This window comes from Mycobacterium paraffinicum, from assembly GCF_001907675.1.
Taxonomy (GTDB): Bacteria; Actinomycetota; Actinomycetes; order Mycobacteriales; family Mycobacteriaceae; genus Mycobacterium; species Mycobacterium paraffinicum_A.
Map to the genome: position 1 here is coordinate 1 of NZ_MPNT01000022.1, position 57671 is coordinate 57671.

At 70.2% G+C, this 57671-nt stretch carries 34 protein-coding genes and 1 pseudogene (1 of these 35 running past the window's edge); 14 read left to right on the forward strand and 21 right to left on the reverse strand.

What is annotated here, in order from left to right; all coding sequences use genetic code 11:
* A partial coding sequence (locus BRW65_RS20975) for a non-ribosomal peptide synthetase (RefSeq protein WP_073877885.1) occupies positions 1-16804 on the forward strand: 16804 nt, incomplete at its 5' end.
* A 9-nt stretch (positions 16805-16813) separates the two neighbouring features.
* On the opposite strand, the gene BRW65_RS20980 is transcribed toward BRW65_RS20975, so the two are convergent.
* The gene (locus tag BRW65_RS20980) at positions 16814-17227 is read right to left on the reverse strand and encodes a DUF732 domain-containing protein (RefSeq protein WP_244168150.1); all 414 of its coding nucleotides are present in this window, start codon (positions 17225-17227) and stop codon (positions 16814-16816) included.
* Positions 17228-17544: 317 nt separating this feature from the next.
* Between BRW65_RS20980 and BRW65_RS20985 the strand changes: the two genes are divergently transcribed.
* The 4 genes from BRW65_RS20985 to BRW65_RS21000 all read left to right on the forward strand — a co-directional run bounded on the left by BRW65_RS20985 (position 17545) and on the right by BRW65_RS21000 (position 24964).
* Positions 17545-19350, forward strand: a complete 1806-nt coding sequence (locus tag BRW65_RS20985; RefSeq protein ID WP_073878004.1) for an N-acetylglutaminylglutamine amidotransferase — start codon at positions 17545-17547, stop codon at positions 19348-19350.
* Entirely contained in the window at positions 19347-21143 is a 1797-nt protein-coding gene (gene ngg / locus BRW65_RS20990) for an N-acetylglutaminylglutamine synthetase (RefSeq protein WP_073877887.1), read from the forward strand. Before BRW65_RS20985 ends, ngg begins: the two co-directional genes overlap by 4 nt.
* A gap of 54 nt (positions 21144-21197) precedes the next feature.
* Complete coding sequence (locus tag BRW65_RS20995; RefSeq protein WP_073877889.1) at positions 21198-22679, forward strand: MFS transporter; 1482 nt, start codon at positions 21198-21200, stop codon at positions 22677-22679.
* A gap of 107 nt (positions 22680-22786) precedes the next feature.
* A complete protein-coding gene (locus BRW65_RS21000) occupies positions 22787-24964 on the forward strand; it encodes a glutamine synthetase III (protein WP_073877891.1) in 2178 nt (725 codons plus the stop codon).
* A gap of 3 nt (positions 24965-24967) precedes the next feature.
* Here the strand turns inward: BRW65_RS21000 and BRW65_RS21005 are convergent, their stop codons facing one another.
* The 10 genes and pseudogenes from BRW65_RS21005 to BRW65_RS21055 form a co-directional block, all read right to left on the reverse strand.
* Positions 24968-26461 (reverse strand): serine/threonine-protein kinase, encoded by a 1494-nt coding sequence (locus BRW65_RS21005; RefSeq protein ID WP_073877893.1) that lies wholly within the window; start codon positions 26459-26461, stop codon positions 24968-24970.
* Between the two features lie 86 nt (positions 26462-26547).
* Entirely contained in the window at positions 26548-27372 is an 825-nt protein-coding gene (locus BRW65_RS21010; protein WP_073877895.1) for a DUF1707 SHOCT-like domain-containing protein, read from the reverse strand.
* A 6-nt stretch (positions 27373-27378) separates the two neighbouring features.
* Positions 27379-29148 carry a serine/threonine protein kinase PknE gene (locus BRW65_RS21015; protein ID WP_073877897.1) on the reverse strand — a complete coding sequence of 590 codons (1770 nt, stop codon included), beginning with the start codon at positions 29146-29148 and terminating at the stop codon, positions 27379-27381.
* Positions 29149-29249: 101 nt separating this feature from the next.
* Positions 29250-29591, reverse strand: a complete 342-nt coding sequence (locus BRW65_RS21020; RefSeq protein WP_073877899.1) for a hypothetical protein — start codon at positions 29589-29591, stop codon at positions 29250-29252.
* Positions 29592-29735: 144 nt separating this feature from the next.
* The gene (locus BRW65_RS21025) at positions 29736-30419 is read right to left on the reverse strand and encodes a pyrimidine reductase family protein (protein WP_073877901.1); all 684 of its coding nucleotides are present in this window, start codon (positions 30417-30419) and stop codon (positions 29736-29738) included.
* A 2-nt stretch (positions 30420-30421) separates the two neighbouring features.
* Positions 30422-30919 carry a flavin reductase family protein gene (locus tag BRW65_RS21030; RefSeq protein ID WP_073877903.1) on the reverse strand — a complete coding sequence of 166 codons (498 nt, stop codon included), beginning with the start codon at positions 30917-30919 and terminating at the stop codon, positions 30422-30424.
* A 48-nt stretch (positions 30920-30967) separates the two neighbouring features.
* Positions 30968-31384, reverse strand: coding sequence for an ArsI/CadI family heavy metal resistance metalloenzyme (locus BRW65_RS21035; RefSeq protein ID WP_073877905.1), 417 nt, complete (start codon positions 31382-31384; stop codon positions 30968-30970).
* A 25-nt stretch (positions 31385-31409) separates the two neighbouring features.
* A pseudogene (gene arsB / locus BRW65_RS21045) lies at positions 31410-32875 on the reverse strand (ACR3 family arsenite efflux transporter).
* On the reverse strand, positions 32872-33198 hold the full coding sequence (locus tag BRW65_RS21050) for an ArsR/SmtB family transcription factor (protein ID WP_073877911.1): 327 nt from the start codon (positions 33196-33198) through the stop codon (positions 32872-32874). The pseudogene arsB and the gene BRW65_RS21050 overlap by 4 nt, the downstream one beginning before the upstream one ends.
* A 38-nt stretch (positions 33199-33236) precedes the next feature.
* Positions 33237-34484 carry an APC family permease gene (locus tag BRW65_RS21055; RefSeq protein ID WP_073877913.1) on the reverse strand — a complete coding sequence of 416 codons (1248 nt, stop codon included), beginning with the start codon at positions 34482-34484 and terminating at the stop codon, positions 33237-33239.
* A gap of 64 nt (positions 34485-34548) precedes the next feature.
* Between BRW65_RS21055 and BRW65_RS32695 the strand changes: the two genes are divergently transcribed.
* Both BRW65_RS32695 and BRW65_RS21065 read left to right on the forward strand, forming a co-directional pair.
* On the forward strand, positions 34549-35283 hold the full coding sequence (locus BRW65_RS32695; RefSeq protein WP_279627689.1) for an ArsR family transcriptional regulator: 735 nt from the start codon (positions 34549-34551) through the stop codon (positions 35281-35283).
* 1 nt (position 35284) lies between these two features.
* Positions 35285-36736 carry a multicopper oxidase family protein gene (locus tag BRW65_RS21065; RefSeq protein WP_073877915.1) on the forward strand — a complete coding sequence of 484 codons (1452 nt, stop codon included), beginning with the start codon at positions 35285-35287 and terminating at the stop codon, positions 36734-36736.
* Between the two features lie 12 nt (positions 36737-36748).
* On the opposite strand, the gene BRW65_RS21070 is transcribed toward BRW65_RS21065, so the two are convergent.
* Complete coding sequence (locus BRW65_RS21070; RefSeq protein ID WP_073878008.1) at positions 36749-37873, reverse strand: FAD-dependent oxidoreductase; 1125 nt, start codon at positions 37871-37873, stop codon at positions 36749-36751.
* 161 nt (positions 37874-38034) lie between these two features.
* Between BRW65_RS21070 and BRW65_RS21075 the strand changes: the two genes are divergently transcribed.
* Complete coding sequence (locus BRW65_RS21075; protein WP_073878010.1) at positions 38035-38835, forward strand: hypothetical protein; 801 nt, start codon at positions 38035-38037, stop codon at positions 38833-38835.
* A 13-nt stretch (positions 38836-38848) separates the two neighbouring features.
* Here BRW65_RS21075 and BRW65_RS21080 read toward each other — a convergent pair whose 3' ends face one another.
* Positions 38849-40561, reverse strand: coding sequence for a 3-ketosteroid-delta-1-dehydrogenase (locus tag BRW65_RS21080; RefSeq protein ID WP_073877917.1), 1713 nt, complete (start codon positions 40559-40561; stop codon positions 38849-38851).
* A 90-nt stretch (positions 40562-40651) separates the two neighbouring features.
* Between BRW65_RS21080 and BRW65_RS21085 the strand changes: the two genes are divergently transcribed.
* Positions 40652-41794, forward strand: coding sequence for a Rieske 2Fe-2S domain-containing protein (locus BRW65_RS21085; protein WP_073877919.1), 1143 nt, complete (start codon positions 40652-40654; stop codon positions 41792-41794).
* Complete coding sequence (locus tag BRW65_RS21090) at positions 41791-42111, forward strand: ferredoxin (protein WP_073877921.1); 321 nt, start codon at positions 41791-41793, stop codon at positions 42109-42111. The genes BRW65_RS21085 and BRW65_RS21090 overlap by 4 nt, the downstream gene beginning before the upstream one ends.
* Here the strand turns inward: BRW65_RS21090 and BRW65_RS21095 are convergent.
* The 4 genes from BRW65_RS21095 to BRW65_RS21110 form a co-directional block, all read right to left on the reverse strand.
* Positions 42095-46582 (reverse strand): cation-translocating P-type ATPase, encoded by a 4488-nt coding sequence (locus BRW65_RS21095; protein ID WP_073877923.1) that lies wholly within the window; start codon positions 46580-46582, stop codon positions 42095-42097. The two genes, BRW65_RS21090 and BRW65_RS21095, sit on opposite strands and share 17 nt — an antisense overlap.
* A gap of 291 nt (positions 46583-46873) precedes the next feature.
* Positions 46874-48340, reverse strand: coding sequence for an FAD-dependent oxidoreductase (locus BRW65_RS21100; RefSeq protein WP_073877925.1), 1467 nt, complete (start codon positions 48338-48340; stop codon positions 46874-46876).
* On the reverse strand, positions 48337-49245 hold the full coding sequence (bphC, locus tag BRW65_RS21105; RefSeq protein WP_073877927.1) for a biphenyl-2,3-diol 1,2-dioxygenase: 909 nt from the start codon (positions 49243-49245) through the stop codon (positions 48337-48339). Before bphC ends, BRW65_RS21100 begins: the two co-directional genes overlap by 4 nt.
* A 9-nt stretch (positions 49246-49254) precedes the next feature.
* Positions 49255-50451 (reverse strand): acyl-CoA dehydrogenase family protein, encoded by a 1197-nt coding sequence (locus BRW65_RS21110; protein ID WP_073877929.1) that lies wholly within the window; start codon positions 50449-50451, stop codon positions 49255-49257.
* Positions 50452-50558: 107 nt separating this feature from the next.
* On the opposite strand from BRW65_RS21110, the gene BRW65_RS21115 reads away from it, so the two are divergent.
* Complete coding sequence (locus BRW65_RS21115) at positions 50559-51041, forward strand: nuclear transport factor 2 family protein (RefSeq protein WP_073877931.1); 483 nt, start codon at positions 50559-50561, stop codon at positions 51039-51041.
* Between the two features lie 114 nt (positions 51042-51155).
* On the opposite strand, the gene BRW65_RS21120 is transcribed toward BRW65_RS21115, so the two are convergent.
* The 4 genes from BRW65_RS21120 to BRW65_RS21135 form a co-directional block, all read right to left on the reverse strand.
* Positions 51156-52019: an alpha/beta fold hydrolase gene (locus tag BRW65_RS21120; RefSeq protein ID WP_244168151.1), complete on the reverse strand. Its 864-nt coding sequence runs from the start codon at positions 52017-52019 to the stop codon at positions 51156-51158.
* A gap of 27 nt (positions 52020-52046) precedes the next feature.
* A complete protein-coding gene (locus BRW65_RS21125) occupies positions 52047-53441 on the reverse strand; it encodes a WS/DGAT/MGAT family O-acyltransferase (protein WP_073877935.1) in 1395 nt (464 codons plus the stop codon).
* A 197-nt stretch (positions 53442-53638) separates the two neighbouring features.
* Positions 53639-54082 (reverse strand): nuclear transport factor 2 family protein, encoded by a 444-nt coding sequence (locus tag BRW65_RS21130; protein WP_073877937.1) that lies wholly within the window; start codon positions 54080-54082, stop codon positions 53639-53641.
* Positions 54083-54127: 45 nt separating this feature from the next.
* Positions 54128-54310 carry a hypothetical protein gene (locus tag BRW65_RS21135; RefSeq protein WP_073877939.1) on the reverse strand — a complete coding sequence of 61 codons (183 nt, stop codon included), beginning with the start codon at positions 54308-54310 and terminating at the stop codon, positions 54128-54130.
* Positions 54311-54523: 213 nt separating this feature from the next.
* Here BRW65_RS21135 and BRW65_RS21140 point away from each other — a divergent pair, with 213 nt between their 5' ends.
* From BRW65_RS21140 to BRW65_RS21150, 3 genes are all read left to right on the forward strand, one after another.
* Positions 54524-54949, forward strand: coding sequence for a PPOX class F420-dependent oxidoreductase (locus tag BRW65_RS21140; protein ID WP_073877941.1), 426 nt, complete (start codon positions 54524-54526; stop codon positions 54947-54949).
* 51 nt (positions 54950-55000) lie between these two features.
* On the forward strand, positions 55001-57235 hold the full coding sequence (locus tag BRW65_RS21145; protein ID WP_073877943.1) for a molybdopterin-dependent oxidoreductase: 2235 nt from the start codon (positions 55001-55003) through the stop codon (positions 57233-57235).
* Positions 57236-57351: 116 nt separating this feature from the next.
* Positions 57352-57671, forward strand: partial view of a type III polyketide synthase gene (locus BRW65_RS21150; protein WP_084187889.1) — the 5' end (the start) only. It continues 781 nt past the right edge of the window; 320 of the gene's 1101 nt are visible here — the first part of the coding sequence; it begins with the start codon at positions 57352-57354; its stop codon lies beyond the right edge, outside the window.

Below are 57671 nucleotides of genomic sequence, written 5' to 3' on the forward strand. Positions count from 1 at the left end.
TGCGCTGTTCGTGTTGGATGCCTGGTTGCGCCCGGTGCCCGAGGGGGTGGTCGGGGAGTTGTATGTGGCCGGGTCCGGGGTGGCGACGGGCTATCTGGGCCGGGCGGGGCTGACCGGGTCGCGGTTTGTGGCGTGTCCGTTCGGTGGGGTCGGAACGCGGATGTATCGGACCGGGGATCTGGCGTGCTGGGGTGGCGATGGGCAGTTGCGCTATCTGGGTCGTGCCGATGAGCAGGTCAAGATTCGTGGGTATCGGATCGAGTTGGGTGAAATCCAGACGGCGTTGAGCGGTTTGGCTGGGGTTGGGCAGGCGGTGGTGATCGCCCGTGAGGACCGCCCCGGGGATAAGCGGTTGGTTGGTTATGTCACGGGTGTGGCCGATCCGGGTGTGTTGCGCGAACGGCTTTCCGAGCGGTTGCCGGGGTTTATGGTGCCCGCGGCGATCGTGGGCCTCGAGGCCTTGCCGTTGACCGCCAACGGCAAGCTGGACACCCGCGCGCTGCCGGCGCCCGAATACGGCGCGGGGCATTACCGCGCCCCGCAGAACCCGACCGAAGAAATCCTGGCCAGCATCTTCGCCGAGGTCCTGGGTCTCGACCGCGTCGGCACCGACGACTCCTTCTTCGAACTCGGCGGCGAGAGCATTTCGGCGATGGGCCTGGTCGCCGCGATCAACAGCACCCTCGGTGCCGGCCTGCCGGTCCGCGTCGTGTTCGAGGCGCCCACGGTGGCCCAGCTGGCGCTGCGGATCGGCGAGGGCACGGGCGGCCTGGCGCCGTTGGTGGCCGCCGAGCGGCCGGCGGTCATTCCGCTGTCGTTCGCGCAGAACCGCCTGTGGTTCCTCGACCAATTGCAAGGCCCGTCACCGGTTTACAACATGGCGGCCGCGCTGCGGCTGACCGGGCGCCTGGACGCCGACGCGCTCGGTGCGGCGCTGGCCGACGTCGTGGCCCGCCACGAGAGCCTGCGCACCCTGATCGCGGCGCCCGAGGGCACGCCCCAGCAGCTGGTGACCCCGGTCGAGCGGGCGGACTTCGGGTGGTCGGTCGTCGACGCGGGCGGCTGGTCCGCCGACCAGCTCGACGAGGCCATCGGCGCCACGGCGCGCTACACCTTCGACCTCGCGACCGAAATCCCGTTGCGGGCAGAGCTGTTCCGTGTCGACGACGACGAGCACGTGCTGGTCGCCGTGGTTCACCACATCGCGGCCGACGGCATGTCGATCACCCCGCTGGTGCGCGACCTCGGCGTCGCGTATGCGAGCCGGTGTGCCGGACACGCCCCCGGCTGGGCGCCGCTGGCGGTGCAATACGTCGATTACACCCTGTGGCAGCGCGCTCAGCTCGGTGACCTCGACGAGAGCAGCAGCCCCATCGCCGCCCAGCTGGCCTACTGGGAAGAGGCGCTGGCCGGCATGCCCGACCGGATCCCGCTGCCCACGGACCGGCCCTACCCGCTGGTCGCCGATCAGCGCGGCGCCACCGTGGAGGTGGACTGGCCGGCCGAGCTCCAGCGGCGGGTCGGCGAGCTGGCCCGCCAGCACAACGCGACCAGCTTCATGGTGGTCCAGACCGCGCTGGCGGTGCTGCTCGCCAAGATCAGCGCGAGTTCCGATGTGGCCGTTGGGTTCCCGATCGCGGGGCGGCGCGACCCCGCACTCGACGACCTGGTCGGGTTCTTCGTCAACACGCTGGTGCTGCGGGTCGACCTGAACGAGCTAGACGGCGACCCCACCTTCACCGACCTGCTGTCGCAGGTGCGGCAGCGCAGCCTGGCCGCGTACGAACACCAAGACGTGCCCTTCGAGGTGCTCGTGGAACGACTCAACCCCACCCGCAGCCTGAGCCATCATCCGTTGGTTCAGGTGATGCTGGCGTGGCAGAACTTCGCCGGGCAGGGCGGCGGCCCGGTCGCGGGACTGACCCTGGGCGACGTCGAGATCACGCCGATGCCGGTGGACACCCAAACCGCCCGCATGGACGTGACGTTCTCGTTGGCCGAGCGCTGGACCGAGGCCGGTGAGCCGGCCGGGATCGGCGGGACGGTGGAGTTCCGCACCGACGTGTTCGACGCGGACAGCATCGAGGCGCTCGTCCGGCGACTGCAGCGGGTTTTGACCGCGATGACCGTGGACCCCTGCCACGCGCTGTCGACCCTGGACCTGCTCGACGCGGCCGAGCACGCCCGCCTCGACCAGATCGGGAACCGCGCGGCGCTGACCGGCCCGGGCGCCGCGCCGGTGTCCATTCCACAGTTGTTTGCCGCGCAGGTGGCCCGCACGCCGGAGGCGGTGGCACTCGTGTGCGGCGGCCTATCCATGACCTACCGAGAGTTGGACGCCGCGGCGGACCGGCTGGCGCACGTGTTGGCCGGCCGCGGGGCGGGCCCGGGACAGTTTGTGGCGCTGCTGTTTTCGCGGTCGGCCGAGGCGATCGTGGCGATCCTGGGGGTGCTCAAGTCCGGCGCGGCCTATCTGCCGATCGACCCGGCGCTGCCGGAGGCCCGCATCGGATTCGTGCTTTCCGACGCCGCGCCGATGGCCGTCATCACCACCGCCGACCTGGCCGACCGGCTCGTCGGCCACGACGTCCCGGTCATCGACATCGATGACATCGATGACGTCGGCGCCGCCGCCCAACCCGGCCCGGCGCTGCCCGCGCCCGGTCCGGAGGACCTGGCCTACCTGATCTACACGTCGGGCACCACCGGTGTCCCCAAAGGCGTTGCGGTCACGCACCGCAACGCGACCCAGCTGCTGGCCCGGATGGACGCCGGTCTGCCGCGCGCCGGGGTGTGGTCGCAGTGGCATTCCCTGGCCTTCGATGTCTCGGTCCACGAGATCTTCGGGGCCCTGCTGCACGGCGGACGGCTGGTCGTGGTGCCCGAGTCGGTCGCCCGCTCACCGGAAGACCTGCACGCGCTGCTGGTCGCCGAACAGGTCAGCGTGCTGAGCCAGACCCCGTCCGCGGCGGCGATGCTGTCACCCGAGGGGTTGGAGTCGGCCACCCTGGTGGTGGCCGGCGAGGCGTGCCCCGCCGAGCTGGTCGACCGGTGGGGGTCGGATCGGGCGATGATCAACGCCTACGGCCCCACCGAGGCCACGGTGTACGCGGCGGTCAGCGAACCCCTGACGGCGGCGGCCGCGGAGTCGGGTGTGGTGCCGATCGGGTCTCCCGTCCCCGGCGGCGCGTTGTTCGTCCTCGATGGGCGGTTGCGGCCGGTGCCCGTCGGCGTGGTCGGCGAGTTGTACGTTGCCGGTTCGGGTGTCGCCTGCGGATATTGGCAGCGCGCCGGCCTGACCGCGTCGCGGTTCGTGGCCTGCCCGTTCGGCGGAGCCGGAACCCGCATGTACCGCACCGGGGACCTGGTCCGCTGGCGCGCCGACGGGCAGCTGGACTACCTGGGCCGGGTGGACGAGCAGGTCAAGATCCGCGGCTATCGCATCGAGCTCGGCGACGTGCGCGCGGCGCTGGCCTGGCTGGACGGGGCGGAGCAGGCGGTGGTCATCGCCCGCGAGGACCGTCCCGGAGACAAGCGCCTGGTCGCCTACCTCACCGGAACGGCCGACCCCGCCGAGGTCCGCGCCGCGTTGGCGGAGAGGTTGCCCGCGTACATGATTCCCGCGGCCGTGGTCGCGATGCCGGCCCTGCCGCTCACCCCCAACGGCAAGCTCGACACCCGCGCACTGCCCGCACCGGAGTACGCCGACGCCGACCAATATCGCGCCCCGGGCAACGCCGTCGAGGAGATCCTGGCCGGCATCTACGCCCAGGTGCTCGGGCTCGACCGGGTCGGGGTGGACGACTCCTTCTTCGACCTTGGCGGCGACAGCATCTCGTCGATGCAAGTGGTGACGCGGGCACGCGCCGCCGGCCTGATCTGCCGCACCCGCGACCTGTTCGTCGAGCAGACCGTGGCCCGGCTGGCGCGGGTGGCCGAGGTGGCCGAGGCGGGCACCGACGTGATCGACGAGGGCGTGGGTCCGGTGGCGGCCACCCCGATCATGCATTGGCTGCGCGCAGTGGACGGGCCGGTCGATCAGTTCAACCAGACGATGCTGGTGCAGGCCCCCGTCGAGGTGGGCGAGGCCGACGTGCTGGCGGTGCTGCAGGCGCTGCTCGACCGGCACGGCATGCTGCGGCTACGCCTCGACGACGAATGGTCGCTGACGGTGCCCGAGCCCGGCGCGGTGCACGCCCGCGACTGCCTGCACACGGTGGACGAACTATCCGACGCGGCACTCGTCGAGGCCCGCTCGCGATTGAACCCGGCCGCCGGGGCGATGCTCAGCGCGCTGTGGGTCGCCACCACCAACCAGCTGGTGGTGATCGTCCACCACCTGGCCGTCGACGGGGTGTCCTGGCGAATCCTGTTGGAAGACTTGAATATCGCCTGGGCCCAGCACCGGCTCGGGCAGCCGGTGGCGCTGCCGTCGGCGGGGACGTCGTTCGCCCGGTGGGCGTCGCGGCTGGCCGAACGCGCGGGCCACCCGGACGTTCTCGACCAGCTTGGCACCTGGCGACAGGTGGCGGCCACCCCCGCGGCGCTGCCCCCGGTGCGCCCCGGCGTGGACACCTTCGCCACCGCCGGGCACCTGTCGATGGAGCTGGGCGCGGAGACCACCGGCATGCTGCTCGGTGAGGTGCCGGCGGCCTTCCACGCCGGCATCCAGGACGTCCTGCTCGTCGCGTTCGCCCTGGCGCTCGGCGAATTCCTGGGCAACCCCCACGCGCCGATCGGCATCGACGTCGAGGGCCACGGCCGCAACGAGGAGCTGGGCCGCGACATCGACCTGTCGCACACCGTCGGGTGGTTCACCGCCAAATACCCGGTGGCCTTGAACGTCGGCGGGCTGTCCTGGGCGCGGGTGGCCGCCGGTGACGCCGCGCTCGGCGCGGCGGTCAAGGACGGCAAGGAGCAGCTGCGCGCCCTCCCGGACGCGCTGACCTACGGGTTGCTGCGCTACCTGAACGCCGATGCCGGCCTGGACGGGGCCGACCCGCCGATCGGGTTCAACTACCTTGGGCGCCAAGGCGGTACGGCCGGGCTCACCGAGGACGTGTGGCGGCCGGTGCCGGGCTCGGTCACCGCCGCGGCCGCGGCCATCCCCATGCCGCTGATGCACACCCTGGAGCTCAACGCCGCCACCGTCGACACTGAGAGCGGTCCGCACCTGCACGCCAACTGGACCTGGGCGCCCTCCGCGCTCGACGACGGACAGGTCACCCGCCTGAGCCGGCTCTGGTTCGAGGCCCTCGCCGGGATCTGCGCCCACGTGCGATCCGGCGGCGGCGGATTGACGCCCTCGGACGTCGCGCCGGCCCGCCTCAACCAGCAGCAGATCGACCAGCTGCAGCGGCAACACGACGTCGCCGACGTGCTACCGCTGACCCCGGTGCAGCAGGGGCTGCTCTTCCACGCGAACACCGTCCGGGGCGCCGGCCAGGATGCCAGCGACCTCTACGCGGGTCAGCTCGACATCAGCATCACCGGCACACTCGACCCCGACCGGCTGCGCGACGCCGTCCGCGGCGTGGTCAGGCGGCACCCAAACCTGGTGGCCCGCTTCGTCGATCACTTCGACGAGCCGGTGCAAATCATCGCGGCCGAGCCCGCCGCGGCCTGGCAGTACATCGACCTGCGCGACGACGTCGACGTCGACGAGCGGGTCCGGCGGCTGTGCGCCGCCGAGCGCGCCGCCGTGTGCGACCTCGCCAACCAGCCGCCCTTCCGGGTTGCCTTGGTCCGCACCGGCATTGACCGCCACCGCCTGGTGCTGACCAACCACCACATCGTGCTCGACGGCTGGTCGATGCCGATCCTGCTCGGCGACATCTTTGCCGCCTACTACGGTCAGCGGCTTCCCGCGCCCGCGCCGTACCGCAGCTTCGTCACCTGGCTGGCCGCCCGCGACCGCGATGCCGCCCGCGCCGCCTGGGCCGAGGTCTTCGCCGGCTTCGATACCCCGACGCTGGTCGGCCGCCAGGACCGGCTGCGGCCGGGGAAGCAGGCCGCCGCGACGCTCGGGCTGCCGGCCGAACTCACCCGCGCCGTGGGCGAGCTGGCCCGCTCCTGCCACACCACCGTCAACACCGTGCTGCAGGCCGCCTACGCGCAACTGCTGTGCTGGCTCACGGGCCAACACGACGTCACGTTCGGCACCACGGTCTCGGGCCGGCCGGCCGAGATCCCCGGCTCGGAATCGATGGTCGGCCTGCTGATCAACACCGTGCCCGTGCGGGCGAACATCACGCCGACCACCACCGCGGCCGGCCTGCTCGCACAGCTGCAGGGCGCCTACAACCACACGCTCGACCACCAGCACCTGGCGCTCAACGAAATTCACCGCATCACCGGTCAGGACCAGCTGTTCGACACCCTGTTCGCCTACGAGAATTACCCGATCGACGCCGCGGCCCTGGCCGGCAATCAGGAGCTGTCCATCACCGACATCGCCAGCCGGGAATCCACCCACTACCCGCTGACGATCCAGGCCCAGCCGGGGCACGAGCTGCGCCTGCGCGTCGAATACGACACCGAGGTCTTCGACGCGCAGGACATCGACACGCTGATCGAGCGGCTGCGGCGGGTGTTGGTGGAAATGACCGCCGACCCGCAGCGGCGCCTGTCGGCGACGGACGTTCTGGACGCCGACGAGCACCGCAGGCTCGACGACTTCGGGAACCGCGCGGTCCTGGCCGAGCCGTGGGTGCCGGCGTCGATTCCGGCGTTGTTCGCCGCGCAGGTGGTGCGGACGCCGGGGGCGGTGGCGGTGTCGTTCGAGGGTCGGTCGTTGACGTACCGGGAGTTGGACGAGGCGTCGAATCGGTTGGCGCATCTGTTGATTGGTCGGGGTGCGGGTCCGGGTGCGGCGGTGGCGGTGTTGTTCTCGCGGTCGTCGGAGGCGATCGTGGCGATCCTGGCCGTGCTGAAGTCGGGGGCGGCGTATTTGCCGATCGATCCGGGGTTGCCGACCGCGCGTATCGAGTTCATGTTGACCGATAGCGCGCCGGTGGCCGCGCTGACCACGGCCGCGTTGGCCGAGAAGTTGGCCGGGTATGCGGTGCCGGTCATCGACGTGCGCAGCCCTGCTCTGCGGTCGCAGCGCGCTACGGCGCCCCCGGGACCCGAACCCGAGGACATCGCGCACATCATCTACACCTCGGGGACCACCGGGCTGCCCAAGGGGGTGGCGGTCAGCCACGCCAACGTGACCCGGTTGTTCGACGCCCCGGCGGTGGGGGTGGCGTTGGCGCCCGGGCAGGTGTGGACCCAGTTCCATTCGTATGCGTTCGATTTCTCGGTGTGGGAGATCTGGGGGGCGCTGCTGCACGGGGGCCGGCTGGTGGTGGTGGCTGACGCGGTGGCCCGCTCGCCCAAGGATTTCCACGCCCTGCTGGTCGCCGAGCAGGTCAGCGTGTTGAGTCAGACCCCGGCGGCCGTTGGCATGCTGTCCCCGCAGGGCCTGGAAGGCACGGCGTTGGTGATCGGCGCGGAGCCGGTATCCCCCGAGGTGGTGGACCGCTGGGCGCCGGGGCGCGCGATGATGAACGTCTACGGCCCGACCGAGAGCACGATCTTCGCGTCCATGAGCGCCCCGCTGACCGCGAAATCCGGTGCGCCGCCGATTGGTTCGGCGGTGCCGGGCACGGGACTGTTCGTGTTGGATGGCTGGTTGCGCCCGGTGCCGGTCGGGGTGGTCGGTGAGTTGTACGTGGCCGGGCGCGGCGTGGGCCTGGGATACGTGCGCCGGCCCGAGTTGACCGCATCGCGGTTCGTGGCGTGCCCGTTCGGCGAGCCGGGACAGCGGATGTATCGCAGCGGGGACCTGGTGCGCTGGGGCACCGACGGCCAGCTGCACTACCTCGGACGCGCCGACGAGCAAGTCAAGATCCGCGGTTACCGCATCGAGATCGGCGAGATCCGCTCGGCCCTGGCCGCTTTGGAGGGCGTCGACGAAGCGGTGGTCGTCGTCCGCGAGGACCGCCCCGGCGATAAGCGATTGGTCGGCTACGTCACCGGATCGGCCGAGCCGACCGCGTTGCGCGCCGCGCTGTCCGACCGGCTACCGGGCTACATGGTCCCGGCCGCGATCGTGGTGCTCGAGGCGCTGCCCACCACAGTCAACGGCAAACTCGACACCCGCGCGCTCCCGACACCCGAATACAGCGCCTCGGGCCACCGGGCCCCGACCAACCCCACCGAGGAGATCCTGGCCGGCATCTACGCCCAGGTGCTCGGCGTCGACCGCGTCGGCATCGACCAATCGTTCTTCGACCTGGGCGGAGACAGCATCTCGGCGATGCGCCTGATCGCCGCCGTCAACACCGACCTCGACGAATACCTGTCCGTGCGGGCCGTGTTCGAGGCCTCCACCATCGCGCAGCTGGCACCCCGGATCGGTGAGGGCGCGGGCCGGCTCGAGCCGTTGGTGGCCGGTCCGCGGCCCGCGGTGGTCCCGCTATCGTTCGCCCAATCGCGGTTGTGGTTCCTCGACCAATTGCAAGGCCCCTCACCGGTTTACAACATGGCGGCGGCCATGCGGCTGCGTGGCCCGCTCGACGCGCAGGCGCTCGGCGCGGCCCTGGCCGACGTGGTGGCCCGCCACGAAAGCCTGCGGACCGTGTTCGCGGCCCCCGACGGAACACCACAGCAGGTGGTCATCCCTGCGGAGCGAGCCGATTTCGGCTGGCACGTCGTCGACGCCGCCGGCTGGTCGGCGAGCCGGCTGGACGAGGCCGTCAAGGCCGCGGCCCGCGACACCTTCGACCTGTCGACCGATATCCCGTTGCGGGCCTGGCTGTTCCGCGTCGCCGACGACGAACACGTGCTGGTCGCCGTCGTGCACCACATCGCCGCCGACGGGTGGTCGCTGCGGCCGCTGACCGCAGACCTCGGCGTCGCGTACGCCAGCCGGTGCGCGGGGGAGGCGCCCCAATGGGCCGAATTGCCGGTCCAATACGTCGATTACACCCTGTGGCAGCGTGACCAGTTCGGTGACCTGAAGGATCGCGACAGCCGCATCGCCGGTCAGCTGGCTTACTGGGAAAAGGCCCTGGCCGGCATGCCGGAGCGGTTGCAGTTGCCCACCGATCGGCCCTACCCCCAGGTCGCGGACCAGCGCGGCGCCACCGTGCCGATTGACTGGCCGGCCGACTTGCAGCAGCAGATCGCGGCGGTCGCTCGCGAACACAACGCGACCAACTTCATGGTGGTGCAGGCCGCCCTGGCGGTGCTGCTGTCCAAGGTCAGCGCGAACAACGATGTCGCGGTGGGCTTCCCGATCGCCGGGCGCCGCGACCCCGCCCTCGACGACCTGGTCGGGTTCTTCGTCAACACCCTGGTGCTGCGGGTCGACGTGAGCGGCGACCCCACCTTCGCCGATCTGCTGGACCGGGTGCGGACACGCAGCCTGGAAGCCTTCGAGCATCAGGACGTGCCCTTCGAGGTGCTGGTCGAGCGCGTCAACCCGACCCGGAGCCTGACCCATCACCCGCTGATCCAGGTGATGCTGGCCTGGCAGAACTTCGGCGGCCAGGATGGCGACGCCGCGACCGGGTTGGCGCTGGGCGACGTCCGGGTCACCTCGATCCCCCTGGACACCCAGGTCGCCCGCATGGACCTGACATTCTCGCTCGCCGAGCGCTGGACCGAGGCGAACGAGCCCGCCGGAATCGGCGGGCGGGTCGAATTCCGCACCGACGTGTTCGACGCCGACAGCGTCGAAACACTGGTCGGGCGCCTGCAGCGGGTGCTCGCGACGATGACCACCGAGCCCACCCGATCGGTCTCGTCGGTCGACCTGCTCGACGCCGCCGAACACGCCCGGCTGGACGAGATCGGCCACCGCGCGGTGCTCACCGCGCCGGACACCGTGCCGGCGTCCATTCCCGAAGCGTTCGCCGCCCGGGTCGCGCGCACCCCAGATGCGTTGGCGCTCAGCTGCGCCGGCTCCTCGTGGAGCTATCGCGAGCTCGACGAGGCCGCCAACCGGTTGGCCCACCTACTCGTCGACCGCGGCGCCGGCCCGGGACGATGCGTGGCGCTGCTGTTCCACCGTTCGGCCGAGGCGATCGTGTCGATCCTTGCGTCGCTCAAGAGCGGCGCCGCCTACCTGCCAATCGATCCCGCGCACCCCGCGGCCCGGATCGGCTTCATGCTCGCCGACGCCGACCCGGTCGCGGCGCTGACCACCCCCGAGCTCGCCGCCCGGCTGGACGAGCACGACGTGCCGGTCATCACCGTGGACGACCCCGCCCTCGACGCCCAGCCCGCCACCGCGTTGCCGGCGCCGAGCGCCGAGGACATCGCCTACCTGATCTACACCTCGGGCACCACCGGTGTCCCCAAAGGCGTTGCGGTGAGCCACCGCAACGTGACCCGGCTGATGGCGTCCGTGGACGCGAGCCTCCCGGACGGCGGGGTGTGGTCGCAGTGGCACTCCTATGGCTTCGACGTGTCGGTGTGGGAGATCTTCGGCGCGCTGCTACGCGGCGGGCGCCTGGTGGTGGTCCCCGACGCGGTGGTCCGGTCCCCGGAGGACCTGCACGCGCTCCTGGTCGCCGAGCGGGTCAGCGTGCTCAGCCAAACCCCGTCTGCGGCAACGATGTTGGACCCGAGCGGGCTCGAGTCCGCCGCGCTGGTGGTGGCCGGCGAGGCCTGCCCGGCCGAGCTGGTCGACCGGTGGGCGCCCGACCGCGTGATGATCAACGCCTACGGGCCCACCGAGGCCACCGTGTACGCCGCGATCAGCGCGCCGCTAACGGCTGGATCCGCCGTCGTCCCGATCGGCTCCCCGGTGGCCGGGGCGGCGCTCTTCGTGCTCGACGAGTCCCTGCGGCCGGTGCCCCCCGGCGTGGTCGGCGAGTTGTACGTGGCCGGCGCCGGCCTGGCCCGCGGCTACTGGCGACGGGCGGCGCTGACGGCGGCGCGGTTCGTCGCGTGCCCGTTCGGCGGGCCCGGGGCACGCATGTACCGCACCGGTGACCTGGTCCGCTGGAGCGCCGACGGGCAGCTGCAGTACCTGGGCCGCGCCGACGAACAGGTCAAGATCCGCGGCTACCGCATCGAGCTCGGCGAGGTCAGGGCGGCGCTGACCGAGCTCCCCGGGGTGCGGCAGGCGGCCGTCGTCGCCCGCGAGGACCACCCCGGCGAGAAGCGCCTCGTCGGTTACGTCACCGGGGCGGCGGACCCCGCCGACCTGCGCGTCCGCCTGGCCGATCGGCTGCCCGCCTACATGGTCCCGGTGGCGGTCGTGGCGCTCGACGCGCTGCCGCTGACCCCCAACGGCAAGCTCGACGCCCGCGCCCTGCCGGCGCCCGAATACTCCGACACCGACCGCTACCGGGCCCCGACCAACCCCACCGAGGAGATCCTGGCCGGCATCTACGCCCAGGTGCTCGGCGTCGAGCGGGTCGGCGTCGACGACTCGTTCTTCGACCTGGGCGGCGACAGCATCTCGTCGATGCAGGTGGTCACCAGGGCGCGCGCCGCGGGGCTGGCGTGCCGGACGCGCGACATCTTCGTCGAGCAGACCGTCGCCCGGCTGGCCCGCGTGGTCGCCGCGGCCGACGGCGACGTCGGCGGGACCGACGAGGGCACCGGGGAACTGCCGGCGACCCCCATCATGCGGTGGCTGCAGAGCGTGAACGGCCCCGTCGACCAGTTCAACCAGACGATGGTCGTCGACGCGCCCGCCGGGGTCACCGAGGCCGACGTGATGGCGGTGTTGCAGGCCCTGCTGGACCGCCACGCCATGCTGCGGCTGCGGGTCGGCGACGGGTGGTCGCTGACGGTGCCCGACGCGGGAACGGTGGACGCGGCCGACCGCCTGCGCGCGGTCGACGCGCTGTCCGATGCCGCGGTGCTGGCGGCGCGGTCCCGGCTGAACCCGGCCAACGGGGTGATGGTGAGCGCGCTGTGGGCCACCTCGACCCGCCAACTGGTGCTGATCATTCACCACCTCGCCGTCGACGGGGTGTCCTGGCGAATCCTGTTGGAGGACTTGAACATCGCCTGGGCGCAGCATCGCGGCGGGCAGCCGGTGGCGTTGCCGCCGGGCGGCACGTCGTTCGCCCGCTGGGCCGCCCTGCTGAGCCGGCACGCGCACGCCCCGGCGGTGGTCGAGCGGGCCGACGCCTGGCGGCGGATCATGGCGACCCCGCCCGCGCTGCCCCCCATCCGGCCCGAGACCGACACGTACGAGACCGCCGAGCACCTGTCGGTGCGACTCGACGTGGAGACCACCCGCACCCTGCTCGGCGAGGCCCCGGCGGCGTTCCACGCCGGGGTCAACGACATCCTGTTGATCGGGTACGCCCTGGCGTGGGCGGAGTTCCTGGGCACCGACGGCGCGCCGGTGGGCATCGACGTGGAGGGGCACGGGCGTCACGAGGAGTTGGCCGGCGGCGTGGACCTCTCGCGCACCGTCGGCTGGTTCACCACCAAATACCCGGTGGCATTGGCGGTCGACGAATTGCCCTGGGCGCAAGTGCTTTCCGGAGCCCCGGCGCTGGGCGCGGTGCTCAAGCGCGCCAAGGAACAGCTGCGGGCCGTGCCGGACCCGTTGACCTACGGGCTGCTGCGCTACCTGAACCCCGAGACCGACCTGGACGGCTCCGACCCGACGGTCGGCTTCAACTACCTGGGCCGGCTGGGCGGCGCGGCGGCCGAGATGTCCGGCGAGCTGTGGCGGATCTCCCGGGACGGCTCCGCGATCACCGGGACCAGCACGGCGGTGCCCATGCCGCTGATGCACACCGTGGACCTCAACGCGGGCACCGCCGACGGCGAGGCCGGCCCGCAGCTGCACGCGAACTGGACGTGGGCGCCGTCGGCCCTGGACCGCGAGCAGGTCACCCGGCTGAGCCGGCTCTGGTTCGAGGCGCTGACCGGCATCTGCGCCCACGTGCGAGCCGGGGGCGGCGGCCTGACGCCGTCGGACATCCTGCCGGCCCGGCTGGTCCAGCACCAGATCGACGAGCTCGAGCGGCGAAACCCGACCGCCGACGTGCTGCCGCTGACCCCGCTGCAGCAAGGCCTGCTGTTCCACGCCACCACCACCCGGGCCCGCGAGGACGACCTGTATGTGGTGCAGCTGGACATCAGCGTGAGCGGCCCGCTCGACCCCGACCGGCTGCGCGCCGCGGTGCAGACGGTGGTGGACCGGCACCCGCACCTGGTCGCCCGGTTCTCCGAGGACTTCGACGAGCCGGTACAGGTCATCCCCGCGAATCCGGCGATGGCGTGGCGCTACGTCGAGCTCGACGCCGCCGAAGGCGCCGACGAGCAAGTCGGGGAGCTCTGTGCCGCCGAACGCGCCGCCGTGTACGACCTGGCCGACGGGCCGGCCTTCCGGGTCGCGATGATCCGCACCGCTCAGGACCGCCACCGGCTGGTGCTCACGATTCACCACATCGTGCTGGACGGCTGGTCCGTGCCGATCCTGGTGAACGAGACATTCGCCGGCCTCACCGGGCAGCCGCTGGCCCCGCCGGCCCCGTATCGCCGATTCGTCACGTGGCTCGCGGGCCGGGACCTCGACGCCGCCCGGGCGGCATGGGGTGAGGTGCTCGCCGGGTTCGACACCCCGACGCTGGTCGGGCCGCCGCAGCGGGCGGAGCTGGGCGCCCGGCGCCTTGCGACGTTCGCGGTCTCGGCCGAGACCACCCGCGCGCTCGGCGAGCTGGCCCGGTCGTGCCAGAGCACCGTCAGCACCGTGCTGCAGGCCGCGTGGGCGCAACTGCTCACCTGGCTGACGGGCCACTTCGACGTCGCCTTCGGCACCACGGTCTCCGGCCGGTCGGCCGACGTGGTCGGCGCCGAGTCGATGGTGGGCCTGCTGATCAACACCATTCCGGTGCGGGCCCGCATCACCCCGGCCACCCGCACCACGGACCTGCTCGAGGAACTGCAGCGGGCGCACAACGACACCCTCGAGCACGAGCACCTGTCGCTGACCGAGATCCACCGGATGACGGGTCACGACAAGCTGTTCGACACGCTGTTCGCCTACGAGAACTATCCGCTGGAAACGTCGGCGATGGCGGTCAACCACGAGCTGTCCATCACCGACTTCAACGTCTTCGAACGCAACCACTACCCGCTGACGATGCAAGCCGCCCTGGCGGGGGATCGGCTCGGGCTGCGCGTGGAGTACGACGCCGGCGTCTTCGATGCCCGCACCATCGAGGCGCTGACCGAGCGGCTGGAGCGGGTGCTGGTGGCGATGGCCACCGACCCGACCCGGCGGCTGTCCTCGGTGGACCTGCTGGCCCCCTCGGAGCGGGCTCACCTGGGCGAGCTCGGCAACCGGGCGGCGCTGAGCCGGCCGGTGCCCGCCGCCGAGTCGATCGTGGACTTGTTCGCCGAGCACGTGGCACAACGGCCGGACGCCGTGGCGATCGGCTGGGACGACGTTGCCATGACCTACCGGGAACTGGACGAGGCGGCCAACCGGTTGGCGCACCTGCTCATCGCCGAGGGTGCCGGCCCGGGACAGTCTGTGGCCCTGCTGTTTTCGCGCTCGGCTCAGGCGATCGTGGCGATCCTGGCGGTGCTCAAGACGGGCGCGGCGTACCTGCCGATCGACCCGGCGGCCCCGGGGGCGCGGATCCGATTCATGCTCGACGACGCGGCGCCGGTCGCCGCGATCACCACCGGGGGGTTGCGGTCGCGGCTGGACGGGCGCGACGTGCGGGTCATCGATATCGAGGACCCGTCGATCGACGGCCACCCGTCCACCCCGCCGCCGGCGCCCGCGGCCGAGGGCGCCGCCTACGTCATCTACACGTCGGGGACCACCGGGGCGCCCAAGGGTGTCGCGGTCACGCATCGCAACGTGACCCAGCTGATCGGCTCCCTCGACGCCGGCCTGCCCAACCCGGGCGTGTGGACGCAGTGCCACTCGTACGCCTTCGACGTGTCGGTGTGGGAGATCTTCGCGCCGCTGCTGCGCGGCGGGCGCGTGGTGGTGGTGCCCGAGTCGGTGGTGCGCTCACCGGATGACTTCCGCGCGTTGCTGATCGACCAAGGGGTCACCGTGCTGACCCAGACGCCGTCGGCGGTGGCGACGCTGGATCCGGCGGGACTGGAATCGGTGGCGCTGGTGATGGCGGGCGAGGCCTGCCCGGCCGACGTCGTCGATCGCTGGGCGCCGGGGCGGGTGATGGTCAACGCCTACGGCCCGACCGAGACCACGATGTGCGTTGCCGTCAGCGCGCCGCTCACCGCCGGCTCGGGGACACCGCCCATCGGCTCACCGGTGGCGGGCGCGGGACTGTTCGTGCTCGACGCCTGGCTGCGCCCGGTGGCGCCCGGGGTGGTCGGCGAGCTGTACGTGGCCGGCGCGGGCGTGGCCACCGGCTACGTCGGGCGTGCGGGCTTGACCGGGTCGCGGTTCGTGGCCTGCCCGTTCGGCGAGCCCGGCACGCGGATGTACCGCACCGGCGACCTGGTGCTCTGGGGCGCCGACGGCCAGCTGGTGTACGTGGGCCGTGCCGACGATCAGGTGAAGATCCGCGGCTACCGCATCGAACTCGGCGAGGTCCAGGCCGCGCTGGCCCGGCTCGACGGTGTCGACCAGGCGGTGGTGATCGCCCGCGAGGACCGTCCCGGCGAGAAACGGCTGGTCGGGTACGTCACAGGATCGGCCGATCCGGCCGAGGCGCGCACCGCGCTCGCCGGGCGGCTCCCGGTCTACATGGTCCCGGCGGCCGTGCTCGCGCTCGACGCGCTGCCGCTCACCCCCAACGGCAAGCTGGACACCCGCGCGCTGCCCGCACCCGAGTACGCCGGCCGCGGATACCGGGCCCCGTCGAGCGCGACCGAGGAGATCCTCGCGGGCATCTTCGCCGGCGTGCTGGGTGTCGAGCGGGTGGGCGTCGACGATTCCTTCTTCGACCTGGGCGGCGACAGCATCTCCGCGATGCGGCTGATCGCCACGGTCAACACCGCGTTGGCCGTCGACCTTGCGGTGCGCACCCTGTTCGACGCGCCCACGGTGCGCAGCCTCAGCCAGCGCCTGGGCACGGACACGGCCGCCGACGACGACATCGTCCCGGTGCAGACCCTGAAGCAGGGCGCCGGCGTTCCGGTGTTCTGCATCCATCCCGCGGGCGGCGTGAGTTGGCAGTATCAGGTTCTCGGCACCCACCTGGATTGCCCGATCATCGGGATCCAACAGGTCGAGGGCGAAGGCGAGCCCCAGTCGATCCGGGCAATGGCCAAGGCCTACGCCGACCGGCTGCAAGAGGCCTATCCGCCCGGGCCCTACCACCTGCTCGGCTGGTCGTTCGGCGGCGTCGTCGCCCACGAACTCGCGGTCGAACTCCAACGACGCGGATGCGTCGTCGCCCGGCTGATCCTGCTCGACGCCCAACCCGCCATCGACGACGGTGGCGCCGCGCCGGACGACGATCTGGGTGAGCAACAGACGATGGTCGAGGCCTCGTCATCCCAGCGGCTTTTCGACCTGCTGACGCAAAACCTGCGCAAGAACGTCGAGCGGTACCGAGCCCACCGGCCGAGGGTTTTCCACGGGGACATCACCATCGTCTCCGCAGCACGGGACGAGCCCGACCGCGGCGCAGTCCTGTCGCGATCCTGGCGGCCCCACGTCTCCGGAGAGATCCTCACCTACTCGATCGAGTGCGGCCACGACGACATGCTGACCGCGGAAGCGGTGAGCCTGTACGGCCAGCGACTCAGGCATCTGCTGGTCCTCGCGGAACGCCGGCTCGAATTGGCCCAGGGTCGACAGCACGGCCGTCGGGACGACAAGCTGCCCGGCGAGCGTGCCGGCTGACCGCGCCCCCTAATTGCCGATAGCGGCCTTGTGTTGCGGGCAATACGACGCCACGGAAGCCCCCAGCAGGTAGGCGGCCTCGTGCGCCGACAGGTCGGTGGCCCGTACGACGTTGAGCACCAACGAGGTTGGCGTTTTTCCCTTGTCGAGTCCGGCGCACATGTTGTGCCCCGCCGCGATCGCGGCGCCCGGATCGGTGAAGACGATCCCGTTCCGCTGAATTTCGGCGAGGAATGCGTCGTCTTTTTGATCGGCGGAGGCCGGTGCCGCGAACAACAATGCGGCCCCGGCGGCCGCGCCGAACGCCACGAACATCCCGGCCTGCGCGATCATTCGGCTCACGGTCTCCTCGATGTGACGACGGGTGCCATCAGGGTGGCTGCACAGTAACCAGAACCGGCGCAGCTTTCCCGCCGCCGCCAAGCCCGCCACCTCACACCGACCGGGCCCTCGAGTCGCGGCGATCGGACGGTCGACGCAGCGACGCGCCGGACGGCCGAGTGGCAAACGCCGTCGAAACCAGTTGGTTTGCGAGGTCTTCGGTTTCGCCCCGATCGGGTCGCCCGACGCGGTGGCGTTTCGGGAACCCGAAATCCGGGGCCGAACACGAGAGCAGAGCGCAACCAAGAATTAACAGTCGGGGGAGCGCCGCAACCGCAAAGCGCTACTCCGGCGCGCGACGACGCATTTCACAGTGGCCGTTCGGGCGCGCGGCAACCGCCTTCGGTATGGTCCAAGGAGTGTGCGGAGTCACCGGGGAGGTAAGGCTCGACGGGCGGGTCCCCGACGTAGCAGCGGTGTCCGCAATGGCCGCCGTGATGGCCCCACGGGGCCCGGACGCGTCGGGCGCCTGGTCACAGGGGCGGGTCGCGCTGGGTCATCGTCGGCTCAAGATCATCGACCTCAGCGAAGCCGGCGCGCAGCCGATGGTCGACCCGGAGCTGGGCCTGGCGATCGCCTTCAACGGCTGCATCTACAACTACAAGGAACTGCGCCACGAGCTCACCGGACACGGCTACCGGTTCTTCTCGCACAGCGACACCGAGGTCCTGATCAAGGCCTACCGGCACTGGGGCGACGACTTCGTCAGCCACCTGCACGGCATGTTCGCCTTCGCCATCGTCGAGCGCGACAGCTGCCGGGTGCTGCTGGGCCGTGACCGGCTGGGGATCAAGCCGCTCTACCTGACCGAGGACGACCACCGGATCCGGTTCGCCTCGACCCTGCCGGCGCTGCTGGCCGGCGGCGGCGTGGACACCCGCATCGACCCGGTCGCCCTGCACCACTACATGACCTTCCACTCGGTGGTCCCGCCGCCGCTGACCATCCTGCGAGGGGTCCGCAAGGTGCCGCCCGCGTCGCTCGTCGCGATCGAGCCCGACGGCCGGCGCACCATCACCACCTACTGGACCCCCGACTTCACCCGGCACGACGACCGCGCCGCCTGGTCGGAAACCGACTGGGAAGAAGCGGTGCTGGACGCGCTGCGCGTCGCGGTCAAGCGCCGGCTGGTCGCCGACGTTCCGGTCGGCTGCCTGCTGTCCGGCGGCGTCGACTCCAGCCTGATCGTCGGACTGCTGGCCGAGGCCGGCCAGCACGGGCTGATGACCTTCTCCATCGGCTTCGAGTCGGCCGGCGGCGTCGAGGGCGACGAGTTCCGGTGGTCGGACATCATCGCCCGGCGCTTCGAAACCGACCACCACCAGATCCGCATCGGCAGCGACCGAATGCTGCCCGCGCTCGACGGGGCCATCGGTGCGATGAGCGAGCCGATGGTCAGCCACGACTGCGTCGCCTTCTACCTGCTCAGCCAGGAAGTGGCGCGGCACGTGAAGGTCGTGCAGTCGGGGCAGGGCGCCGACGAGGTGTTCGCCGGCTACCACTGGTACCCGCCGATGGGCTCGCCGGCCGCGGCGTCGCTTGAGGGCTCGGTCGCCGAGTACCGCGGCGCGTTCTTCGACCGCGATTCGGCCGAACTGGCGGGCCTGCTGGGCCCCGCGGTCATGGCCCCGGACGACCCCAGCGAGCGCTTCGTCACCGAGCACTTCGCGCGCGCCGGCGCCGAGACGGGCGTCGATCGCGCGCTGCGCCTGGACACCACCGTCATGCTGGTGGACGACCCGGTGAAACGGGTCGACAACATGACCATGGCCTGGGGCCTCGAAGGCCGCGTCCCGTTCCTCGATCACGAACTCGTCGAGCTGGCGGCGACCTGCCCGCCGGAGTTGAAGATCGCCCACGACGGCAAGGGCGTCCTCAAACAGGCCGCGCGACGGGTGATTCCGTCGGAGGTCATCGACCGGCCCAAGGGCTACTTCCCGGTTCCGGCGCTGACCCACCTCGAGGGGCCCTACCTCGACATGGTGCGCGACGCCCTCTACGCGCCGGTGGCCAAGGAGCGCGGCCTGTTTCGCACCGAGGCGGTCGACGCGCTGCTCGCCGACCCCAACGGCAAGCTGACCCCCCTGCGCGGCAACGAACTCTGGCAGATCGCCCTGCTCGAACTCTGGCTGCAGCGGCACGGGATCACGGGTCCGGTGGCATGACCGAAATCGATCCCTCTGGCGACCACACCGAGGCGATCACGATGGGCCTGCACGACGCATCGCCGCCGGAGCTGGTGGAGGCGATGGCCAAGGATGTCGAGCTCGAGTTGGGCTGGGGCCGGCTGATTTTCGGCCAGACCTTCGCCGACGCCCACCAACTGGTCGAGGCGCTGCGCCGGGAGGGGCCGGGCCGCCGCGACATCTGCATCTACGCCCGCGAATCCCATGTGGTGGTCGCCGAAGCGCCGACCGAGCTCTTCATCGACCCCAGCCACACCTATCGGCTGCGCTTCACCGAGGCGATGAAGGGCGAGGACTCCTCGCCGGCGCCGCTCGGCGTGACCGTGCGCACCCTGAACGCCCCGATCGACGCCGACGCCATGAACCGCGTCTACGTGCGTTGCGGGATGGTCCCGGCCGGCGTCGACGTCATCTGGGACAACCACCTGAATGTCCCCGCGGTGACCTACCTGCTGGCGGTGCGCGACGCGGACGGCGCGGTGGTGGGCACCGTCACCGGGGTCGACCACGAGTTGCTGTTCTCCGACCCCGAGCAGGGGTCCAGCCTGTGGACGCTGGCCGTCGACCCGGCGGCCGGGCTGCCCGGCATCGGTGCGGCGCTCACCCGCGCGCTGGCGGAGCGCTTCCGCAACGCGGGCCGCGCCTACATGGACCTGTCCGTGGCGCACGACAACGCCGCCGCCATCGGCCTGTACGAGAAGCTGGGCTTCGTCCGCGTCCCGGTGCTGGCGATCAAGCGCAAAAACGCGATCAACGAGCCGCTGTTCAGCCCGCCGCCCGAGACGGTCGACGACCTCAACCCCTACGCCCGGATCATCGCCGACGAGGCGCTGCGCCGCGGCATCTGGGTCGAGGTGCTCGACGCCGAAACCGGGGAGATGCGTCTCAGCCACGGCGGCCGCAGCGTCATCACCCGCGAATCGCTGTCCGAATACACCTCGGCGGTTGCGATGTGCCGCTGCGACGACAAGCGCCTGACGCGCCGCCTGGTGTCCGAGGCGGGCATCACGGTGCCCCGCGCCCGCCTGGCCACGTTCGACGACGGCGACTACAACTTCCTCAACGAGGTCGGCGAGGTCGTCGTCAAACCCACCCGCGGCGAGCAGGGCAAGGGCATCACCGTCGGCGTGACCGCGGACAACGGTCCCGACGAGCTGGCCGCCGCGCTGGCCCGGGCCCGTCAGCAATACCCGGACGTGCTGATCGAGCAGCGGGTGCAAGGCGACGACCTTCGGCTGGTGGTGATCGACGGCCGGGTGGTGGCCGCCGCGCTGCGGATGCCGCCCGAGGTCATCGGCACGGGGGAGCACAGCATCCGCGACCTGATCGCGGCCGAAAGCCGGCGGCGCTCCGCGGCCACCGGTGGCGAATCCCGCATCCCACTCGACGACCTCACCGAGTCGACGGTCGCCGAGGCGGGCTGGACGCTGGACGACGTGCTGCCCCAGGGCACCCGCCTGCGCGTGCGCCGCACCGCCAACCTGCATCAGGGCGGCACCATCCACGACGTCACCGCCGTGGTGAACTCCGAACTGTGCCGGGTCGCGGTCACGGCGGCCGAGGCGATCGGCATCCCCGTCACCGGCATCGACCTGCTGGTGCCCGACGTCACCGGCGCCGAGTACGCCTTCATCGAAGCCAACGAACGGCCCGGGCTGGCCAACCACGAACCGCAGCCCACGGCCGCGGCCTTCATCGACTTCCTGTTCCCCGGCCACCCGGGCCAGCCACAACCCTGGACCCCCGAGGAGTCGCGCGCCGACCGCGGCTGAGGCTTGTGATACGCCTCGCCTGGGTAGTTCTGAAGCCACTCGGATAGGAGCCAGATGAGCGGAAGCGTGCAAACCGGAACCATCACCACCCACGTGCCGGCGCGGCTGGACCGGCTGCCGTGGTCGCGATTCCACTGGCGCGTCGTCATCGGGCTGGGCGGGGTGTGGATCCTGGACGGGCTCGAGGTCACGATGGTGGGCAACGTGTCCGCTCGCCTCACGGAAAAGGGCAGCGGCATCGACCTGAACGCCGCGCAGATCGGCATGGCGGCCGCGTTCTACATCGCCGGTGCGTGTGTGGGCGCGCTGTTCTTCGGCCACCTGACGGACCGCTTCGGGCGGCGCAATCTGTTCATGCTCACCCTGGCGGTCTACCTGGCCGCCACCGTGGCGACCGCATTCGCCTTCGCCCCCTGGTATTTCTTCGCCGCGCGTTTTTTCACCGGCGCGGGCATCGGCGGCGAATACGCCGCGATCAATTCGGCCATCGACGAGTTGATCCCCGCCCGCGTGCGCGGCCGCGTCGACCTGATCATCAACGGAACCTACTGGCTGGGTTCGGCCGCGGGCGCGGCCGGTGCCCTCGTCCTGCTCGACACGTCGAACTTCGCGCCCAACATCGGCTGGCGGCTGGCCTTCGGCGTCGGCGCCATCTTCGGCATCTTCGTGCTCCTCGTCCGGCGCAACGTCCCCGAGAGCCCGCGGTGGCTGTTCATCCACGGCCGCGACAAGGAGGCCGAGCGGGTCGTCGGCGAGATCGAGGAGGCGGTGCGGCGCGAGACCGGTGAAACCCTCCCCGAGCCGCACGGGCGCGGGCTCAAAATCCGTCAGCGCAAGACGATCTCGTTCCGAGAGATCGCCCGGGTGGCGTTCAAGCTCTACCCGCAGCGCGCGATCCTGGGGCTGGCGCTGTTCACCGGGCAGGCGTTCCTCTACAACGGCGTGACGTTCAATCTGGGCACGCTGTTGAGCGGGTTCTACGGCGTGCCGTCGGGGAAGGTGCCGCTGTTCTTCATCCTGTGGGCGCTGAGCAACTTCGTCGGGCCGCTGGCGCTCGGCCACCTCTTCGACACCGTCGGCCGCAAGCCGATGATCACGGCCACCTACATCGGCTCCGCCCTCGTGGCCGTCGTCCTGGCGATCTTGTTCGTGACCCAGACCGGCGGGGTCTGGGCGTTCATCGGCGTCCTCGCCGCCGCGTTCTTCCTGGCGTCGGCCGGCGCGAGCGCCGCCTACCTGACGGTCAGCGAGATCTTCCCGATGGAGACCAGGGCGCTGGCGATCGCGTTCTTCTACGCGGTGGGAACCGCGATCGGCGGCATCACCGGCCCGCTGCTGTTCGGGCAGCTGATCAATTCCGGGGAACGCGGACAGGTGATGTGGTCGTTCCTGACGGGTGCGGCGGTCATGGCGATCGCGGGCCTGGTCGAATTGCGGCTCGGGATCGCGGCCGAACGGCGCCCCCTCGAAGAGCTGGCCCTGCCGTTGACCGTCGACGACGCCGAGCCCGAAGACCGCGGGCCGTCTTCTGTTTGAAACCATCGCGGTCCTAGCGGTGACGCGGGCGTAACATTCCCGCCATCGAGAGTTCCTAATGTGAGTCGGTCCACTAGCCGTGGGCCCCCTTAGCGATAGGAATTCCATTGAGCGGTAACGCGGTCCGCCTCCAGGCGATCAACAATGTCGAGGCATACGTTCCCCCTGCCATCAGCTTCGTCCCCGGCGAACTGCCGGGGGAGGTCTTCGGCTCCAACGTCTTCACCAAGGCGGAGATGCAGGCACGGCTGCCCAAGGCGGTGTACAAGTCCGTCGTGGCGACCATCGACAAGGGCGCCAAGCTCGACCCCGCGGTCGCCGACGCCGTCGCGGTCGCGATGAAGGACTGGGCGCTGGAGAAGGGCGCCACCCACTACGCGCACGTCTTCTACCCGATGACCGGGCTGACCGCCGAGAAGCACGACAGCTTCTTGGAACCGGTCTCCGATGGGCAGACCCTCGCCGAGTTTGCCGGCAAGACCCTGATCCAGGGCGAGCCCGACGCCTCCAGCTTCCCGTCGGGCGGGCTCCGCAGCACCTTCGAGGCGCGCGGCTACACCGGTTGGGACGTGACCAGTCCGGCCTATGTGCTGGAGAACCCGAACGGCAACACGCTGTGCATCCCGACGGTGTTCGTCTCGATGACCGGCGAGGCGCTCGACTACAAGACGCCGCTGCTGCGCAGCCAGCAGGCGATGGGCATCCACGCCGAACGCATCCTGACGCTGTTCGGCCACAAGGACCTCAACAAGGTGGTGTCCTTCTGCGGGCCGGAGCAGGAGTACTTCCTCGTCGACCGGCATTTCTTCCTGGCGCGGCCCGACCTGATCAACGCCGGGCGGACCGTGTTCGGCGCCAAGCCGCCCAAGGGCCAGGAATTCGACGACCACTACTTCGGCTCGGTGCCCGAGCGGGTGCTCGGCTTCATGATGGACACCGAACGGGAGCTGTTCAAACTCGGCATCCCCGCCAAGACCCGGCACAACGAGGTCGCCCCCGGACAGTTCGAGGTGGCCCCGATGTTCGAGCGGGCCAACATCGCGTCCGACCATCAACAGCTGCTGATGACGGTGTTCAAGACGATCGCCAAAAAGCATGGCATGGAATGCCTTTTCCACGAGAAGCCGTTCGCCGGCGTCAACGGCTCGGGCAAGCACGTCAACTTCTCGGTGGGCAATGCGGAGCTGGGGTCGCTGCTGGTGCCCGGCGACACGCCACACGAGAACGCCCAGTTCCTGGTGTTCTGCGCCGCGGTGATCCGCGCCGTGCACAAGTTCGCCGGGCTGCTTCGCGTCTCGGTCGCGTCGGCCACCAACGACCACCGATTGGGCGCCAACGAGGCGCCGCCGGCGATCATCTCGATCTTCCTCGGCGAGCAGCTGGCCGACGTGTTCGAACAGATCGCCAAGGGCGCGGCGACCTCGTCAAAGGGCAAGGGCACCATGATCATCGGCGTCGACACCCTGCCGCCGCTGCCGACCGATCCCGGTGACCGCAACCGGACCAGCCCGTTCGCGTTCACCGGCAACCGGTTCGAGTTCCGGGCGCCGGGCTCGGGTCAGACGGTCGCCGTGCCGATGATCGTGCTCAACACGATCATGGCCGACTCGTTCGACTACATCGCAACGATTTTGGAGCAGGCCGTCGAAGCCGGCGAGGACTTCGACGCGGCGGTCCAGAAGCTGCTCACCGAGATCATCACCGATCACGGCGCGGTGGTGTTCAACGGGGACGGGTATTCGGAGAACTGGCAGATCGAGGCGGCCGAGCGCGGATTGCCCAACCTGAAGACGACGCTGGACGCCATTCCGGAACTCATCAAGCCGGAATCGGTCGAAGTGTTCGAGAAGTACGGGGTTTTCAACGATCGCGAGCTGCACAGCCGTTACGAGGTCCGGCTGGAACAGTACGCCCTGACCATCGGCGTCGAGGCGAAGCTGGCCCTGGAGATCGGGACGACGGTCATCCTGCCCGCCGCGCTGCGTTATCAGACCGAGCTGGCCCAGAACGTCGCGACGTTGAAGGCCGCCGGGGTGGAGCCCAATACGGCTGCGCTGGAAGCGGTTTCGGCCCCGCTCGCCGACCTCACCGCCGCGCTGGCGACGCTGACGGCGGCGCTGTCCGAGCACTCGGCGGAATCGGCGCTCGAGGAGGCCAAGCACGCCCAGGAGGCGCTGCTGCCGGCGATGGAAGCAGTGCGCGCGGCCGCCGACTCGCTGGAAGGCGTTGTGGCCGACGACCTGTGGCCGCTGCCGACCTACCAGGAGATGCTCTACATCCTGTAGGGATCAGCCGTAGGCGTCCCACCAGGTGTGCAGGTCCTCGACGGTGGCGGGGTCGCCGGAGACGTCGCTGAGCATCAGCTTCTCGTCGTTGGTCCAGATCACGTTCGGGTGGTTGTTGTAGGTGCCGCAGGCGATCAGCCCGGCCATGTCGTTGGGCGTTTGGTCGTAGTGCCAGCTGACCGGTGACCGTCCCTCGCCGGGACAGTTCACCAGGCTGACGTTGGCGATGTCGTCGTTGAAGGCCTTCTTCAGTTTGTTCGGCGTCGCGAACAGCCCGTAGGTGGCGTGGCTGGGACCGCCGGGCTGGCTGTTCTGCCCGCAGGTCACCATCGCGACCGCGTGCACCCAGATGCTGCCCGACTCCGGGGTGGCGGGCGTGCACGTGCCCGCCAGGTAGCCGGGCGGCAGCAGGCTGATCAGCCGCGCCTGGTCGTCGCTGGGGGCGATGCTCGACGGCGGCGGGGTTTTCGCGACGGCCGACTTGGCGTGCCGCTGGCCGGACGGTTTGAGGGCAAGCCAGATGCCGACGGCGCAGAGGGCCACGACGACCGCCACGGCGGCGGCCACGATCGGCCAGCGGTTGCGGTTCGGCGGCCGGGCCGCAGCGTCCGACGCCGGGGTCACGATTTCGCTTTGGCGCAGAATCGTTTCCGCGCGTTGGCGTTCCGGACTGCTGAGCGCCCGGTGCGCGGCCTCGGCCAGGGCGCCCGCGGTGGGGTAGCGCTCGATCGGAGTTTTGGCCATGCCGCCGGCGATCACCGCGTCGAATGCCGGGCTCACCCCCGCGCCTTGCTCGCTGGGTTTGGGGACGGGTTGCATCAGGTGGGCGCTGACCAGCATTCCGGTGCTGTCGGCAGGATACGGCGGGATCGCGGTCAGGCATTCGTAGAGCACACAGGCCAGCGCGTAGACGTCGGCGCGCGGCGTCACCTCTTCGCTCGAAAACCGTTCGGGCGCCATATATTTGAGCGTGCCGACGGCGGTGCCCAGTTGGGTGAGCTTCTCGTCGGACTTGGCGCTGGCGATCCCGAAGTCGACGAGATAGGCGAAATCGTCGCCGGTGATCAGGATGTTCTGCGGTTTGACGTCGCGGTGGGTCACCCCGGCGGCGTGCGCGGCATCGAGGGCCGAGGCGATCTGGTGGATGATGGCCACCGCCCGCGGCGCCGGCAGTGGGCCCTCCCGCTCGAGCAGGCTGCCCAGGTCGATGCCCTCGATGAGGCGCATCTCCAAGTACAGCTGTCCGTCGATCTCGCCGTAGTCGTGGATCGGCACGACGTGCGGCTCCAACAACCGGCCGGTGATCCGCGCCTCGCGCTCCATTCGCTTGCGGAACACCGGATCTCCGCTGAACGTGTGCGACATCAGCTTGAGCGCCACCGTCCACTGTTTGACGGTGTGCTCGGCCTCGTAGACCTCGCCCATTCCGCCGCGGCCGAGCAGCCGCTTGAGGTGGTAGGGGCCGAACATCGTCCCCACCCGCGAGCCCTGGGTCATCGAGTGACTCCCATCGAAGGGTGAGCCCACACCGATCTCACCGCAGAAACGTACAACATCGGCCCGGCGCACGTCGGCCGGCGCGATCAGTGCGCCGGGGGAGCCACCTGGGTGATCGAGCCATCCGGGGCCAGCACGATGGTGCCGCTGAGGGCCCCGTCGGTGACGTTGATCTGTAGGTGCAGGCCACCGTCCTTGCGGGACTGGATGGACAGGAAGATCCGGTTGGCGTCGTAGATGTGCAGGGTCTGGGGCGCCTGCTGCACGACGCCGACGACGGCCTGCACGTCGAACTTGCTGAGGTCACCGACCACCAAGCGGGATGACACCGCCTTCTCGGGCCCGACGCTGGCCCAATTGCCGTCGCGGCCCAGCCAGCTCACCACCTTCTGGGGGTTCGCCGTGTCCGGACGCATGACCACCACCTGCTCTTGGTAGATGTTCAGCTCGTAGCCCAGGGTGTCGCCGAACTGCGTCCGCATCTGCGCCAGCACCCCGCTCACGCCGCTCAGCGTCAGCAGCTGCGGCGGCGGGGTTGTCGGGGTGGTGGTCGTGGCCGCGGAACTACTGGGGGCCGTCGTGGGGGCGGCGGATGGCGCTGGGGCCGAAGGGGTATCGCGTTGCAGTCCCCAGGCGACGCCCCCGCCGATAAGGACCAGAGCGATGGCGACGGCCACCCAGGCCCGGCGCCGCGGCATTCCGGACGGCGACGACGGCGGTCGCTCGGCGGCCGGGTGGATCTGCAGGTCGGCCACCAGCGACCGCAGCTCGCGCAGCGTCGTGGCCCTGGTGGCGGCGCTTACCCGCTGGCGGTGCTCTTCGGTCGACAACTGCCCGTCACCGAGCGCGGCGTCGAGCGCCTCGCAGGTCCGGTTCCGGTCGTTGTCGCTCGCCCGGATGTCATCGATCATCGCCCGCTACCCGATGAGCTTCGTCAGCCAGGTCGGGTCCGAATAGTTCACCGACGCGGTGCCGTCCCAGACGAACGGTGTCGAATTGGCGCCCAGACCGGACAGGGTCGCGTAGCCGGCCGCGGATTTCGCCTTGCCGGTGCCGACGTCGTCCCCCGACTTGATGCACGTCAGCACGTCGGCGTCGGCGCCGACGTTCTTGGCCAGTTGGGCCAGTTCGCCGTCGGTGCGGTCTTCCGCGGCGTCCTCGGCCGGCTGAAAGTTGCTGGCGAACAACCCCGAATAGAAGGCGGTGTATGTCTTGGCGTCGTTTTGCGCCGCGACGCAGTACGACGCCGCCACCGCCCGGGTCGAGTAGTTCTTGCTGTGCGATTTGTCGTCGAGGAAGTCGAGCAGGTGATAGCGCACCGCGAGCTTCTTGTTGTTCACGGCGGTGTCGATGTCGCCCGCATTCGACCGGATGAAGCTGCCGCAGGGCGGACAGATGGGCTCGTTGAAGATGTCGATGGTCGTCGACGCGGCCGAGCTGCCCACGAACACGCCGTCGTCGAGCACCCGCAGCGCGACGGCGTCCGCCGGCGGCGGCGGCTTGGTCGGCTCCGGCGGAACCGGAGATTCCCAGGGCCGGACGACGGCGAGCACGACGCCCACGATGGTCGCCAGGGCGGTCCCGACAACACCGACCCATAGCCACGGTTTTCTGCTCGGCCGTGGCGGCTGACCCCAGGGCGCCCCGATCGGTCCGGCGGTGCTGGGGGCCCAGGTGGGGGCGCCGCCCCATCCCGTCGGCTGGGGCGCCGGGGACGCCCACATCGGGCCGGACGAGGGAGCGTGCGCGGGGACGGCCTGGGCGAGCCCGGCGGACTGCTGGCCGGCGAATGCGGCCGGCATCCGCGCCACCTGGCTGCGCTGCAGGATGTCGGTGGCCCGGTCCTGGTCGGGTTCGGCGAGCGCCGCGTAGGCGGCCGCCGACAGGTCACCGCAGGTGGCGTAGCGGTCCGCGGGATCCTTGGCCATGCCGCGGGCGATCACCCCGTCGAAGGCGACCGGGATGCCGGGCCGCGCGGCGCTGGGCTTCGGGACCGCCTGATGCAGGTGGGCGCCCATCACGCTGATCTGGTCACCGGTGTACGGCGGCGATCCGGTCAGGCACTCGTACAAGACGCAGGCCAGCGCGTAGATGTCGGCGCGATGGGTGACGTCGGCGTCGCTGAACCGCTCCGGGGCCATGTACTTGACCGTGCCCACGGTGGTGCCGATCTGTGTCAGCTTCTCGTCCGCGGTGGCGCTGGCGATGCCGAAATCGACCAGGTACGCGAAGTCGTCGCCGCTCACCAGGATGTTCTCCGGTTTCACGTCGCGATGCAGGACCCCCGCGGCATGCGCGGCGTCGAGCGCCGAGCCGATCTGGCGGACGATGGCCACGGCCCGCGGCGGGGACAGCGGCCCGTACCGGCCCAGCATGCCGGCCAGGTCCTTGCCGTCGATCAGGCGCATGTCGACGTAGAGCTGACCGTCGATCTCGCCGAAATCGTGGATCGGCACGACGTGCGGTTCCTGCAACCGGCCCGCGGTGCGGGCCTCGCGCTGCATGCGGGAGCGGAAGACGGGGTCGTTGGACAACGTCTGCGACATCAGCTTCAGCGCGACCGTGCGCTCCCGAACCGTGTCCTCGGCCTCGTAGACATCACCCATGCCGCCGCGACCGATCAGCCGCCGCAGCAGATATGGCCCGAACTGCGAACCCTCCCGCGAATCCGCGGTGGTGTCACCCATCCCGACTCCTCAGTCACCGACCGTGCGCAGGCATAAGGCTAAGGTTTCGCAGGCCGCTGGGCACGGCGAATAGCGAAAGCCAGCTAATCCGGGCGCCGCGATCAACGGAGTTCGTCGTCGCCCCCGGCGCGTTCGGTCAGCCCTTCGCGGGACAGCGCGCGGACGAATCCGAAGGCCTGCATCCCGGCGGGACCGGGGTTTTCGGTGATCCAGTCGTTGATCTTGCCCAGCGCGTTGGCCAGATCGTCGCGCTTGACGCGGATGAGGTAGGTCATTCTGTCGTCGTCCGGATCGTCCAGGGACTCGGCGACGGCGACGGGATGCTTGAAGGCGTACGCGATCCCGTGCACGGCGTCGTGGTTCAGCGCCCACTGAAGTTCGCTGGGCCGCAGCCGGTTCACCGCCAGATTGCGGTAGTCATGGTCGTCGTTTGAGCTGCTCACCTGGCCGATAGTCCTCCTCTGTCTGGCTCGAGAAAGTGGACGGCGAGGATCTGAAAACCATGCCGCGCAGGCGATTCGATAGGGGTATGCAACCGGGCATTTCCAATCATAGGAAGGCCGTTCCCCGGCTGCATGTCGAGCGGATCAGCGGCGGTATCGCAGGAACACGTAGCCGTCGCAAACCAGGGCGTGCGCGAGCCCCATCGCCACCGGTGCGGACAGCGGCGACGCGCTCACGCGCCGGCCCACCGGTTGGCTCGCGGCGAGTTTGGGAGCCAACGTCACACAGATCTCGTCGACGGCGTCGGCCTCCACGAGTTCGTCGAGCACGGTCGGGCCGCCTTCGCACAGGATGCGGTGCATGCCCCGTTCGCGCAGCAGCTTGACGGCGCGCGCCACGTCCACGGAGTCCTCGCCCGCCACCAGCACCCGCCGCCCGTCGCCGGGATCCTCGCGCGCCGTCGCCTGCGCGCAGGTCACCACGATCGGTGGCTGGTCGGGGTTGCTGAGCAGCCTGGCGGGCAGCCGGCCGCTGCGGCTGATCACCGCGATCGGCGGCGGTGGGGTTGGGCCCGCCTCGGCGAGCCGGACGGGCCCGTAGTTCTCGGCGCGGGCGGTGCCCGCGCCCACCAGGACCACGTCGGCGAGGCCCCGCAGGGCCCTCAGCAGCTGCTGATCGGTCGGGCAGGACAGGGGACCGGCCCGGCCGCCGAACGCGGCGGCGCCGTCGGCGCTGAAGATCATGTTGACCCGAACCCCCCGCGGGGGGTCGGCGTAGAACGACGCGAGTTCGGTGATGTCGGCGACGGTGCCCACGCGGGGAGTCACGGCTACGCCTCGTGACCGGGTTCCAGGTGGCGGACGTCGCCGAAGGACACCCAGCTTTCCAGTTCTTCCGGCGGGTGCCCGTCCACCGGCGCGAGCAGGTGCCCGATGTGGTCGCCCAGCGAGAAGCGCTCGAGAATCTCGCCGACGAACCAGGCGGCCGCGTCGTCGAGGATGGGCATCTCTGCCGGGCCGCTGTGCCACGAGCAGCGGTCGAACTTGTTGACGGTGTCGCCGGTCTGGCTGCCGAACAGCTCCACGACGTCGAGGTGTTCGCGGTCGAACACGTGCACGGCCAGGTGGGTCGCCGTGCTGGCGACCCGGAGGGTGTGGTTTTTGCAGGACAGGCCGACCAGGAAGCGGGGTGGGTGGATGCTGGTCTGGCTGGCGAACCCGACCAGACAGCCGGCCGCCACGCCGTCGGCCCGCGTCGTCACGACATACATCGGGTAGTTGAGCACCCCGACCAGCTTTTCGAACGCGTCTTCCCCCGGGTCGGCCATCCGCTCAGTCTTCCCGTTCGGCCCGCGCGGGAATCGTGCGGTGTCCGGCTAGGCCTGGCAGCAGGCGGCTTCGGATTCGTCGGCGGTGCCACCGAACGTGTCGGAGTCGGCGACGACGGTGTAGACCTCCCACCGCTCCCCACCGGGGCCGGTGACCCACACCTTGTCCTGGTTGGCGAAGCAGCAGGTGGTGTCGAGCTCCTCCTCGGTCACCAGCCCTTGCCCGGCCAGGCGCCCGATTTCGGCGTGCACGGTGTCGCTGTCCGCGACCTCCACGCCGAGGTGGTTGAGGCTGCCACCGTGACCGGGGTTCTCGAGCAGCACCAGCTTCAGCGGTGGCTCGGCGATCGCGAAGTTGGCGTAGCCGGGTTTGACCTTGGCCGGTTCGGCGTTGAACAGCTTGGAGTAGAACGCGATCGCCGCGTCGAGGTCGTCGACGTTGAGGGCGAGTTGCACACGAGACATGGGGTGTCCTTCCTTTTCCGTGCGGCTATGGGGTTGTGGTGGGCAGGAGTTCGGCGATCAGCGCCTCGACGCGCCGGGCGATGTCGTCGCGGATCGCGCGCACGGTGGCCAGCGGCTGGCCTGCGGGGTCGGGCACTTTCCAGTCGCGGTAGGACACTCCGGGAAAGTAGGGGCAGGTGTCGCCGCAGCCCATGGTGATCACCACGTCGCTGGTCTGAACGTCTTCGCCCGTGAGGACTTTCGGGCTCGCCGCGGTGATGTCGATGCCCCGTTCGGCCATGGCGTCGACGGCGACGGGGTTGACCTCGTCGGCGGGTTGCGTTCCCGCGGAACGGACTTCGATGCGGCCCTGCGCCATCCGGCTCAGCAGCGCCGCGGCCATTTGCGAGCGTCCGGCGTTATGCACGCAGACGAAGAGAACGCTGGGTCGGCCGGTCATCGACGAAACACCCGTGAACGCAGCGCGAGCGAAACGTAGACCAGGCCGACCAGCACCGGCACCTCGATCAAGGGGCCGACTACCCCGGCCAGGGCCTGCCCCGACGTGACACCGTAGGTCGCGACGGCCACCGCGATGGCCAGCTCGAAGTTGTTGCCGGCGGCGGTGAACGCGAGGGTGGCGGTGCGGGCGTAGCCGAGGCGCAGCGCGAGCCCCAGGGCATAGCCGCCCGCCCACATGATCGTGAAGTAGGCCAGCAGCGGGATCGCGATGCGGGCCACGTCCCACGGCCTGGAGGTGATCTGGTGGCCCTGCAGGGCGAAGAGAATCACGATGGTGAACAACAACCCGTAGAGCGCCCACGGCCCGATGCGGGGAAGGAACCGCGACTCATACCAGTCGCGGCCCCGGATCCGTTCCCCCAGCCGGCGCGACGAATATCCGGCCAGCAGCGGGATCCCGAGGAAGACGAGCACCGCCTTGGCGATCTGCCATGGGGAGACGTCGATCCCGGTTTGGGGCAGGCCCAGCCACCCGGGCAGCACCGACAGGTAGAACCAGCCCAGCGCTGCGAACATCACCACCTGGAACAGCGAATTCAAGGCGACCAGCACGGCCGCGGCCTCACGATCCCCGCAGGCCAGGTCGTTCCAGATGATGACCATCGCGATGCAGCGGGCCAGTCCGACGATGATCAGGCCGGTGCGGTACTCCGGCAGGTCGGGCAGCAGCGACCAGGCCAACGCGAACATCACCGCCGGTCCGACCACCCAGTTGAGCAACACCGAGGAGACCATGAGCTTGCGGTCGGTGGTGACTTCGTCGAGCCGGTCATAGCGAACCTTGGCCAGCACCGGGTACATCATGACCAACAGGCCGATCGCGATCGGCAGTGAAACCCCTTGCACCGCAACGGCGCCCAGCGCCGATCCCAGCCCGGGAACGATTCGCCCCAACGCCAGGCCGGTGGCCATCGCCGCGCCGATCCAGACCGGCAGATACCGGTCCATGGTTGGGAGGCGGGTCGGGGCCGCCGTCTGGGTGCCCGTCATGGCCTCAAGACCGACGAAAGTTGCTGCAGCGCGGCGGGAATCACCCAGTAGTACACCCAGGTGCCGCGCCGCTCGCAGTCCAGCAGCCCGGCCGAGCGCAGCAGCTTGAGGTGATGGGAAATCGTCGGCTGGGACAGGTCGAAGGTGGCCGAAATCTCGCACACGCAGGCCTCGCCACCGGGGTGGCTGGCGATCAGGCTCAACAACCGCAGGCGCACCGGGTCGCCCAGTGCCTTGAACATCGCCGCCAACTCGGCCGCCTGGGGCTCGGCCATGGCGGCCGTCCCCAGGGTCGGGCAGCACTCCCGCTGTTGTTTCGACATCCTTCTATATAAACACTTATCGAATCAGCGCGCCACTGCTATTTCGCGCGGGCACGCCGAATCGCGTAGGCGGCGACGCCGAGAGCGAGCACCGCCAGGCCGGATGCCACCGACGACAGGGGCATCGCGAACGCGAGGAGCACGCATCCCATCAGCCCGATCGACGGGATCGCCGGGTGTGGGCGGCCCTCGTCACGCCCCAGGGTGAACGCCGACGCGTTGGCCACGGCGTAATAGATCAGCACGGCAAAGGAGGAGAACCCTATCGCGTCGCGCAGGTCGGCGGTCGCGGCCAGGATCGCCACCACGAGGCCGATCAGCAATTCGGCGCGGTGGGGGACCCCGAAGCGCGGGTGCACGGCGGAAAGAGCGTGGGGCAGGTGGTGGTCCCGGGCCATGGCCAGCGTGGTCCGCGAGACGCCCAGGATCAGCGCCAGCAGCGAGCCCAGCGCCGCGACGGCCGCGCCCACCTGGACGACGGGAACGAGCCAGCCCGTCCCGGCGGCCCGCACCGTGTCGACGAGCGGCGCCGTCGCCTCACCGAGCCGTCGCGGCCCGAGCACCGCCAGCGCGGCCACGGCCACCAGCGCGTAGACGGCCAGCGCGATGGCGAGCGCGATCGGTATCGCGCGCGGGATGGTGCGCGCCGGGTCGCGCACCTCCTCGCCCAGGGTGGCGATGCGCGCGTAGCCGGCGAAGGCGAAGAACAACAACCCCGCGGCCTGGACCACGCCGCCAAGGGTGGTCCCCGCCGGACGAAGGGGTTCGGCGCCGGCGGCTCCCGACGCGAACGCGGCGACGACCACCGCGGCCAGCACGGCCAAGACCAGCGAGACGATGACGCGGGTGAGCCACGCCGACTTCCGCACGCCGGCGTAGTTCACCGCGGTCAGTCCCACCACCGCGGCAACGGCCACCGGGTGCGCGTGCGACGGCCACGCGTAGGCGCCGATGGTCAGGGCCATCGCTGCGCACGAGGCGGTCTTTCCGACGACGAAGCCCCAACCCGCGAGGTATCCCCAGAATTCGCCCAGCCGCTCACGGCCGTACACGTAGGTACCGCCGGAGGCGGGATAGCGGGCGGCCAGGCGCGCGGACGAGGTGGCGTTGCAGTAGGCCACCACCGCGGCCACCGCCAGGCCCAGCAGCAGCCCGGAACCCGCGGCGCGCGCCGCCGGGCCGAGCGCGGCGAAAATCCCCGCGCCGACCATCGAGCCCAATCCGATCGTCACCGCGTCGAACAAGCCCAGGCTTCGGCGAAGCTCGCCGGTGTTGCTGTCGGCCACTCGGTCTCCTCACCCGCTGCGCAGTGGCCAACCTATCAAATGAGTTTGATGTATCGTCTGCGAAGTGGCGGCAGGCAAGACGGCGGTTCCGTCGCTGATGCGGATGGCGTCGCACCCGGTGCGCTGGGCGCTGCTGACCGAACTGGCGGGCAGCGATCTGCGGGTGCGGGAATTGGCCGCCGCCGTGGACGAGCCGCAAAATCTGATCTCGTACCATTTGCGGCTGCTGCGCTCGGCCGGCCTCGTCGACGCGCGGCGCAGCAGTTTCGATGGCCGCGACACCTACTACCGGCTGAACCTGACCGGGTGCGCCGGGGCGTTCCGCGAGGCGGCCGCCGCGTTGCATCCGGCGCTGGCGCCGGCCCCCGCCACCAAACCGACGGTGCGCTCGGTGCTGTTCTTGTGTTCGGGTAACAGCGCGCGCTCGCCCATGGCGGAGGCGTTGCTTCGGCGACGGGGGCATGGCCGCATCCGGGCCGCCAGCGCAGGCAGCCATCCCAAACCGCACCTGCACCGCAACGCGATCCGGATCATGCGCGAGCGGTACGGGATCGACCTCGATGCGCAGCGGCCGCAGCCGTTGACCGCGGTGGCGCGGCGCCGCTTCGACTACGTGATCACGCTGTGCGACAGGGTGCGCGAGTACGCGCGCGAACACGGCGTCACCACCACGACGCACTGGAGCCTGCCCGACCCGTCGGGAGCTGGGTATCCCGAATTCGGGCGGGTGGCAAGCGAATTGGACGACCGCATCGACTTCCTGCTGCCCGTCCTCGACGCCCACCCGCGGGGACGATGACGTGGCGCTGGATCGGCGTGACTTCTTCAAATGGGGCGGCCTGGCCGCGCTCGCCGCGAGCGGGGGAGCGTGCGCGCGCCCCGCACCGCCCGGTGGAAAGGCCGATTACACGTTGCGAATCGGCACGGGCGCAGTCGAATTGGCGCCCGGCCGCGTCGTGTCGACGCTGACCTACAACGGGCAGTTTCCCGGACCGCTGCTGCGATTCAAGGAGGGCCATCCGACAACGGTGGACGTCTTCAACGACACCGATTCCCCCGAGCAGTTGCACTGGCACGGTCAGCGGCTGGGCGTCGACGTCGACGGCGCGGCCGAGGAGGGAACGCCCTACGTGCCCGCGCACGGCATGCGGCGGGTCTCCTTCGTTCCCGGCCCGGCGGGGTTTCGCTTCTATCACACGCACGTGGTGCCGCGCTCCGACCTGTCCCGCGGCCAATACACCGGACTGGTCGGCCCGGTCTACATCGAGCCCCGGCAGAACACCGGCGGCTACGACCAAGAAATCTTCTTGACGCTCAAGGAGTTCGAGCCCTCGTTCAACCGCGGTGGCGACATGGCCAGTGATTTCCTGCCCGGCGGGCAGGAGCCGGAACTGCGGGAGCGGGGCGAATCGGCGATGGCGGCCTCGCTTGGCCGCGGCGACCCGCGCGGCTTCGAGGTGAGTTACGGGGCTTTCGCCGTGAACGGCCGCATGCTCGGCCACGGCGATCCGATCCGCGTGCGAACCGGCGAGAGGGTGCTGCTGCACGTGCTGAACGGCAGCGCCACCGAGACCCGCAGCCTGGCGCTGCCCGGGCACACCTTCACCGTCACCGCGCTGGACGGCAACCCGGTACCCAATCCAGCCCAGGTGCCCGTGCTGTGGCTCGGCGCCGGTGAACGCGTCTCGGCGCTGGTCGACATGACGAATCCGGGGGTCTGGGTGCTGGGCGACCTGTCCGACGACGACCGGGGCCACGGCATGGGGACGGTCGTCGAATACGCCGGCCGCGGCGGGGATCCACGGTGGACGGCGCCGCCGCCGTTCCGATGGGACTATCGGCTGTTCGCGCGCCCCGCGCCCGTCCCGCCGCCCGACCACGCCGTCGAGCTGCTGATCGAGAAGCGCAATGCCGCCGACAACGGGTTCAACGTCTGGACCTTCAACGGCGCACCGTTTTCGATGGACGATAACCGGCCGGTGCTCGACGTGCGGCGGGGCGAGCATTACCGGCTGCGCTTCCGCAACGCGAGCGACGACCTGCACCCGATGCACCTGCACCGGCACACCTTCGAAATCACCCAATTCGCCGGCACGCCAACGGCCGGCGTCCGCAAGGACGTCGCGATGCTGGGCGGCTACCAGAGCATGGACGTCGACTTCGTCGCCGATCAGCCCGGCCTGTCGCTGCTGCATTGCCACCAGCAGATCCACATGGACTACGGGCTCATGCTGCTGCTCAACAGCGCCTGACGCGGCGGCTTCCTACCCCAGCGGATTGTTCTCCCGCACACCGCGATACATGCCCCACCGCACGATCCACGGCATCACCACTTTGTCGACCGACCACATCGGGAATCGGAACGCGTGACCGGTGGGCAGAAAAACCTCCAGCCCGTCCGGTTGGACCCCCACCAGCGAACCCCACCGCCGCGCCGGCGCCCGGTAGCTCCGCGGCCGGCCGCCACCAAGCTCGGCCCGGACGTTGCGGGCCACCAGCGCGTCGCCGCGGTTGCGGGCCGAGCTGCGCAGCGGATCGGTCGCCGCGACGTCACCCACCGCGAATACGCCGCGCTGTCCGGGCACCCGCAACTCCGGCGTCACCCGCACGAACCCGCGTTCGTCGAGCAGCTCCGGCGGCAACCAATCGGTGTTGGGCCGCACCCGGCCGATCGCCCACAGCACGGCGTCGGCCGACGCCGGGGCTTGCCCGGTGCTCCAGCGCACCGGCTCGCCGGTGATCTCGTCGCCCGTGAATCCGTCGGGCAGCACGGCACGGTGGCCCGGGTGGATGCCCACGCCCAGGCCGGTGAGTCGCCGCCGAATCCGGTCCCAACTTCGTGGGTGGTACTCGGTCAGGGCGCGCGGTCCGGGGAAGTACAGGTCGACCCGCTTGCCCGGCCAGGTGGTGGCCAGGTTCAGCGCGCTGCTGACCGCGGCCGCGCCGCCGCCCACGACGATGACCGAGTCGGCGGCCGCCAGCCGGCCGTGTGCCGCGCGCAGCTCCGCGCCGACCTCGGCGGCCGACTGCAGCGTTGGCCGGCGCCAAAAGCCGTTGCTGACCCCGGTCGAGATGACCAGCGCGTCAAACTCCTCGGCGAGTGTCGTGCCGTCGGCGCGTTTGCCCAGCACGGCGCGGGCGTCCAGGTCCAGGCCGGTCAACCGGGCCTGCACCGTGCGCACCCGGTCCAGGCGCCGGAACCTGTCGAACGGAATCCAGTAGTCGCGGGCCCAATCGTCCGGACGCGACAGCCGAACGCCGAGTTCCTGACCGCTGACCAGCGCGGGCTTGACGGAAATGCCGACGACGTCGGCGTGCGCGGACAGCCGGATCGCGGCCAACACACCGGCGTCTCCGAGGCCGGCAATGACGACACGCTTGCGGTTCATGTCGCTATCCTGCCTGGCATGGAATTCGGGCCCGTCCACTGACCGATCGATTGCCAGGAGCACGTCCCTTGGTCGCCTCGCCCCACAGCGATCGCATCGACCGCGTCGCGGAACTGCAGCGGTCGATGCACCCCCGCGCGCGTGCCGCCCTGCACGCGGCCGTGCGCGCGTCGGCTGCCCGCCCGGACGCCGCCCGGCGGGCCGCCAGGGACTTCGAAAAGCCGTCCCTCGGGGCGGCCGTGCTCGCGGAAGTCCGGTGGGCGTTCACCGCGCCCCGCACCTGGTTGATGGGTGTGGTCGCCAACGTGATCTTCGCCGCGGCGTGGCTGCTGGTGCAGCCGCTGACGACCGGCCGCCACCACACCGATTGGGTGATCCTGGTCGGCACGTACTTCTCGTCGTGGGTGCTGGCCGACGTCACCACCACCAACCTGTTCGGCGCAGACCATTACCGCGTGCTGGCGGGCCTGTCCGGCGGCGTGCCGTTCTGGCGGATCCTGCTGATCAAAAACCTCGCCCTGCTTGCCATCGTCGGGCTGCCCACCTTGCTGGCGGCGATGGTGTTGACGTTGTGGTTGGAGACGCCGGGGCGGCTGGGGATCACGATTCCCACGGTCGCGGTGCCTATCGTGTCCTGGCTGGGGGTGGGCAACCTGGTCTCGGTGCTGCACCCCGTCAGCGTCGAGCCGCTGATCCGGCGCTGGCGCCAACGCGGCGACCGGCGCCGCATTAGCAGCTGGCTGGCGGTCCTGACCCTGCCGTACGCGCTGTACTACGTCGCCGACCCGATGAACGGGGTTGAGCAAAAGGTGCTGTGGACGAAGGTGCCCGCGATGATCTGGCCGGTGTTCGGGCGCGACACCAAGAGCTTCGTGCACCTGGCGATCGCCGTGGCCGTCTGGGTCGTCGGCACCGCCGCCGCGGTGCTGTGGGTGCGCAAGCGCGGGTTGACGATCAGGTGATCGGTCGGGAATTTCACGCGGGCGACTCGGTCGCGAGCGCGTCGCGGGCCGCGATGTAGCCGTACACCAGCCCCTGCGCGATCGTGGCGCCCGCGCCGGGGTAGGTGGTGCCGAACGCGTTGGCGGCGGCATTGCCGATCGCGTACAGCCCCCGGATCGCGGTCCCGTCCTCGCGCAGCACCCGCGCGCGTTCGTCGGCCGTCAGCCCACCGCAGGTGCCCAGGTCGCTGAGCACCATCTTGACCGCATAGAACGGGCCGCGCCGCAGCGGGCGCAGGTTGGGGTTCGGCGCGACGGTGGGGTCGCCGTAGTACCGGTCGTAGGCGCTGCGGCCCCGGCCGAAGTCGGAATCCTGCCCGGCCGAAGCGTTTTCGTTGAACCGGGTCATCGTCGCGACGAACTCCGCGGGCGGGACACCGATGCGCGCGGCCAGCTCGGCGAAGTCGTCGGCGCGCGCCGCGATGCCCGCGTCGTACCAGGACCGCGGGATCCGCATGCGCGGAAACAGTTCGGCGCTGAACACGTAGCTGTTGCGGTACTGCTGGTCGAAGACGATCCACATCGCCTCGACCGGGCTGCCCGACCGCTCCAGCCCCAGTAGTCGTTGGCCGAACGACATGTAGTCCGACGACTCGTTGGCGAACCGGCGGCCGTTCTGATCGACGATCAGGCAGCCCGGCAGCGACCGTTCGGCCAGCATCACCCCGGGCGGCTTGCCGGGCAGCGGCGCGACGGCGGGGAACCACCACGCCTGATCCATCAGATCGATCCCGGCCCCGAGCTCCTGCGCGGCGCGGATGCCCTCGCCGGTGTTGGTCTCGGCGCCCAGGCTGAGGTTGGCGCCCAGCGATTCGGTCTGGAATTTCCACCGCATCTCCATGCTGTGGTCGAAACCTCCGGTGGCCAGCACCACGCCGCGCCGCGCCGCGATCGTCACCTCGCGGCCCCGGTGGGCGACGACCGCGCCGGTCACGCGGTCGGGGTCGCCGGTGAGGCGCAGCAGTGTGGTGTCGGTCCAGACCGGGATGCCGGCGCGCAGCACGCCGGCGAACATGCCGGCCGTCAGCCCCTGGCCGCCCGCCGCGTAGCGGCGGCCCAGCAGCCGCCCGCCGAGCCCCTGCGCCACCCGCTTGGCGAACGTCGGGACGCCGCGGCGCGGTACCCGTGCGACCAGATTCATCCAGCGGTAGTCGGCGCCGGTCGTCGGTATCGACACGGCGGCCTCCAGGATGCTGGGCCGCAACCGCGTGCGGTATTCGCCGAGGATCGAGGTGTTCAGCGGGTGGCATTCGCAGGTGCGACCCGCGGCGCTGCCGCCCGGCTCCTCGGGGTGGTAGTCGGAGTAGTCGCGGGCCCAGAACAGGCGCAGCGGCGTAGTGCGGCGCAGCATCCCGACCGTGTCGGACACGTGCGCGAGGAACGCCGCGGAGCGTTGCCCGGGCGCCGAGCCGGCGACCACCGCGTCCAGGTAGGCGCCCGCGCGCTCGGCGGTGTCGTCGGCGCCGGCCTCGCGCAGCACGGGGCATGCGGGTAGCCAGAGCGCACCGCCGGAACGGGCGGTCGACCCGCCCACGTACCGCGACTTCTCCACCATCAGGACCGACAGCCCGCCCTCGTGCGCGGCCAGCGCGGCGGCCATGCCGGTACCCGAGCCGATCACCAGCAGGTCGACGCTCGTATCGGTGACCGGAAGCCCCGCCGGGATGGTCGCGCTGTCCGGGCTCACGGTGAGAACGGTATGCCGGGCGGGGTGGCAGAGGAAGAGGGTGAAACAAGCCGCCGCGCAAAGCGGGCCGCAGGAGTTAAATCAATGCCTATGGCGTCACAGTCGGAAGCCGACGAAATTCGGCTCATCGAAGCCCAGCCCGCACCGTCCCGGTTCGCCCGCGGCTGGCACTGCCTGGGCCTGATTCGGGACTTCGGTGACGGCAAGCCGCACGCGATCAACGCCTTCGGCCAAAAGCTCGTCGCCTTCCGCGGCGAGGACGGCAACATCAGCGTGCTCGACGGTTACTGCCGGCACATGGGCGGTGACCTGTCGCAGGGCGAGGTCAAGGGCGACGAGATCGCCTGCCCGTTCCACGACTGGCGTTGGGGCGGCGACGGCCGATGCAAGCAGGTGCCCTACGCGCGGCGCACCCCCCGGCTTGCCCGCACGCGGGCCTGGACCACCCTGCAACAGGACGGCATGTTGTTCCTGTGGAACGACCCCGAGGGCAATCCGCCGCCGCCCGAGGTCACCATCCCGCGCATCGAGGGCGCGACGAGCGACGACTGGACCGACTGGCACTGGTACACCACGGTGGTGGGCAGCAATTGCCGCGAGATCATCGACAACGTCGTGGACATGGCGCACTTCTTCTACATCCACGGCTCGCTGCCGACCTATTTCAAGAACATCTTCGAAGGCCACGTGGCGACGCAGTACATGAACGGGGAGGGCCGACCCGACCTCGGCGGCACGGTGGGCGCCGAGATGCTCGGCACGACCTCGGTCGCGTCCTACTACGGCCCGTCTTTCATGATCGACGACCTGACCTACCACTACCGGACCGGTGACGCCAAATCGATCCTGATCAATTGCCATTACCCGATCGACGCGAATTCCTTTGTGCTGCAATACGGCATCATCGTGAAGAAGTCGGAGGCGATGCCCGCCGACCAGGCGATCCAGACCGCGATCAAACTCGGCGACTACATCAAGCTGGGGTTCGAACAGGACGTGCAGATCTGGCGGCACAAGGCGCGCATCGACAATCCGCTGCTGGTCGAGGAGGACGGCCCGGTCTACCAGCTCCGTCGCTGGTACCAGCAGTTCTACGTCGATGCCGCCGACGTGACGCCAGACATGGTGGACCGCTTTGAATTTGAGCTCGACACCACCCGGCCATACGAGGCGTGGATGAAAGAGGTCGAAGACAACATGGCGGCCCAGCCGGCCGCCGGGCCGGCGCTATGACGTTGGATTCGTCCGTCAGGGCGGACAACCGGCTCGACCAGATGCCCATGGTGCCCGTGGCGTGCCGCGACTGCGGCGCGCGGGTGCTGGCGCGCAAGAGCAGCTGGAACCAGACCAGCGTGCAGTGGAACGCCGACGCGACGGCCCGGTGCGTCGAGTTCGCCGAGGCGCGCGAGATCTCCGCGCACGCCGGCCGGGGTGTGTTCCTGGTGTGCTCGGCGCTGAGCGAGTCGATCCTGGACGCGGTGCGAGCGGGCGCGTTGTCGATCGTGGAGGAGGCGGTGGCGGACGCCCCCGGGCTCACGGGCGGTCGCTGACCACCTCTGCCGAAACCCGGTGCTGGTGTCGGTCCACCAATTTCAACGCGCGCGCGGCCTTCGCCGGGGCCGTCAGCACCGCCGTGTGCGGCGCCCGGGATCCGCTGTGCTGCGGCGGTTGTGCGGCGGACTCGGCGGGCTCGTCGGGTTCCGGGTCATCGGTGGGTGGTGACTGTCCGTCCCTGCGGCCCGACCGCAACCGGTTGGCGGCGGCGACGGCGAGGACGGCGGCTGTGGCGGTGCCCAGCCCCTGCGCCCAGCCCACCGGGCCGACCGGCGTGCAGCCCAGGAGTTGGCTGATCCCCGGAGTGGTGATCATCGCCGTGAACGCGGCGAAGGAGCCGGCGGCGGTGAGCAGCACCAGGGGCGCGTGGGAGTCGACCACGGTCTGGCCCAGCTCGACGGAGACCAACGAGATCAGCGCGACGGTGGAGGCTCGCTGCGGTAGCCCGGTCACCGAGGCCATCAGCCAGGCCGTGGTGGCCGCGGTGGCGGTGAGCGCCCCGCGCGCTACCACGGTTCGCATGAGCGCGCGCTCGTCGATGCCGTGCCCCACCCGTTGCACCGGCCCCGCGGGCGTGCTGACGGCGACCGCGGTCGCGGGCAACGCGTCGGTGAGCATGTTGATCAGCAGCAACTGCCGGGTGTTCAGCGGCGAGATCCCGGTGATCGCGGTGCCGATGACCGAGAAGATCACCTCGCCGGCGTTGCCGCCGAGCAGGCCGGCCACGGCCGCCTGGACGCCGCGCCACAGCCGGCGTCCCTCGTCGATGGCGGCCACCAGCGTCTCGATCCGGCCGTCGGTCAGGACCAGGTCGGCGGTGGTGTGGGCGGAGTCGCTGCCGCGCGCCACCACACCGACGCCGACGCTCGCGGCCCGGATCGCGGCGGCGTCGTTGGCGCCGTCGCCCACCATGGCGCACACCCGCCCGGCGCGCTCGAGGGTCTGGACGACCTGCACCTTGTTCTCCGGGGACATCCGGGCGAAGATCACCCGCTCGGACGCCGCGCGCTGCTGATCCTGCCGGGACAGCCCGTTCCACTCGGACCCGGTGATCACCTGGTCGGCGCTCACCGACACCCCGAGCTCGCGGGCGATGGCGGTGGCGGTGACGGGATGGTCGCCGGTGATCAGCCGGATGCCCACGCCCCGGTCGGCCAGGTCGGCCAGCAACTGTGGCGCCTGGGGCCGCGGCGTGTCCGAGAGACCCAGGAACCCGGTCAGCGTCAACCCCGTGGCGCAGAGCTCGGTGATGCCGTCGGGGTCTTTCCGTAGCGACCGCGCCTGCGCCGCGGTCAGGCGGCGTTGCGCCACCGCGATCGTGCGCAGTCCCGCGGTCGTCAGGGCGGCGACCGCGTCGTCCACCTCCGCGCCGACTTCCCCGCACGCCGCCAAGACCACTTCCGGCGCGCCCTTGACGGTCAGCTGCGTCCCCGTCACCGAGGCCGAGAAGGCCCTGCCGGAGCGGAACGGCAGATGGGTGTCGGGTTCGGACCGTGAACCGGAACCCGCTACCGCCTCCGCCGCCTTGATGATGGCTTCGTCGGTGGCGTGGACATGCGGGTTGCCGTCGTCCGCCGGCGCGGCCTGGGCGGCACACCGCAGGACGTCCTCGCGGGAATGCTCGGCCACCGGCTGCACCTCGGCGACTCGCAGCCGGTTCTCGCTCAGCGTCCCGGTCTTGTCGAAGCAGACCACCTCGACGCGGCCAAGGGCCTCCGCCGCGCGTGGCACCCGCACCAGCGCCCCGCATTCGCCCAGCCGCTGCGCCGACGCGGATTGGGCGAGGGTGGCCATCAGGGGCATGCCCTCGGGGACGGCCGCCACGGCGACCGCGATGGCGCTGCCGAGGGCCTGGCGCAGGCCGCCGGCGCGGAGCAAGCCGAGCCCGCCGACCAGGATGCCGCCGCCCGCGCTGAACGGGAAGGCGCGGCTCATCAGCTGGCTGAGTTGATGGTGCAGCCCGACGGTCGGCAGGTCACCGGACGCCAGTTCGGCCGCGCGACGCGTCTGGGTATCGGCCCCGACGGCGGTCACCACCGCGACCGCGGTGCCCGCCACCACGGTGGTCCCGGCGTAGATCATGCAGCGGCGCTCGGCCAGTTCCGCTCCGGGCGTGGCCTCGACCTGCTTCTGCACCGACAGGGACTCACCGGTCAGCGACGATTCGTCGACCTCGAGGTCGTGCGCCTCGATCACCCGAGCGTCGGCGGGCACCACCTCGTCGCTGCGCACCTCGATCACATCGCCGGGGCGCAGCTGCTCGACGACGACTTCGCGGTAGCCGCGCACCGCTTCCGGCCCGTCCGCGACCAAGCGCGCCGGCGGGGTCTGCTGGGCCAGCAGGCGGTTCAGCCGGTTCTCGGCCCGAAGCTGTTGGGCCGTCGACAGCAGCGCGTTCCCGGTCAACACCGCGCCGACCAGTATCGCGTCGGCCGGTGACCCCAGCACCGCGGTGGCCGCCGAACACAACCCGAGCAGCGGTGTCAGCGGGTCGCCGGTGAGCTCGGCGAAGGCCGCCCTGGCGAATTCCCACGCCGCGGCGGGGAACCCCGCGCCGTCGTGTCCGGATTCCGGTGCGTCGGGCTCGTCGGGGTCGCGCAGCGACGCCAGCACCTCGTGGACCCGCTCGGCCGACATCGCGTGCCACTCGAATGCCGGCGCCGGCCGGGGCACGGGGGTGCGAATCGTGCCGAGCGCCAACAGGTATCCCGACAGCAGGCCCGCGACGGCGCCGATGGTCACCGGGCCCGGCCCGCGCAATCTGCGCACCCCGGGCACCATGAACAACGCGCCCAGCGCCGAGGCGCCCGCCGAGATCGCGATGCCCTGCTGGCTCGCCCTCCTGGCCGCCGGTAGCGCATGCAGCACCCGCCACGCTCCGGCCAGGTCGTCGAGGACCAGGTCCGCGTTCCAGGGCGGCGGGGCATCGGCGCCCGGCCTGATGCCCAGCGCCACGTCGGCGCCCGAAAGGGCCTGCGCGCCGGAGGAGGACAGCGCCGCGACGGTGTGGCCGTCCCGCTGCAGCGCGGACACCGCGTCTGCAAGCGCGCGGTCGATGTCGCCGTCGCCGGCCGGGTGGACGTCGTCGAACGCGGGACGCAGGTCACCGAGCAGCTCGGTGTCGATGCACACCAGGCGCGCACCGGAGTCGCGCGCCCGGGTGATCAGAGCCGACGCGAGCGGATGGGGGGCCGGGGCGATGAGCGCCTCGACGGCATCGCCGCCGTCCGCTTCGTCGGTGGCGCCCACGGGAATGCGGTGCCAGCCCGGGGTCGGGCCTTCGTCGAGCAGTTCTTGGGCGCGGGTCCAGACCTGCTGCAGGTCTGCGTCGCGAGCGCCGCGGACGCGAACCACCCGCATCTGGGCGTCGCACAGCACGCGGGGATCGATCAGCACCGCATCGACCTTGTCGAGCCGTCGCAGGCTTTCGGGCCGCAGCGGTAGCACCGCGTGCCGGTCGGCCAGGCCGCGCCCGAGGGTGGTGGCGAACGCCTCGTGCGTGGTGCGCATCGCCTTCGGCGAGGTCGCCAGCGCGGCGTTCGACGCCATGGTGACGTTGCGGGTGAGCGCCCCCGTCAGGCCGACACCGATCAGCTGGGCCCACGCCACGCGCTTCCCATGACGTTCGATCGGGCCGGCCGGGGCGGGAACCGCGCGCGGCAAGTGGTGCAGTTCCGATTCGTCGGCATGCCGGGCCAATTCCGGCTCGTAGCGGGCCCATGCCCGCGCGGCGGCCCGGGACTCGGCGGCCTTGAAGCCTTGCATCGCCAGGTCGACGGACAGCTTCGCCGGTGACAACGTGACGACATGCGCGGCGGTGCTGAACACCGACAATGCGGTGTCCGTGGCGCCGGGGCCGATCCCGCCCTCGAGTGCGCGACGCAGCCACGGTTGGTGATTCGCGATCGCCGACACGGCCTCGACGGCGATCGGGGCAGCCGGCAACCGCAACGCCCGGCCGGCGACCGCGACCGCGAACCCGGCGGCGTTGACGGCGAGCATCGCGCCGCGGGTGACCAACAGCAGCCCGTCGCCCGGCAGGCTGTCAGGCCGCGTCGAGTCGCTTGTCCCGTAATCCTTTTCGAGGTCGTCGAGCACCGAGCAGAGGTCGTCGAGCGATGCCGCGTCGTCGTCGATCTCGACAACGGCTCGCGACAACGGACGGTTCAGGCTGACCCGCGTGACGCCGGGCTGCGCCTGCAGTGCGGCGACGACGGCGCGGCCACGCGCCACCCCGCTCATGCCGTCGACGCCGCGCACCTCGATCCACAGGCGGCCATCGCCGCGCCCGCACCGCCGGCTCAGCGTGGAGCGGGAAACCTCACCCGAGAGCACCTTTGCGCCCACGCGGACGGGCAGCGTGGCGACATCAAGGCCGGCGGCGGCCAACTTGGCGGCCGCGTCGCCGAGTCCCGCGGCGGCCCCGAGCCCCGTCGAGATGACCCGCAGCGGCGAAAGCTGTCGCACGCGCAACCCCTTTCAAACACAAGACGAATGGTTGCTTCGCGGTTATTCGCGAGAGGAGGCCGCTGATCGTCGTTGGCCGCGGCTGCAAACCCGACCAACCTACCCCGCGGGAACGGGGCCAGCAACCTGAGGCGTCCCCGCGTAACGATCATGTAAAAACTGATCGGAGCTGTTAGGGAGCATCGATCAAAATGTTTGGCAAGCCAAATTCTTACATTGAGCAAAGCCGAATGGGCCGTTGGGGTTACGCCCGCCCCGGCCTGGCGTTACGGCCGCAGGCAGCGCCGCCCACTAGCCCTTGGCCGCGGACCGGCCCGCGCGGCGGCCGTAGAAGCTGCCGTCACCGAGCGAGATGCCGCTGGCGTAACCCCACGCGGCCAGCCCGGCGGTGCAGCGCCCGGCGGCGAAGAGACCGGGGATGGGTTCTCCGCTGACGTGGAGCACCTCGGCGTCCAGCGTGGTGGCCAGGCCGCCCAGGGTGAACCCGCCGGTGTTCTCCCGCAGGTCGATGGCGCCGACCGGGGAACCGATGGGCTTCAACCACTCCGGCTTCTTGTGCAGCAGCGGGTCCTCGCCGCGGGCGGCGCCCTCGTTGTAGGCGGCGACGGTCGCCTGCAGCGATCCCGGCGCCAGGCCCATGTCGCGTTCGAGGTCGGCGACGGCGTCGGCCACCCAGGTCGCCGGGCGCAGCATGAATTTCGGGGACCACGACGCCATTGCTTCTTGCTGGGCATCGTCGTCGATGATCAGGAACGCGATGTTGTCCTGCTGGTAGAGCGTGAGCTGGCCGATGCGGCCGGGGTAGGTGTCCTCGGCGACGTAGCGCTGGCCGCGACCGTTGACCAGGATGCCGCGCACCAGCTGCTGAGGGTCGATGAAGAACGCCACCTCGGTGGCGTCCATGTGCGCCAAATCGGCGCCCAGCGCCTGGGCCATGCGGATCGCCTGCCCGTCGTGCTGCTCGATGGAGGCGGCCGGGCGCCCGGCGATCCGCGGGGCGTACCTCGCCACCATCGCGTCGTTGTAGGCGAAGCTGCCCGTCGCGAGCACCACGCCCTTGCGGGCCCGGACCGCGATGTCATTGCCGTACTGGCGCGCGCGAATCCCGACCACCCGGCCGTCGGCTTCCACGATCAGGCGCTGCACCCGCACGTCGTAGAGCGCGCGTGCGCCGGCGGCGGTGGCGGTCTCGACGAGCGGCTTCATCAGCATGTAGCCCGCGCTGGCTTCGCCCTGCTTCTTGTTCGACATCTGCGGGACGTGCCCGCGCGGGGCGGGGGAGGCGATCGTGTTGAAGGGGTAGGCGTTTTCGCCGCCGCTGTACATCAGGCCCTGGTCGCCCATCGGCTCCCAGCCGGGCTCGGAGAAGAACTCCGCCTTGAACGGAACGCCGCAGCCGACGAGCCACTCGAAGTGGGCCACGCTGCCGGCGCAGTAGTCGGCGATGCGGTCCGGGTCGGCGCCGGGCCCCATCGCGATGTTGAGGAACGCCGCCATGTTGTCGACGGAATCATCGAAGCCACAAGCCTTTTGCAGGGGCGTGCCGCCGCCGAGGTAGATGAACCCGCCGGCCATCGCCGCCGCCCCGCCCCACGAGCCGGTGCGTTCGGTCACCAGCACGTCGGCGCCGGAGCGCGCCGCCTCCACCGCCGCGGCGGCGCCCGCCACCCCGTAACCGGCGATCACGACGTCGGCCTCGTCGTCCCATGACGTGATCGACGCGGCGGGGATCGGCGTGACGTCGGTGTCGGGCGTCATAACCGCATGGCCGCGGGCATTTCGCCGATCCACTGGTGACCCCAGTAACTGTCGGCGGTGATTTCCTCTGCCGTGTAGTAGGTTTCGTCGACCCGCATGCCGTCGGTGCCGAACTCGATGTCCCAGTCGCCGGGAGCGCGCACGTAGAACGACACCATCTTGTCATTGGTGTGGCGGCCCAGCGTGGACGACAACTGGAAGCCCTCGGCGGTCACGCGGTCCAGCGCCTGCCCGACGGCGTCCAGGCTGTCGACCTCCACCATGATGTGCACCAGACGCGGGTCGCGCTGATGTGCGGCCGGCACGATCGCCAGGCTGTGGTGCCTTTCGTTGATGCCCAGGAAGCGAACCCGCACGGGCCCAAACTCTTTCGGCAAGGGCACGCGGAACGCGCCGCGGGAGCGGAAGCCCAGCACCTCGGTGTAGAAGTCGAACAGCCCGCCCGGGTCCGTCGCCGGTATCACGACGTGGCCCATGCCCTGGTCGCCGGTGACGAATTTCGCGCCGAACGGGGTGACGACCGGGCTGTGGTCGAGCACCGCACCGTGGAAGACCTCGAGCGTGGTGCCGGCCGGGTCTTCGAACGTGATGACCTCTTCCACCCGGCGGGCCTCGGCCTCGTCGGTGGACAGTTGCTTGAACGGGGTGCCCGCGGCGTCCAGGGTCGCCTTGACCCGCTGCAGCGCCGGGCGGTCACGCACCTCCCAGCCGACCGTCAGCACCCGGTCGGTCTCACCGGGCACCACGATGAGCCGGGCGGCGCGTTCGTCCATCCGCAGGTACAGCGCCTCCGGGTCGGGACCCTTACCTTCGGCGAAACCCAGGACCCCGAAGGCGAATTGCCGCCAGCGGTCGATGTCGTTGGTCGAAATGGTGATGTAGCCAAGGCTTTTCAGGTCGGTCAACGTGCTCTCCTAGATCAAAGCCCGCAGGGGGCCATCGGGAGGATCGATACCCAACGAACTCAGCGCCGACGCGTGATAGGTGGTGCCCGGCATGTGGATGGCGTGCAGCTGGCCGACGTGCACGTCGCGCCAATACCGTTGCAGCGGCTTGTCCATGCGGGCCGCGTTGCCGCCCGAGCGGGCGAAGATCTCGTCGACCGCCGAGACCGCGCGCCACACCGCGCGGATCTGGGTGCGCCGACCCGCCGCGCGGTCGGCGAACGACACCTCCTTGCCCGCGGCGACCATGTCGTAGATGCGGTCGGCGTTGGCCAGCAGCTCCTGGCGGGCGGCGTTGATGTCGGCGGCCGCCTCGCCGATCGCGAACATGACGTAGGGGTCGTCCTTGATGGCGGTTCCGGTGGCGCCCACGCGTTCGCGTTGGTAGTCCAGGTGCGCGGCCAGGGCCCCCTCGGCGATGCCGATCGTGGCCGCCGAGATGCCCAGCGGGAACATCGTCGACCACGGCATCAGATACAGCGGTTCGGTCATGCCGGCCTCCCGCTGGGCGGTGCCGTCCATCACCTTCGTCGCGTCCATCGTGCGGTAGGACGGGACGAACGCATCGGTGACGATGACGTCCTTGGAGCCGGTTCCGCGCAGCCCCACCACGTTCCACGAGTCCTCGACGATCTCGTAGTCCTTGCGCGGCAGGATCATGTGCAGCATCTGCGGCGGCATGATCGGGATGCCCTTGTCGTCGCCCAGCATCGCGCCCAGGATGATCCAGTCGCAGTGGTCGGTGCCCGAGCTGAACTGCCAGCGGCCGTTGAAGATGTAGCCACCGTCGACCGGCTTGGCCACCCCCTGCGGCGCGTACGGCGAGGCCATCCAGGTGTCGACGTCGTCGGCCCAGATCTCGGCCGCGACCTTCGGGTCCGCGTAGGCCAACTGGTAGGGGTGCACGCCGACCACGCCGACGATCCAGCCGGCGGCGGGGTCCAGCGCCGCGGTCGCCATCGTCGTTTCGGCGAACTCGCGGGGGTGGACCTCGAACCCTTGGTACTGCTTGGTCTGCAGCATCCGGATCAGGCCCGCCCCCTTCATCAGCTTCACGCTGTCGTCGGTGAGCCGGCCGATCCGCTCGGCCTCGGCGGCCTGCTCGCGCAGCTGGTCGCCTAGTTCAATGACCCGGTCGATTACCCGGTTTGGAACCCGCTCGCTCATGCTGTTGTCCTTTTGTTCCTGGCGTACTAAAGGTGTACCGCAGTCGGTGCCGGACCAGAAGGTGATCGGGGTGAACTCGCCGCGCGGTGGGCAAGAGGAGGACGACCATGAGTGAGATCGACGAGCTGTCCGCACGGCTGCGCCGCCTGGAGGATGAGCGGGACATCGCGCGGCTGATCGCGTCGTACGGCCCGGCGGTGGATGCCGGCAATGCCGAGGCCACCGCGGGACTCTGGGCGAGCGACGGCAGCTACGACGTCGACGGCTGGCGCATGGAGGGCCGGGCCGCCGTGCACGCCATGGTCGACTCGTCGGCCCACCAGAAGCTGGTGGCCAAGGGGTGCTGTCACTTTCTGGGGCCGTGCGTCGTCACCGTCTCCGGCGATTCGGCGGTGGCGCTGTGTGAGTCCCTCGTGCTGATCCGCGACGGCGACGGCTATCGCGTATGGCGTTGCACCGCAAATCATTTCGTCCTCCACCGAGTCGGCGGACAATGGCGGATCGGTGCGCGCACCAGCCGGATTCTGGACGGCAATCCCGACGCCCACGCGCTGCTGGCCGCGGGCCTGTCGGGCTCTGACCTGCCTTGACGGCGCGACCGCTAGATCCGGATGGCGGCGACGCGTCCCCCAGCTCCGCGGGGGTGCCCCCAGCGCCCGGCTGCGCCGCGCTTGCGATCGCCACGGCCGGGCCCCCGATCTCCGCTAGACCCGGGACAGAAACGCCAGCACTGTGCTCTCGAATGCCTCCTTGGCCTCGATCATCGCCCAGTGCCCGGAGTTCGGGAAGATGTGCAGCTCCGCATTGGGGATGGTGCGCATCGGGATGAGCGCCATGTCCGGCGGGCTCACCCGGTCGTCGCGCCCCCAGGTCAGCAGCGTAGGTGCGGTCAGCTTGTGCATGACGGCCCACGGCATCGGCCGGTCGGAGGCGGCCATCGCGGCGTTCATCGCGCCGAAGGCCGCTTTCCCGTACATGCGGCGCGCGGCGGCCAGGGTGTCCGGGTCGGTGGCCAGCTCCCAGCGTTCCTCGACCAGTTCCTCGGTGATCAGCGCCTGGTCGTAGACCATCGACTTCAGCCAGTCGACCAGCCGCTGCCGGGTGGGATCCTCGACGAACTCCTGCAGCAGCCGGATGCCCTCGCTGGGGCTCGGGCTGAAGATGTTGGTTCCGATGCCGCCGATGGTGACCAACCGGTCGACGCGGTCCGGGTTGTGGGTGGCGAAGTTGATGCCCACGCCGCCGCCCATCGAGTTCCCGACGATGTGCGCCCGCGCGACGTCGAGCGCGTCCAGGAAGGGCGGCACGGTGCCGAATGCCGTCACCATGGGGTGGCCGCCGAAGTCGTCGCTGACGCCGAACCCGGGAAACTCCAGGATCAGGCAGCGGAAACGCTCGGCGAACGTGGGCAGTATGCCGCGGAAGTTGCGCCACCCCGTGACGCCCGGTCCGGAGCCATGCAGGAACAGCAACACCGGCGCCGATTGCGGGCCGCAGTCGTAATAGCGCAAAGCGCCCTTGGGAGTGCTGATTTCGCGCAGGTCCTGCTGCGTAACGATGTCTGCCACGGGTGTCACCATGCCATGCCGTGGCGGTCAGCTCTGTTGGTGGCTCGATTCGCTGCAATTCAGCAGCTCTTTGAGCGCCGCGGGGAACGTGTCGGCGAGGTCCCAGAGGTCGGCAACCAGGTCGGGGCAGGAGATGAGGCCGATGCCGAGGCGGCCGTTGAGCGACATGACCGTGATGTTGAGCGCGGCGCCGGCGATGATCGGGCCGAGCGGATAAATGGCGTCGACCCGACAGCCCATGAAGTAGAGCTGTTCCTGCGGTCCGGGCACGTTGGACAGCACCAGGTTGTGCGGTGGTTTCTCGGGCAGCGGTATCCGGGGCAGCAGCTTCATCGCGGCGCCGAACATGGTCTGGCCGGCCACTTGCGTCCAGTCCTGCAGCAGGCTGGACCCCATGGCGGCGGTGTGGTCCTTGGCCGCGGCGTTGCCCTGCGCGATGCGGCCGAGCCGTTCGGCCGGGTCCTCGATATGGGTCTCCAGCCGGCACAGCATCCAGGTGGTCTGGTTGCGGCCCGGCCGGTCGGATTTGCCCCGCACCGAGACCGGCACGCTGGCCGTCATCGGGCTGTCCGGCAGTTCGTCGCGGTCGGATAAGAACTGGCGCAACGCGCCCGCGCACAGGGCGGTCACCACGTCGTTGACCGTGACGTGAAACCTGTCCTTGATCTTCTTGACGTCCTCGAGGTCAAGGGTGGTCAACGCGACGTTGCGGCGCCGCGTGAAGGGACCGTTGAAGGGTGTCGGAGGCGCCGCGAACGGGGCGGCCATGGTCTGCCCACCCGCGCGGGCGCGCAGCATCGTTTGCGCGAGCGTCAGCGCGGTTGCCGGCAGCACCTTGGCCAGGCGCCACGGCCGCAACCCGGCGCCGATGAGCCCGGAAGCGGCGATCTGCAAGGGATTTGCCCCGCCGGACCGGGCGGCGGGCTCGGGGGCGGGGGCGTCCGGCGCGGTGCTGCACAACTGGGCCAGGAGATTGGCCCCACCCACCCCGTCGACCACCGCGTGGTGGGCCTTGAGGACGACGGCGAGCGCGTCGCCGCCGTGCAGGCCCTCGATCACCCACATCTCCCACAGCGGGCGATCGCGATCCAGCGCCAGCCCGGCGACGTGCCCGCAGATCTCCGCTAACTCCCTCGACCCTCCAGGCGCCGGTAAGGCAACCCGGTGCAGGTGGCGCGCGAGGTCGAAACGATCGTCGTCGACCCAGACCGGGTGGTCGAAGTTGAGCTGGTTGTCCGCCAGCTTGAGACGGAATTCGGGCACGGCGTCCACCCTGGCCGAGAGTGCCTCACGGAACTGGCCGAACGTGTAGCCGCCCGGCGTGTCACCCGGGTCCAGCTCCAACACGCAGCAAACATTTAGCGGTTGCGTCGGTGATTCCAGGTAGAGGAAGAACGCGTCCAATCCACTGAGTCGTTGCATATCCGTTCGCCTCTTTTGTGCGCTCTGACCGCTGGTCACATGACCTCTGGTCAGCACCGGAGCCCGCCGGCGAACGCAATCAGGGTCGACCGCAATCTCTACGTGTGATTCTTATTTGTAGCCGTTGGGCGGGCTCGGGCAAACATGTGAGCCGGACAATTCATGAAATCGCAACCGACGTCGTCCGCGCGCAGGACTCAGCCGCCAGGCGAGCGCCGAGCCATGGCCGAGCCGGGTGCGGCCCAGTCGGTAGAGGCCTTGCGATGGCTGATCAGCCACGCGTCGCCGTCCGGCATGAAGGTGTCGCGGTACCGGCCGAAATGGTCGAGTCCGACGTGGGTGAGCACCGTGAAGTACGACGACACCTGTGCCGCGTCGCGCGTCAGCACGGTGATCAGCACGTTGGTGAGGTTGTGCCGGACGATCGGCTTGACGTCCGCCGGTCGGTCGACGTTGAGGCCGCCGAGAAACGCCGCGATCGCCGAACGCCCGCGCAGTGGCTCGAAGCCGCGAATCTCCAGGACACCGTCGGCGCGGAACGTCGCGGCGAGGCCGTCCACGTCGCCGGCGTCCCCCGCCCAGTTGTATCGCGCCAGAGTGTCGCGGATCCGCTCACGCGCGACCAATTCCCAGATCTCCACCGTCGTGACTCCTCGGCCGCAGCCTAATACGCGAAAGCGCAACCGCTACTTCACGATGTGGGGCCGGAAACCGTGGCGGTTGGACGGTGTCACGCCGTTCAGGTCGAAGATCGCGATCAGGGCGCGCAGCAGCGCGGGGGACCAGTCCTCGAACGGTTGCGCGTCCAGCCGATCGAGGACTTCGCCACGGAGATACTCGATGCCCGAAGGGCGTTGAGGGTCGCTCATCGCACATTCCGACGGCACACGGGACCCGGTTCGGTGCTCAACGAGCCAGCTCCCTTCCGCAACGAGTTGCTGGCGTCGACGCTAGGACCGCCGCCTCTTGCTTGTACAGCCAACTGGCCAAATTCAAATGTGCCGGAAAGACCGACTCCAACGTCCAACGCGGCTCATTCCGCATGTGGGAATGAATCGTGGCACCGGGCCGTAGAACAACGCATGGAACTCAACGACGCGGCCCGCGAACTCATCGGCAAGGGCGCCGACGCCACCCTGGTGACCCTGAACCCCGACGGCAGCCCGCAAGTCAGCCTGGTGTGGGTCGCCTTGCAGTCCACACCCGAGGGAGACGAACTCGTCACCGCGCACCTCGCCGCGCACAAGAAGGTTCGCAACGTTCGCAACGATCCCCGAGTGGCCGTCACCATCGTGGCGCTCGACGAGACGCACACCGGGATGCGGCCCTACCTCTGGATCACCGGGACGGCACGGGTCGTCGAGGGCGGGGCGCCGGAGCTGCTCGCCCAACTCAACCCGATTCTGGGCGACCCGAACACGAAGTTCCCGCCGGACGGCGCGCCGCCCGGGTTCTTGACCCGCATCCGCATCGACAAGGTCGGCGGCATCGGCCCGTGGGCGTCCTGACGCCCGAATTGGGGACTTCCGCGACGGTCGGTAGCGGAATACAGTGGGTGGGTGACGACGGGCGAAGACGGTAGGCACCTGCGCACCTGCCCCCTCTGTGAAGCCATGTGCGGCTTGGAAATTCACGTCGACGGCGGCAGGGTCACCAGCATTCGGGGCAACCGCGACGACGTGTGGAGCCGCGGGCACATCTGCCCGAAGGGTGTCTCACTGGCGGCGCTGCACGACGACCCGGACCGGATCCGCCAACCCATGGTCAAGGTCGACGGCGAATGGCACGAGGTGAGCTGGGACGCGGCGTTCCGCCGCTGCACCGAGTTGCTGACGCCGGTGATCGAAAAGTACGGGATCGGGGCGATCACCGCCTACACCGGCAACCCGCTGGCGCACTCGTTCTCCCTGGCTCGGTACGCGGGCGTGCTGATGGGCATGTCGGGGATGCCGGTCACCTATTCGCCGGGCACCGTTGACCAGTGGCCAAAGAATCTCTCGTCGCACTTGATGTACGGCCTCTGGTGGAACTTCCCCGTGCCCGACATCGAACGCACCGACCTGATGGTCATCATGGGCGCCAACCCCGCCGCGTCGCAGGGGTCGCTGCTGGCCGCGCCGGACGTGATGGGCCTGATCGACGCGATCCGCAAGCGCGGCAAGGTGATCGTGATCGACCCGGTGCGCACCCAGACGGCGGCCCGCGCCGACGAATGGCTTCCCATCGTGCCCGGAACCGACGCCGCGCTGCTGCTGGCCGTGGCGCACACGCTGTTTGACGAAGATCTGATCCGCCCCGGACCGCACGTGGACGGTGTCGACACCATGCGCCGGGTCGCCGCGGATTGGCCACCGGAGCGCGTCAGCGCGGTCACCGGCATCGCCGAGGACCGCATCCGGAGTTTGGCCCGTGAGCTCGCCGGCACCGAGAGGTCGGTGGTGTACGGCCGAATCGGGTTGTGCAATCAAGAATTCGGCAGCCTGGCCAGCTGGCTGGTCGACGTCATCAACATTCTGACCGGGCATTTCGACGTACCCGGGGGAGCGATGTTCCCCAAGCCGGCGGCCTGGTCCATCACCACTCAGCCGCTGCCCGGCCTGGAGGGTGGCCTCCCGGAATTCGGCCGCTGGCATACCCGCGTGCGCGGGGCCAAGGAGGTGCTCGGCCAGGCCCCGGTGTCGTGCATGGCCGAGGAGATCGCCACTCCGGGCGACGGGCAACTCAAGGCGCTCATCACGGTCGCGGGCAACCCGGTGTTGTCCACGCCCGGCGGCGACAAGCTCGACGAGGTGCTTCCGATGCTGGAAGCGATGATCTCCGTTGACCTTTGGCTCAACGAGACGACGCGGCACGCCGACGTGATCCTGCCCGGTCTGTCCCCGCTCGAGCAGCCGCACCACGACGATCTCATCCTGCTGTTCGCGATCCACAGCATCGCGAATTACTCGCCGCCCGTGTTCGATCCGGGAGACCGCCCGCACGAATGGGAGATCCTGATCCGGCTGACCGGCCTGTGCACCGGCACGCCGGCCGAAGACGTCGACGTCGCGGCGATCGACGACGGGTTCTTCGACTACCTGGCCTTCACCCAAGGGCTCGACGGGGCGGAGATCCGCAAGCTCTACGATCACGGCGGCCCCGAGCGGATGCTGGACCTGACACTGCGAACCGGGCCGTTCGGGGACCGGTACGGCAAGAATCCCGGCGGGCTGACACTGGATCTGCTCAAGGCCAACCCGAACGGCATCGACTTCGGACCGATGGTGCCGCAAGTGCCGGACATCCTGGGCACGCCCGACAAGAAGATCCGGCTGGCGCCGCAATACCTCCTCGATGACCTGCCGCGGCTGGCGGCCAGGATGGAACGACCCGCCGAACCGCTGGTTCTGGTGAGCCGCCGGCACCTTCGCTCGAACAACACCTGGCTGCACAACGTGCCCGCGCTGATGAAGGGAAAGGACCGGTGCACGTTGCTGATTCACCCCGACGACGCGGCCAGATGCGGCGTCACGGACAATGACGTCGTCACCGTCAAATCGGCGGCCGGCGAAATCAAAGTGCCCGTCGAGGTCACCGAAGCGATCAAACCGGGCGTGGTGTCGATGCCCCACGGCTGGGGCCATGGCAAGCCGGGCACCCGCATGGCCGTGGCCAACGGTTCGCCGGGCGCCAACACGAATGTGCTTTCCCCACCGACGTTTATCGACGAGCCGTCCGGCAACGGCGCGCTCAACGGCATACCGGTGACGATCATCGACGATCGGGCCCGATTCCGTCCCGCACACACGCACTGAATTACGTAAGCCGTCAACCCCCTTCGGTTGGTTAACGGCAAGCTCCGGTCTGTGGTTCATCTCACCCCGGCCGCCTAAAGCTGAACCGTCCGGTGGGGCCGCCCGTCGGCATAGGCATGACTGTAACAACGCATCTCACATCCCCGAGCGGGGCCGCTCAGCGTGGACACGGCGCACCGCAGATCGCCGGTGCCGCGGTGGCCTTTACCTCGCACCGCTACAACCAGGACGAAGTCGCCCGAGAATTAACCGAATTCACCGACCCGCGGTTCCTGCGTTTCGCGCAGACGACGGGGGTCGACCAGCGCAGCCTCGCCCTGCCGCTCTCGCGCTACCCGCAGCTGAGCGGCTTCACCGAAGCGAACGACGCCTATCTCGAGGTCGCGGTCGACCTCGGCGAGCGCGCAATACTTTCGGCATTGGAAGAGGCAGGCAT

Bases quoted from the DNA above. Each gene is read 5' to 3' on its own strand.
- ngg (WP_073877887.1), top strand. From the start codon at position 19,347: ATGACCGAAATCGATCCCTCTGGCGACCACACCGAGGCGATCACGATG.
- BRW65_RS20995 (WP_073877889.1), top strand. From the start codon at position 21,198: ATGAGCGGAAGCGTGCAAACCGGAACCATCACCACCCACGTGCCGGCG.
- BRW65_RS21005 (WP_073877893.1), bottom strand. From the start codon at position 26,461: ATGACCCAGGGCTCGCGGGTGGGGACGATGTTCGGCCCCTACCACCTC.
- BRW65_RS21010 (WP_073877895.1), bottom strand. From the start codon at position 27,372: ATGATCGATGACATCCGGGCGAGCGACAACGACCGGAACCGGACCTGC.
- BRW65_RS21015 (WP_073877897.1), bottom strand. From the start codon at position 29,148: ATGGGTGACACCACCGCGGATTCGCGGGAGGGTTCGCAGTTCGGGCCA.
- BRW65_RS21030 (WP_073877903.1), bottom strand. From the start codon at position 30,919: ATGGCCGACCCGGGGGAAGACGCGTTCGAAAAGCTGGTCGGGGTGCTC.
- BRW65_RS21035 (WP_073877905.1), bottom strand. From the start codon at position 31,384: ATGTCTCGTGTGCAACTCGCCCTCAACGTCGACGACCTCGACGCGGCG.
- BRW65_RS21050 (WP_073877911.1), bottom strand. From the start codon at position 33,198: ATGTCGAAACAACAGCGGGAGTGCTGCCCGACCCTGGGGACGGCCGCC.
- BRW65_RS21070 (WP_073878008.1), bottom strand. From the start codon at position 37,873: ATGAACCGCAAGCGTGTCGTCATTGCCGGCCTCGGAGACGCCGGTGTG.
- BRW65_RS21085 (WP_073877919.1), top strand. From the start codon at position 40,652: ATGGCGTCACAGTCGGAAGCCGACGAAATTCGGCTCATCGAAGCCCAG.
- BRW65_RS21090 (WP_073877921.1), top strand. From the start codon at position 41,791: ATGACGTTGGATTCGTCCGTCAGGGCGGACAACCGGCTCGACCAGATG.
- BRW65_RS21100 (WP_073877925.1), bottom strand. From the start codon at position 48,340: ATGACGCCCGACACCGACGTCACGCCGATCCCCGCCGCGTCGATCACG.
- BRW65_RS21110 (WP_073877929.1), bottom strand. From the start codon at position 50,451: ATGAGCGAGCGGGTTCCAAACCGGGTAATCGACCGGGTCATTGAACTA.
- BRW65_RS21115 (WP_073877931.1), top strand. From the start codon at position 50,559: ATGAGTGAGATCGACGAGCTGTCCGCACGGCTGCGCCGCCTGGAGGAT.
- BRW65_RS21125 (WP_073877935.1), bottom strand. From the start codon at position 53,441: ATGCAACGACTCAGTGGATTGGACGCGTTCTTCCTCTACCTGGAATCA.
- BRW65_RS21135 (WP_073877939.1), bottom strand. From the start codon at position 54,310: ATGAGCGACCCTCAACGCCCTTCGGGCATCGAGTATCTCCGTGGCGAA.
- BRW65_RS21140 (WP_073877941.1), top strand. From the start codon at position 54,524: ATGGAACTCAACGACGCGGCCCGCGAACTCATCGGCAAGGGCGCCGAC.